51 protein-coding genes (1 of these 51 cut by a window edge) are annotated in these 56,989 nt (G+C 60.0%); 27 read left to right on the top strand and 24 right to left on the bottom strand.

Going from position 1 to position 56,989, the window contains the following annotated elements:
* A partial coding sequence (locus AC1RDQ_RS27065; protein ID WP_492588614.1) for a retention module-containing protein occupies nt 1-1,586 on the bottom strand: 1,586 nt, incomplete at its 3' end.
* A gap of 587 nt (nt 1,587-2,173) precedes the next feature.
* Between AC1RDQ_RS27065 and AC1RDQ_RS27070 the strand changes: the two genes are divergently transcribed.
* The 3 genes from AC1RDQ_RS27070 to AC1RDQ_RS27080 are packed head-to-tail and all read left to right on the top strand — an operon-like array spanning nt 2,174 to nt 7,073.
* Complete coding sequence (locus AC1RDQ_RS27070) at nt 2,174-3,532, top strand: TolC family outer membrane protein (protein ID WP_057716654.1); 1,359 nt, start codon at nt 2,174-2,176, stop codon at nt 3,530-3,532.
* A 16-nt stretch (nt 3,533-3,548) separates the two neighbouring features.
* The gene (locus tag AC1RDQ_RS27075; RefSeq protein WP_057715954.1) at nt 3,549-5,708 is read left to right on the top strand and encodes a type I secretion system permease/ATPase; all 2,160 of its coding nucleotides are present in this window, start codon (nt 3,549-3,551) and stop codon (nt 5,706-5,708) included.
* Between the two features lie 9 nt (nt 5,709-5,717).
* Complete coding sequence (locus AC1RDQ_RS27080; protein WP_407516790.1) at nt 5,718-7,073, top strand: HlyD family type I secretion periplasmic adaptor subunit; 1,356 nt, start codon at nt 5,718-5,720, stop codon at nt 7,071-7,073.
* 138 nt (nt 7,074-7,211) lie between these two features.
* Here the strand turns inward: AC1RDQ_RS27080 and AC1RDQ_RS27085 are convergent, their stop codons facing one another.
* Together AC1RDQ_RS27085 and AC1RDQ_RS27090 are read right to left on the bottom strand one after the other, a co-directional pair.
* Nucleotides 7,212-7,808 carry a tRNA-uridine aminocarboxypropyltransferase gene (locus tag AC1RDQ_RS27085; protein WP_492588616.1) on the bottom strand — a complete coding sequence of 199 codons (597 nt, stop codon included), beginning with the start codon at nt 7,806-7,808 and terminating at the stop codon, nt 7,212-7,214.
* A 5-nt stretch (nt 7,809-7,813) separates the two neighbouring features.
* Nucleotides 7,814-8,707, bottom strand: coding sequence for a LysR family transcriptional regulator (locus AC1RDQ_RS27090; RefSeq protein ID WP_007972518.1), 894 nt, complete (start codon nt 8,705-8,707; stop codon nt 7,814-7,816).
* A 351-nt stretch (nt 8,708-9,058) separates the two neighbouring features.
* Here AC1RDQ_RS27090 and speB point away from each other — a divergent pair, with 351 nt between their 5' ends.
* The 6 genes from speB (at nt 9,059) to AC1RDQ_RS27120 (ending at nt 14,604) form a co-directional block, all read left to right on the top strand.
* Nucleotides 9,059-10,009 carry an agmatinase gene (gene speB / locus AC1RDQ_RS27095; RefSeq protein ID WP_492588617.1) on the top strand — a complete coding sequence of 317 codons (951 nt, stop codon included), beginning with the start codon at nt 9,059-9,061 and terminating at the stop codon, nt 10,007-10,009.
* A gap of 9 nt (nt 10,010-10,018) precedes the next feature.
* Nucleotides 10,019-10,441: a YybH family protein gene (locus AC1RDQ_RS27100; protein WP_492588618.1), complete on the top strand. Its 423-nt coding sequence runs from the start codon at nt 10,019-10,021 to the stop codon at nt 10,439-10,441.
* 55 nt (nt 10,442-10,496) lie between these two features.
* Entirely contained in the window at nt 10,497-12,008 is a 1,512-nt protein-coding gene (locus AC1RDQ_RS27105; RefSeq protein ID WP_218496977.1) for a purine-cytosine permease family protein, read from the top strand.
* Nucleotides 12,009-12,093: 85 nt separating this feature from the next.
* Complete coding sequence (locus tag AC1RDQ_RS27110) at nt 12,094-13,473, top strand: sodium:solute symporter family protein (RefSeq protein ID WP_057715959.1); 1,380 nt, start codon at nt 12,094-12,096, stop codon at nt 13,471-13,473.
* A gap of 83 nt (nt 13,474-13,556) precedes the next feature.
* Nucleotides 13,557-14,282: an MBL fold metallo-hydrolase gene (locus AC1RDQ_RS27115; protein WP_492588620.1), complete on the top strand. Its 726-nt coding sequence runs from the start codon at nt 13,557-13,559 to the stop codon at nt 14,280-14,282.
* A gap of 70 nt (nt 14,283-14,352) precedes the next feature.
* Entirely contained in the window at nt 14,353-14,604 is a 252-nt protein-coding gene (locus tag AC1RDQ_RS27120; RefSeq protein WP_150813377.1) for a phosphopantetheine-binding protein, read from the top strand.
* Between the two features lie 87 nt (nt 14,605-14,691).
* Here the strand turns inward: AC1RDQ_RS27120 and AC1RDQ_RS27125 are convergent, their stop codons facing one another.
* Entirely contained in the window at nt 14,692-14,820 is a 129-nt protein-coding gene (locus AC1RDQ_RS27125) for a PA1414 family protein (RefSeq protein ID WP_007972508.1), read from the bottom strand.
* A gap of 135 nt (nt 14,821-14,955) precedes the next feature.
* Nucleotides 14,956-15,849, bottom strand: coding sequence for a putrescine utilization regulator PtrR (gene ptrR / locus AC1RDQ_RS27130; RefSeq protein ID WP_057715962.1), 894 nt, complete (start codon nt 15,847-15,849; stop codon nt 14,956-14,958).
* A gap of 104 nt (nt 15,850-15,953) precedes the next feature.
* Between ptrR and AC1RDQ_RS27135 the strand changes: the two genes are divergently transcribed.
* Nucleotides 15,954-17,135: an MFS transporter gene (locus AC1RDQ_RS27135; protein ID WP_090453750.1), complete on the top strand. Its 1,182-nt coding sequence runs from the start codon at nt 15,954-15,956 to the stop codon at nt 17,133-17,135.
* On the opposite strand, the gene AC1RDQ_RS27140 is transcribed toward AC1RDQ_RS27135, so the two are convergent.
* Nucleotides 17,080-18,012 (bottom strand): DMT family transporter, encoded by a 933-nt coding sequence (locus AC1RDQ_RS27140; RefSeq protein WP_057715964.1) that lies wholly within the window; start codon nt 18,010-18,012, stop codon nt 17,080-17,082. The two genes, AC1RDQ_RS27135 and AC1RDQ_RS27140, sit on opposite strands and share 56 nt — an antisense overlap.
* 196 nt (nt 18,013-18,208) lie before the next feature.
* The gene (locus AC1RDQ_RS27145; protein ID WP_407516785.1) at nt 18,209-19,045 is read right to left on the bottom strand and encodes a CvfB family protein; all 837 of its coding nucleotides are present in this window, start codon (nt 19,043-19,045) and stop codon (nt 18,209-18,211) included.
* Nucleotides 19,046-19,396: 351 nt separating this feature from the next.
* On the opposite strand from AC1RDQ_RS27145, the gene AC1RDQ_RS27150 reads away from it, so the two are divergent.
* From AC1RDQ_RS27150 to AC1RDQ_RS27160, 3 genes are all read left to right on the top strand, one after another.
* Entirely contained in the window at nt 19,397-19,585 is a 189-nt protein-coding gene (locus AC1RDQ_RS27150) for a PFL_1563 family small protein (protein WP_015096330.1), read from the top strand.
* Between the two features lie 207 nt (nt 19,586-19,792).
* Nucleotides 19,793-20,515 (top strand): TorF family putative porin, encoded by a 723-nt coding sequence (locus AC1RDQ_RS27155; RefSeq protein WP_492588622.1) that lies wholly within the window; start codon nt 19,793-19,795, stop codon nt 20,513-20,515.
* A 77-nt stretch (nt 20,516-20,592) separates the two neighbouring features.
* A complete protein-coding gene (locus AC1RDQ_RS27160) occupies nt 20,593-21,462 on the top strand; it encodes a DUF6279 family lipoprotein (protein WP_492588623.1) in 870 nt (289 codons plus the stop codon).
* 60 nt (nt 21,463-21,522) lie between these two features.
* Here AC1RDQ_RS27160 and AC1RDQ_RS27165 read toward each other — a convergent pair whose 3' ends face one another.
* Nucleotides 21,523-21,915 carry a transcriptional regulator gene (locus AC1RDQ_RS27165; RefSeq protein WP_090453744.1) on the bottom strand — a complete coding sequence of 131 codons (393 nt, stop codon included), beginning with the start codon at nt 21,913-21,915 and terminating at the stop codon, nt 21,523-21,525.
* Nucleotides 21,916-22,109: 194 nt separating this feature from the next.
* Here AC1RDQ_RS27165 and AC1RDQ_RS27170 point away from each other — a divergent pair, with 194 nt between their 5' ends.
* Complete coding sequence (locus tag AC1RDQ_RS27170) at nt 22,110-22,844, top strand: DUF899 domain-containing protein (protein ID WP_349737032.1); 735 nt, start codon at nt 22,110-22,112, stop codon at nt 22,842-22,844.
* Between the two features lie 188 nt (nt 22,845-23,032).
* The gene (locus AC1RDQ_RS27175; protein WP_349737031.1) at nt 23,033-23,311 is read left to right on the top strand and encodes a hypothetical protein; all 279 of its coding nucleotides are present in this window, start codon (nt 23,033-23,035) and stop codon (nt 23,309-23,311) included.
* 62 nt (nt 23,312-23,373) lie between these two features.
* Here the strand turns inward: AC1RDQ_RS27175 and AC1RDQ_RS27180 are convergent, their stop codons facing one another.
* On the bottom strand, nt 23,374-24,714 hold the full coding sequence (locus AC1RDQ_RS27180) for a DEAD/DEAH box helicase (RefSeq protein WP_007972492.1): 1,341 nt from the start codon (nt 24,712-24,714) through the stop codon (nt 23,374-23,376).
* A gap of 192 nt (nt 24,715-24,906) precedes the next feature.
* On the opposite strand from AC1RDQ_RS27180, the gene AC1RDQ_RS27185 reads away from it, so the two are divergent.
* On the top strand, nt 24,907-26,205 hold the full coding sequence (locus AC1RDQ_RS27185; RefSeq protein WP_090453736.1) for a mechanosensitive ion channel family protein: 1,299 nt from the start codon (nt 24,907-24,909) through the stop codon (nt 26,203-26,205).
* Between the two features lie 138 nt (nt 26,206-26,343).
* On the opposite strand, the gene AC1RDQ_RS27190 is transcribed toward AC1RDQ_RS27185, so the two are convergent.
* A complete protein-coding gene (locus tag AC1RDQ_RS27190) occupies nt 26,344-26,988 on the bottom strand; it encodes a hydrolase (protein WP_008018228.1) in 645 nt (214 codons plus the stop codon).
* Between the two features lie 158 nt (nt 26,989-27,146).
* Between AC1RDQ_RS27190 and AC1RDQ_RS27195 the strand changes: the two genes are divergently transcribed.
* Nucleotides 27,147-28,034: a LysR family transcriptional regulator gene (locus tag AC1RDQ_RS27195; protein ID WP_492588624.1), complete on the top strand. Its 888-nt coding sequence runs from the start codon at nt 27,147-27,149 to the stop codon at nt 28,032-28,034.
* Between the two features lie 116 nt (nt 28,035-28,150).
* On the opposite strand, the gene AC1RDQ_RS27200 is transcribed toward AC1RDQ_RS27195, so the two are convergent.
* The 3 genes from AC1RDQ_RS27200 to AC1RDQ_RS27210 all read right to left on the bottom strand — a co-directional run bounded on the left by AC1RDQ_RS27200 (nt 28,151) and on the right by AC1RDQ_RS27210 (nt 30,511).
* On the bottom strand, nt 28,151-29,017 hold the full coding sequence (locus AC1RDQ_RS27200) for a carboxylate/amino acid/amine transporter (RefSeq protein WP_492588626.1): 867 nt from the start codon (nt 29,015-29,017) through the stop codon (nt 28,151-28,153).
* A gap of 344 nt (nt 29,018-29,361) precedes the next feature.
* Complete coding sequence (locus AC1RDQ_RS27205) at nt 29,362-29,961, bottom strand: FMN-dependent NADH-azoreductase (protein ID WP_057400658.1); 600 nt, start codon at nt 29,959-29,961, stop codon at nt 29,362-29,364.
* A 235-nt stretch (nt 29,962-30,196) separates the two neighbouring features.
* On the bottom strand, nt 30,197-30,511 hold the full coding sequence (locus AC1RDQ_RS27210) for a hypothetical protein (protein ID WP_057715974.1): 315 nt from the start codon (nt 30,509-30,511) through the stop codon (nt 30,197-30,199).
* Between the two features lie 49 nt (nt 30,512-30,560).
* On the opposite strand from AC1RDQ_RS27210, the gene AC1RDQ_RS27215 reads away from it, so the two are divergent.
* From AC1RDQ_RS27215 to aqpZ, 5 genes are all read left to right on the top strand, one after another.
* Complete coding sequence (locus AC1RDQ_RS27215; RefSeq protein ID WP_057715975.1) at nt 30,561-31,484, top strand: PA3225 family LysR-type transcriptional regulator; 924 nt, start codon at nt 30,561-30,563, stop codon at nt 31,482-31,484.
* 14 nt (nt 31,485-31,498) lie between these two features.
* A complete protein-coding gene (locus tag AC1RDQ_RS27220; RefSeq protein WP_492588627.1) occupies nt 31,499-32,302 on the top strand; it encodes an alpha/beta fold hydrolase in 804 nt (267 codons plus the stop codon).
* A gap of 3 nt (nt 32,303-32,305) precedes the next feature.
* The gene (locus tag AC1RDQ_RS27225) at nt 32,306-32,869 is read left to right on the top strand and encodes a peptidylprolyl isomerase (RefSeq protein WP_057715977.1); all 564 of its coding nucleotides are present in this window, start codon (nt 32,306-32,308) and stop codon (nt 32,867-32,869) included.
* A gap of 94 nt (nt 32,870-32,963) precedes the next feature.
* A complete protein-coding gene (locus AC1RDQ_RS27230; protein ID WP_150813363.1) occupies nt 32,964-34,796 on the top strand; it encodes an ABC transporter ATP-binding protein in 1,833 nt (610 codons plus the stop codon).
* A gap of 301 nt (nt 34,797-35,097) precedes the next feature.
* The gene (aqpZ, locus tag AC1RDQ_RS27235; RefSeq protein ID WP_090453724.1) at nt 35,098-35,796 is read left to right on the top strand and encodes an aquaporin Z; all 699 of its coding nucleotides are present in this window, start codon (nt 35,098-35,100) and stop codon (nt 35,794-35,796) included.
* A gap of 11 nt (nt 35,797-35,807) precedes the next feature.
* Here aqpZ and AC1RDQ_RS27240 read toward each other — a convergent pair whose 3' ends face one another.
* Nucleotides 35,808-36,932 (bottom strand): GNAT family N-acetyltransferase, encoded by a 1,125-nt coding sequence (locus tag AC1RDQ_RS27240; protein ID WP_492588629.1) that lies wholly within the window; start codon nt 36,930-36,932, stop codon nt 35,808-35,810.
* A 281-nt stretch (nt 36,933-37,213) separates the two neighbouring features.
* Here AC1RDQ_RS27240 and AC1RDQ_RS27245 point away from each other — a divergent pair, with 281 nt between their 5' ends.
* A complete protein-coding gene (locus AC1RDQ_RS27245) occupies nt 37,214-38,545 on the top strand; it encodes a putative porin (RefSeq protein WP_057715980.1) in 1,332 nt (443 codons plus the stop codon).
* A 308-nt stretch (nt 38,546-38,853) separates the two neighbouring features.
* On the opposite strand, the gene AC1RDQ_RS27250 is transcribed toward AC1RDQ_RS27245, so the two are convergent.
* The 3 genes from AC1RDQ_RS27250 to aceK all read right to left on the bottom strand — a co-directional run bounded on the left by AC1RDQ_RS27250 (nt 38,854) and on the right by aceK (nt 46,118).
* Complete coding sequence (locus AC1RDQ_RS27250) at nt 38,854-39,975, bottom strand: beta-ketoacyl-ACP synthase III (RefSeq protein ID WP_057715981.1); 1,122 nt, start codon at nt 39,973-39,975, stop codon at nt 38,854-38,856.
* 322 nt (nt 39,976-40,297) lie between these two features.
* Nucleotides 40,298-44,209: an ATP-dependent RNA helicase HrpA gene (hrpA, locus tag AC1RDQ_RS27255; protein WP_492588630.1), complete on the bottom strand. Its 3,912-nt coding sequence runs from the start codon at nt 44,207-44,209 to the stop codon at nt 40,298-40,300.
* 190 nt (nt 44,210-44,399) lie between these two features.
* Complete coding sequence (gene aceK, locus AC1RDQ_RS27260; protein WP_150814860.1) at nt 44,400-46,118, bottom strand: bifunctional isocitrate dehydrogenase kinase/phosphatase; 1,719 nt, start codon at nt 46,116-46,118, stop codon at nt 44,400-44,402.
* A gap of 159 nt (nt 46,119-46,277) precedes the next feature.
* On the opposite strand from aceK, the gene AC1RDQ_RS27265 reads away from it, so the two are divergent.
* Nucleotides 46,278-47,186 carry a DMT family transporter gene (locus tag AC1RDQ_RS27265; RefSeq protein WP_492588631.1) on the top strand — a complete coding sequence of 303 codons (909 nt, stop codon included), beginning with the start codon at nt 46,278-46,280 and terminating at the stop codon, nt 47,184-47,186.
* A gap of 78 nt (nt 47,187-47,264) precedes the next feature.
* Here the strand turns inward: AC1RDQ_RS27265 and AC1RDQ_RS27270 are convergent, their stop codons facing one another.
* The 3 genes from AC1RDQ_RS27270 to cysK form a co-directional block, all read right to left on the bottom strand.
* Entirely contained in the window at nt 47,265-48,128 is an 864-nt protein-coding gene (locus tag AC1RDQ_RS27270) for a DMT family transporter (protein WP_492588632.1), read from the bottom strand.
* 497 nt (nt 48,129-48,625) lie between these two features.
* Entirely contained in the window at nt 48,626-49,564 is a 939-nt protein-coding gene (locus AC1RDQ_RS27275; protein WP_492588633.1) for an aspartyl/asparaginyl beta-hydroxylase domain-containing protein, read from the bottom strand.
* Between the two features lie 263 nt (nt 49,565-49,827).
* Nucleotides 49,828-50,802 carry a cysteine synthase A gene (gene cysK / locus AC1RDQ_RS27280; protein WP_090453716.1) on the bottom strand — a complete coding sequence of 325 codons (975 nt, stop codon included), beginning with the start codon at nt 50,800-50,802 and terminating at the stop codon, nt 49,828-49,830.
* A gap of 99 nt (nt 50,803-50,901) precedes the next feature.
* Here cysK and AC1RDQ_RS27285 point away from each other — a divergent pair, with 99 nt between their 5' ends.
* The 3 genes from AC1RDQ_RS27285 to AC1RDQ_RS27295 all read left to right on the top strand — a co-directional run bounded on the left by AC1RDQ_RS27285 (nt 50,902) and on the right by AC1RDQ_RS27295 (nt 54,186).
* On the top strand, nt 50,902-52,005 hold the full coding sequence (locus tag AC1RDQ_RS27285; RefSeq protein ID WP_492588634.1) for a DUF748 domain-containing protein: 1,104 nt from the start codon (nt 50,902-50,904) through the stop codon (nt 52,003-52,005).
* Nucleotides 52,006-52,150: 145 nt separating this feature from the next.
* Nucleotides 52,151-52,996, top strand: a complete 846-nt coding sequence (locus tag AC1RDQ_RS27290; RefSeq protein ID WP_057715989.1) for an AAA family ATPase — start codon at nt 52,151-52,153, stop codon at nt 52,994-52,996.
* Between the two features lie 11 nt (nt 52,997-53,007).
* The gene (locus AC1RDQ_RS27295) at nt 53,008-54,186 is read left to right on the top strand and encodes a vWA domain-containing protein (RefSeq protein ID WP_008055445.1); all 1,179 of its coding nucleotides are present in this window, start codon (nt 53,008-53,010) and stop codon (nt 54,184-54,186) included.
* A gap of 100 nt (nt 54,187-54,286) precedes the next feature.
* On the opposite strand, the gene AC1RDQ_RS27300 is transcribed toward AC1RDQ_RS27295, so the two are convergent.
* The 4 genes from AC1RDQ_RS27300 to AC1RDQ_RS27315 form a co-directional block, all read right to left on the bottom strand.
* A complete protein-coding gene (locus AC1RDQ_RS27300; RefSeq protein ID WP_407516768.1) occupies nt 54,287-55,213 on the bottom strand; it encodes a 5-oxoprolinase subunit C family protein in 927 nt (308 codons plus the stop codon).
* A complete protein-coding gene (locus tag AC1RDQ_RS27305) occupies nt 55,210-55,914 on the bottom strand; it encodes a 5-oxoprolinase subunit B family protein (protein WP_102671280.1) in 705 nt (234 codons plus the stop codon). Before AC1RDQ_RS27305 ends, AC1RDQ_RS27300 begins: the two co-directional genes overlap by 4 nt.
* Nucleotides 55,911-56,663 carry a 5-oxoprolinase subunit PxpA gene (locus AC1RDQ_RS27310; protein ID WP_489339962.1) on the bottom strand — a complete coding sequence of 251 codons (753 nt, stop codon included), beginning with the start codon at nt 56,661-56,663 and terminating at the stop codon, nt 55,911-55,913. The genes AC1RDQ_RS27305 and AC1RDQ_RS27310 overlap by 4 nt, the downstream gene beginning before the upstream one ends.
* A gap of 73 nt (nt 56,664-56,736) precedes the next feature.
* Nucleotides 56,737-56,989, bottom strand: the 3' portion of a protein-coding gene (locus AC1RDQ_RS27315) for an MFS transporter (RefSeq protein WP_090453706.1). 1,034 nt of this gene lie beyond the right edge of the window; the window shows 253 of its 1,287 coding nt (coding positions 1,035-1,287); its start codon lies off the right edge, out of view; its stop codon occupies nt 56,737-56,739.

Raw genomic sequence — 56,989 nt, forward strand, 5'->3', positions numbered from 1 at the left:
CTGACCACGCCGGTCGCCGCGTTGAACCCGGTGATGGTCAGGGTGCTACCCAGCGGGGTGGTGATCGATTGCGGGAAACCGGCGGCCACGCCAGCGGTGACCACGGCGATGCCGCCGACAGTCAGGGTCGTCACGCCGTCGAGGGCGGCGACGGTGAAGGTGCCGTTCTGGGTCAGGGCAGTGGCATCCGGTGCGCTGCCGTCGCTGAGGTTTTTCTCGAAGACGGTCAACTCACCGCCCCCGGCATTCAAACCGCCAATCGTGATCGGGTCATCGTTGTTGTGGATCTGCAGCACCAGGTTGGCGGTGCTGCTGTCGCCATCGGCGTCTGTCAGCGTATAGGCGAAGGTTTCCGTGCCATTGCCGCCGCCGTGCAATGCCTGGAAGTCGGCATCGCTGGTGTTGAGGGTGTAGGTGTATGTGCCGTTGGCATTCAGCACCAGGGTGCCGTAGGTGCCGGTGAAGGTGCCGGGGGTGATCGGGCCGCTACTCTCCCCAACCGTTACCCGATCGGCGCCTTGCACGTCGTTGCTCAGCACATTGCCGTTGAGCGTCAGCAGGGTTTCCGAAGCGGTGCCATTGTTGTCGTCGACTGCTTGCGGCACGTCGTCGATGATGCTGATTTCCAGCGTACCGGTAACGCTGTCGCCATTGCTGTCGCTGGCCACCACGGTGACGTGTTCGGCAAGACTATTGGCACCCTCGCCGCTTGCGTGGGTTTCGGCACGGTTGAGGGTGTAGCTGTAACTGACCACGCCCGTGGCCGGGTCGTAACCGGTGATGGTCAAGGTACTGCCCAGAGGTGAGGTGATCGATTGCGGAAAACCTGCCGCCACACCGCCGCTGATCAAGTTGATTGCGCCGATGCTGAGGCTGGTCAGCCCGTCTGGCGCATTGATGGTGAAGGTGCCGCTTCGCGTCAGCGAAACTTCGTTCCTCGCCGAACCGTCGGCCAGGTTGGCTTCATTGACAGTCCGCTCGCCGTTCTGCTCCGACAGGCCGACGAAGGTGACCGGATTGTTCGGCACCTGCGGCGGCACCACAGGGGCTTCGTCCGCTACAGCGATGTCCGGATTAACGTTAAGGCGCTCTTCGGGAAATTCGGGAATGCCATTGAATCCGGCAGTGGGGAAGCCGATGACCGGATCGACTCGCCCGCCCACTTCTTCGAGCATGACAAAACTATGGCCACTGCCCGGGATGCCGCCCGGTACTCCGGTAGTCATGGCAGGCCCGGCAGCGGTGGCTTCAGCGGTTTGGGTCGGGTCGTCGCCCGCCGCAATGGCTTTTTGCAGCTGTTCGACATCGGTCAGTTGCGCTTCGCTCGGAGTCACCGCTTCGGTTGAGTCGATATGGGGAATCTGATTGGCGAGCAACTGCGGCGTCATCTGCATGCTGCTGTCGCGCCCGAGGGTCAGTTCCTGGCCATTTTGCAGATGTACCGCCACCGCGCCTTCAGCGCCGGTGCTCAGTCGGTCGCCAGCGAACAGCCGGTCCCCCTCGACCAAAGCACGCCGGGTGCCGTCGCTCGCAATCGCGAACACCTGACCGATGACCTTACTGACGATTCCGATGAGCGTTGCCATGTGCACTTCCTCCGCCGCCAACCGCTGTCGGCACCTTGATTGCGCGAAGAACGTGCTCATGGCCCGAGCGGGTTGTCTGGCGGATCGTGTTCCGGGTGCCGGTTTACTTGAGTAAGCCGTGGCCCCGGCAACGATCTCGCCCAGCCAGTCGCTCACGGCGCTGTTTACGATTTCGGGAAAATCCCTCTGCAATCAATGGCATCGGATCCCTGTTCGCAACAACGTTGCCTGTGAGCGATGCGTAACGATCTCGAAGCACTCAAGTGACAAAAAACCGTCACTACAAGATCGCTCGCATCCCTCCCCTCCAGCACTTCTCCGCTCTATTTCGATAAGTGGATTGGAACTTTCCTAAAACCCTGATGAGCGCCCTAGAGCCCATAAAACAAGGGCTTTCTAATTGAACAATGTGCTGGATTTTGCAGAGCGCATAAGTTTTTTTTGGCATATCCGTTATGAAAAAAATTTCTTGGCTACGCTCCAGAATGTTCTTAGCTCTTTTGTTAAAGATGTGAAACAACTTTACCGGTAAATTTCGTCAAATAATTGGCGACAGACAAGCACCATCAGGAATCAGGGAGATGTACATGCGCCTATTAACCCCCGTCTGCAGCGCGGTTCTTTTGGCCATGGCCTGCTCGTCCCAAGCGCAGGCCATAACGCTGACCGAAGCGATCCAGAGCACCATTGCGACCCACCCGGAACTGGCATCCCGGGTGGACAGCCGACTGTCGGCGGATGAGGACGTGAAGGTCGCCAAAGGGGGCTTTTATCCATCGGTTGATTTGAACGCCGCCTACGGACGCGGGTACAGCGATAACACCAATACCCGGGCGTTCGGCAATCACCACACCGAAATTCTCAACTACACCCAGTCGGAATTGCGCCTGCGGCAAATGCTCTTCGACGGGTTCAACACTTCCAATGAGGTCGAACGCACCAAAGGCGTGGTCAACTCGCGAGCCTATTACGCTCAGGGTACGGCTCAGGATCTGGCCCTGCGCACCACCGAGGTTTACCTCGAAGTCCTCAAGCGCCGCGAACTGGTGACCCTGGCCAAGAACAACCTGCAAGCGCACTTGCGGGTCAACGACCAGATCGGCCTGCGCACCCAGCGCGGCGTGGGCAGCAACGCCGATGCCGACCAGTCCAGCGCTCGCCGGGCACTGGCGGAAAACAACCTCGACACCGCCGAAGTCGATTTGGCCGATGCCGAGTCGAACTTCTATGCCGTTGTGGGGCGCATGCCCGATGAACTCGAAACCCCGCCGTCGATTCGCGGCGAAGTCCCCACTACCCTGCCCGAAGCCCAGCAGAGCATGGTGGAAAACAACCCTTACCTGAAATCCGCCCAGGCCGACGTGCAATCGGCCGAAAGCCAGTACGAAGTCGCCAAGTCGCCGTTCTACCCTCGCTTCGACGCCGAAGCGGCGGTGGGCGCGAACAACAACCTGCAGGGTGAGGAAGGTCACGACAACGAATGGCGGGTCGGCGTGGTGATGAACTACAACCTGTTCCGCGGCGGCAGCGACAAGGCGCGCCTGGCCTCCGACTCGCACAAGATCAACCAGGCCATGGACATCCGCAACAATGCCCTGCGCCAGCTCAACGAGAACATTCACCTGGCCTGGAACGCCATGGTCAACGCCAAGAAACAAACCCCGACCGCCCGTGAATACGCCGACACCAGTAAGCGCGTGCGCGTCGCCTACCAGGATCAGTTCGGCCTCGGCCAACGGACCCTGCTGGACCTGCTCGACAGCGAAAACGAGCTCTACAACGCCAACCGTCGCTACACCGAAGTGCGCTACACCGAAGAGTTCTCGATGTACCGTGTCCTGGCGAACATGGGCCAGTTGCTGAGCAAGCAACGGGTCGTACTGCCCGCCGACGCGATCGCCCAGACCGAAGTGAAAAACGAAGCTCGTCTACCTGACATGAAGTAGTGCACGGGAGGGTTCAATGACCAGCATGGAACCCGGCAACACCGGTGTCGATCCGCGCCTGAGCTTCGATGACCCGCTTCTGGACGGTCTGTTGATCCTCTGCAAACTCCACGGCGCGACGGTCAGTCGCGCCAGCCTCAGTGCCGGGCTCCCCATGGCACACCAACGCCTGAGCCTGGACCTGCTGCCCCGCGCAGCGGCCCGGGCCGGTTTGCAGGCGCGCTTGCTGCGCCGAGACCTCAAAGACATCTCCTCGCTCAACCTGCCCGTGCTGCTGTTGCTCAACAACGGCCGCACGGCTGTGCTGCGTCGTTATGGCGAGGACGGCAAGGTGCTGATCCTGCCCAGCGAAGCCGACGGCGGCGAACAATGGCTCAGCCCAGAGGAGTTGGCCGAACACTACAGTGGCCAGGCATTGTTCGCCCGGCCACGTCACGAGCTCGAAGACTTGCGATCGCCGCTGGTGCCTCGGGTCCAGGCCTGGTTTCGCGATACGCTGAAGCTGTCGAAATGGCTGTACAGCGATGCGATCCTGGCGAGCTTCCTGATCAACCTGCTGGGACTGATGGTGCCGCTGTTCGTGATGCAGACCTACGATCGCGTGGTGCCGAACCAGGCCACTTCGACCTTGTGGGTGCTGGCGATCGGTTTGCTGATCGGCACGGCTTTCGAACTGGTGCTGCGAGTTGTGCGCGCGCACTTGCTGGATACCGCCGGCAAGAAAACCGATGTGATCCTGTCGGCCACCCTGTTCGAGCGCATCACCGGCATGGCGATGAAAGCACGGCCGGCGACCATCGGTGGCTTCGCCCAAAGCATTCACGACTTTCAGGGCCTGCGGGAATTTCTCACCGCCGTGACCCTCACCAGCCTGATCGACCTGCCCTTCTGCCTGCTGATGCTGCTGGTGATCGGCCTGCTCGGTGGCTGGCTGGTGGTGATCCCGATGCTGGCGTTTCCCATCACCATCATCTTCGCCATGGTGATCCAGGTGCGCCTGCGCGATACCGTGCAAAAAAGCCTCAGCCTGGGCGCCGAACGCCAGGCACTGCTGATCGAAACCCTCAGCGGCCTGGAAACCCTCAAGGCCTGCAGCGCCGAAAGCGAACGCCAGCACAAATGGGAAAGCACCCACGGCGCCCTCACCCGCCTCGACAGCCACGCGCGCAACCTCTCGGCCCTGGCCACTAACGGCACGTTGTTCATCCAGCAACTGTCCGGCATGGCAATCATCGTCGCCGGGGTCTACAGCATCATCGCCGGCAACCTCAGCGTCGGAGCCCTGGTGGCCAGTTACATGCTCGGTAGCCGGGTACTTGCACCACTGGGTCAGATCGCCGGCCTGATCACCCGCTACCAGCAAGCGCAACTGACCATGAAAAGCACCGATGCGCTGATGGGGCTGCCCCAGGAGCGCGACGCCAGACAACGGCCACTGGAGCGCACCCAACTGCAAGGCGCACTGGATGTTGTCGGCGTAACCTTCCACTACAACGGCCAAAGTGCGCCTGCCCTGGCCAATGCCAGCTTCAGTGTGAAACCCGGCGAGCGCATCGGCATCATCGGCCGCAGCGGCTCAGGCAAAAGTACCCTGGCGCGACTGGTGATGGGCTTCTACGAACCGGATGAAGGCCAGTTGCTGCTCGATGGTCTGGACCTGCGGCAACTGGACGTCGCCGACCTGCGCCATCAAATCGGTTACGTCGCCCACGACCTGCCGCTTTTGGCCGGCAGCCTGCGCGACAACCTGACCCTCGGCGCGCGCTATATCAGCGACTCACGCATGCTCGAAGTGGCAGAGATGACCGGCGTTACCGAACTGGCCCGGCAACACCCGCAAGGCTTCGACCGGCCCGTGGGTGAACGCGGGCAACTGTTGTCCGGCGGCCAGCGCCAGGCCGTATTGATGGCCCGGGCGATGTTGCTCGACCCGCCCATCATGCTGCTCGACGAACCCACCAGCGCCATGGACAACAGCAGCGAAGACGTCCTGCGGCAAAAACTTCACGGATGGGTCCAGGGCAAAACCATCCTGCTGGTGACCCACCGCACCTCGATGCTGAGCCTGGTGGACCGGCTGGTGGTACTGGACAACGGACGGATCGTCGCCGACGGTCCGAAAGACGCGGTCATCGATGCACTGCGCAAGGGCCGTGTCGGCTCTGCGGCCGTCTAGGAGTCGCCCATGTCTGCCGATCAAGGTTCCCGTGGCTACTTCGACAGTTTCAACAAAAGTGCCGAAACCGAGTACATGCCGGAAACCGCCGGCGCCTCCTTGCAGGACTCACCGCGCTGGTCGCGGATCACCGTGTGGCTGGCGGCCGCGCTGTTGGTCTGTGCACTGGTCTGGGCCAAATTCGCCGTGTTGCAGGAAGTGACCATGGGCGAAGGCAAGGCGATTCCGTCAAGCAAGGTTCAGGTGATCCAGAACCTGGAGGGCGGCATCGTCACTGAAATTTTCGTCCGTGAAGGACAGATGGTGAACAAGGGCGACACCTTGCTGCGCCTGGATGACACCCGCTACCTGTCGAACAAGGGCGAAAGCGAAGCCGATCGCTTTGCCTTGACCGCGCAGGTCGAACGGCTTTCGGCCGAAGCCGAAGGCCGGCCGTTCAAGCTGTCGGAAGAAGTGATCGCCAAAGCCCCGCAAGTGGCTGAAGACGAGCGTTCGTTGTACGAACAGCGGCAACGGCGACTGGCCAGCGAGCAGCGCACCCTGAGCGAACAACTTCGGCAAAAAACCCAGGAGTTAGCGGAGTTCCGCTCGAAACAGGGTCAATTCAGTTCAAGCCTGGCGTTGTTGCAACAAGAGATGAACATGTCCGCGCCGCTTGTGGGCACGGGGGCGGTGTCTCCAGTGGAAATCCTGCGGCTCAAACGCAGCGCGGTGGAGATTCGCGGCTCATTGAACGCCACCACACTGGCGATTCCCCGGGCGGAATCGGCGATCAACGAAATCAAAAGCAAGATCGACGAGTCGGAGCAGACCTTCCGCTCGGAAGCCGCCAAAGAGCTGAACGAGAAACGCACTGACCTGTCGAAAATCACGGCCTCGAGCATCGCCATCGACGACCGCGTGACCCGCACCACCGTGGTCTCGCCAGTGCACGGCATCATCAAGGTGTTGAAGGTCAACACCATCGGCGGCGTGGTCCAGCCCGGCAGTGACATGGTGGAAATCGTGCCGCTGGAAGACAACCTGCTGATCGAAGCCAAGGTACGGCCACAGGACGTTGCGTTCCTGCATCCGGGCCAGAAAGCCATGGTCAAGTTCAGTGCCTACGACTACACCATTTACGGCGGCCTGAGCGCCAAGCTGGAGTTGATCGGCGCTGACACCATCACCGACGACAAGGGCAACAGCTTCTATCTGATTCAGGTGCGTACCGACAAAAACCATTTGGGCGGGGATGTGAAACCACTGCTGATCATCCCGGGGATGGTGGCGACGGTGGACATTATTACCGGGGAGAAAACGGTGCTGGATTATCTGCTCAAGCCGGTGTTGAAGGCGCGGACCGAGGCGATGCGGGAGCGGTAGGCAGTATCTGCAGTGACTGATCTGCCGCCATCGCGAGCAAGCTCGCTCCCACAGTGTCCGTGTCGTACAAAAAATCTGCGAACGCCACTGAACCTGTGGGAGTGAGCTTGCTCGCGATGAGGCCGGCAAGACCACCAATCATTTTTCAGAATGATTACGCTGGTAAACCTCCTCCCCCATCGCCGCAATCTGCCCCTCGATCAACGCTTCGAACGGTTTGAGCAATGGCGCAAACGAAGTCGGCGCCTCAAGAGTTTCCAGCGCCTGCACAATCGCCTCCACCGTCGACAACGCCCCCGGTCCCGGTGCCTTGCGCAACCGATAGCGGGACACACCGCCCTCGGCCAGCGTCACCCTTGGCAACGCCGCCAGCAGCGGATTGAGGTGCAACATCTTGCGTGCCTTGCGCCAGGTACCGTCCGGGACCACCAGCAGCAAGGGTTCGTCTGTCGCGGTACAACCCTGCATCGGTTGGGCATCTTCGCCGGGAAACAGCAACCGCGCCCGATATCCCGACTGATTCAACAGCACCGGCAAATCCTCAAACACCTCGCCGACGATCAACTCGGCATTCTTCAACCCAAGCGCCGCCAGACGCGCGGTGTTCAACGCATGATTCACTTCGCTCGGATGCTGCAACAACAGTACCCGGGTGCGGCTGTCGAGGCTGGGAATCAGCGGGCACAGGCAATGAGTTTGCGGGCGCAGACAACGCTGACATTGAATTCTGGACATCGTCTCTACGCCTGATTCAGTTGAGCTTTAAGCAAGTCGCGGAATGTCTGGATCAGCGGCTCGCGGCTACGGCCCCGACGCACGATCATCGAGAACGGCGCTTGATAACCGAAGGTCGCCGGCAGCAGCACCCGCAAGTCACCCTTGTCGGCCCAGGCCTGGGCGTAGTGCTCCGGCAGGTAACCGATGTAGGCGCCGGACAGCACCAGGATCAACTGGGCCTCCATACTCTCTACCGTCGCGGCACTGTGCTTGAAACCGTGGCGCGCCAGTTCGGCCTGGCTCCAATAACCACGACCGACCATGCGCTGCTGGGTGATGACTTGCTCGGGAATGCGCCGCTCGTTGAACAGCGGATGCCGCGTGCTGCAATACAACCAGTGTTGTTCACGGTACAGCGGCATGTACACCAGGCCGCTCATGCGCGTGGAAAACGCACCGATGGCCAGGTCGAGACGGTTGTCCTGCACGCCGAGTTGCAATTCGTAAGGGCTCATCACCGACAGGTGCAAGTGCACGGCCGGGTGTTCCTGGCTGTAGGCGCCGATGGCTTCGGCGAACGGCAGGGCCTTGTCGCTGACGGTGGAGTCGATCACCCCCAGGTTCAAGGTACCGCGCAACTCGCCCTTGAGGGCGGCGGCGTACTGCTCGAAGCCTTCGAGTTCGCCCAACAGACGCAGGGTTTCCTGATGGAACAGCTCGCCCTTGCTGGTCAGGCTGAAACCGCCACGGCCGCGATGGCACAGCACCAGGCCAAGGGCTGCTTCGAGCTGGCTCATGTAGGTGCTGATGGCCGACGTCGAGAGATTGAGCTCCTGCTGGGCGTTGGCGAACCCCTGATGGCGCACCACGCTGACGAAGATGCGCAATAGTTTCAGGTCGGGTAAAGCGTTGGCCATGGAAATGCTCCGATCTCGGGGTGAGGCGCAATGCTCGATTCAATGCAAATCCTTGTGGGAGCGAGCTTGCTCGCGATGAGGGCGTAACAGCCAACATCAATGTTGACTGACCCACCGCTATCGCGAGCAAGCTCGCTCCCACCAGGTTTGTTCCCGGCATTGGGTTTTGCGTATGGGGTGAAGTCTAACGCCGCCACTTCCATTAGTTTAGAAAAATCTGAACTAAGTATTTGCCCGTAGCGATTCTTCCCGGCCACTACATTTCGCAGAATCGGCGCCACAAGGTGCGCCCGTCCCTTCCGTGAACGGCGCAACCGACATAAATAAAACAACGACGATGAGGCCCTACCCGTGGACAAGATTCTTCACCAACCACTGGGCGGCAACGAAATGCCGCGCTTCGGCGGCATCGCCACCATGATGCGACTCCCCCATTTGAATACCGCTGCCGGCCTGGACGCTGCCTTCGTAGGCGTGCCCCTGGACATCGGTACCTCCCTGCGCCCCGGCACCCGCTTCGGGCCTCGCGAAATCCGCGCTGAATCGGTAATGATTCGCCCGTACAACATGGCCACCGGTGCTGCGCCGTTCGACTCGCTGTCGGTTGCCGACATTGGCGACATCGCGATCAACACCTTCAACCTGCTGGATGCCGTACGGATCATTGAAGAGTCCTACGACAACATCCTCGAACACGGCGTGATCCCGCTGACCCTGGGCGGCGACCACACCATCACCCTGCCGATCCTGCGTGCCATCCATAAAAAGCACGGCAAGGTCGGCCTGGTGCACATCGATGCCCACGCCGATGTGAACGATCACATGTTCGGCGAGAAAATCGCCCACGGCACCACCTTCCGTCGCGCCGTTGAAGAAGGCCTGCTGGACCCGGACCGTGTCGTGCAGATCGGCCTGCGCGCCCAGGGCTACACCGCTGACGACTTCAACTGGAGCCGCAACCAGGGCTTCCGTGTGGTTCAGGCTGAAGAGTGCTGGCACAAATCGCTGGAGCCCTTGATGGCTGAAGTCCGCGAAAAAGTCGGCGGCGGTCCTGTTTACCTGAGCTTCGACATCGACGGCATCGACCCGGCCTGGGCACCTGGCACCGGTACCCCGGAAATCGGCGGTCTGACGACCATTCAGGCAATCGAGATCGTTCGTGGCTGCCAAGGCCTCGACCTGGTCGGTTGCGATCTGGTAGAAGTCTCGCCCGCTTACGACACCACCGGCAACACCTCGCTGCTGGCCGCCAACCTGCTGTACGAAATGCTCTGCGTACTGCCTGGCGTAGTCCACCGCTGAGGATCGGTCATGAGCGAACGTGATCAGGTTCTCAAAGCCGCCGCCGATCTGGTGTCCGCTTTTGCCCGTAACGATCGCGAAGCCTACTTCGGCGCGTTCAGCGCCGATGCCAGCTTCGTCTTCTACACCCTCGAACAGCCCCTGCTGTCGCGCGACGCCTATCAGGCGTTGTGGGACGGCTGGCGCTCTGAGGATGGCTTCGAGGTGCTCTCGTGCGCTTCAAGCAACGCTTTCGTCAGCCTGCAGGGTGACGTGGCGATTTTCATCCATGACGTGGCCACCGAGTTGCGCATGCAAGGGGAGCAACACTTCAGCCAGGAGCGCGAGACGATTGTTTTCAAGAAACAAGCGTCTGGCCAAGAACAACAAGGCCTATGGCTGGCCTGCCACGAACATTTATCCGCGATGCCGGAAGGGCTGCCACCCCCTTAGCCAACACAGGTGACGCTCACGCACGATGAGCGCGCCTTTATGATCGGAGCTGATCATGAATAACAAAAACAACGAAAAAAGCCTTAGCAGCATCGAAACAAACGGGGTCGAACAGATCCCGGACAATGAGCGTGACGCCAAGCCCAGCGATCTGTTTCGCCTGATCTTCGGCGGCGCCAACACCTTTGCCACCGCCGTGCTCGGCAGTTTCCCGGTGCTGTTCGGCCTGTCCTTTCAGGCTGGCGTCTGGGCGATTGTGCTGGGCGTGGTACTCGGTGCGCTGATCCTGGCGCCGATGGGCCTGTTCGGACCCATCAACGGCACCAACAACGCCGTCTCTTCCGGTGCGCACTTCGGCGTGCACGGGCGAATCGTCGGTTCGTTCCTGTCGCTGCTGACCGCTATCGCGTTTTTCTCGCTCTCCGTCTGGAGTTCGGGCGATGCACTGGTGGGCGGTGCCAAACGCCTGATCGATCTACCGGAAACCGATCTGACCCTGGGCCTGGCCTACGGTCTGTTCGCGCTGCTGGTATTGACCGTGTGCATCTATGGTTTCCGCTTCATGCTGTGGGTCAACCGCATTGCGGTGTGGGCGGCCAGCCTGCTGTTCCTGCTGGGCGTTTTCGCTTTCGCCCCTGCATTCGACAGTCAGTACGCCGGCACCGTAGCCATGGGCCAGGCCGGATTCTGGGCTGCGTTCATCGGGGCAGCATTGGTGGCCATGAGCAACCCGATCTCCTTCGGTGCGTTCCTCGGTGACTGGTCGCGCTACATCCCCCGTGATACGCCCAAAGGCCGGATCATGGTGTCGGTGATTGCCGCGCAACTCGCCACGCTGATTCCGTTCCTGTTCGGCCTCGTCACCGCCACTATCGTAGCGGTCAAGGCACCGGACTACATCGCGGCCAACAACTATGTCGGCGGTCTGCTGGCGGTATCGCCGAGCTGGTTCTTCCTGCCGGTGTGCCTGATCGCGGTCATCGGCGGCATGTCCACCGGCACCACTTCGCTGTACGGCACAGGCCTGGACATGTCCAGCGTGTTCCCTCGGGTGCTGTCGCGGGTCAAGGCCACGTTGCTGATCGGTGTGATGTCGATTGCCTTTATCTTCATCGGGCGCTTCGCGGCCAACCTGGTGCAGAGCGTGTCGACCTTCGCCGTGCTGATCATCACCTGCACCACCCCGTGGATGGTGATCATGATCATCGGCCTGCTGGTGCGTCGCGGCTTCTACTGCCCGGATGACCTGCAAGTGTTCACCCGCGGCGAGAAGGGTGGCCGCTACTGGTTCACCCACGGCTGGAACTGGCGTGGCCTGGGTGCCTGGATCCCGAGCGCGGCCGTTGGCCTGTGCTTCGTGAACCTGCCGGGTCAGTTTGTCGGGCCGCTGGGCGAAATGGCCGGTGGTATCGACATCAGCCTGCCGGTGACCCTGGGCCTGGCATCGTTGGTGTACCTGATTCTGCTGAGCCTGTTCCCGGAATCGAGCGCAGTGTTCGGTCCGAACGACCCTCGCAGCAAGAGCACGGATTCGCTCGCTAAACCGGCGATGCGTCAAGCCGCCTGATTCAACGCACTACCTGTGGTCAACACGCTCCCACAGGGATTGATTTTCAGCCTCACATAAAAAAGACAATCGGAGACACGCCACAATGGCTTTGGATTTATTCGTCGTACTCATCTACGCCGCCGCGATGCTGATACTCGGCTACTACGGCATGCGCAAGGCCAAGACCAACGAAGACTTTTTGGTCGCCGGTCGTAACCTCGGCCCAAGCCTGTACATGGGCACCATGGCTGCCACCGTCCTGGGCGGCGCGTCCACCGTGGGCACCGTGCGTCTGGGCTACGTGCATGGCATCTCCGGCTTCTGGCTGTGTGCCGCACTGGGTTGCGGGATCGTGGCGCTGAACCTGTTCCTCGCCAAACCGCTGCTGAAACTGAAGATCTACACCGTTACCCAGGTCCTGGAAAAACGCTACAACCCGATGGCCCGCTCCGCGAGCGCGGTAATCATGCTGGCCTACGCGCTGATGATCGGCGTGACCTCGATCCTGGCAATCGGCACCGTGCTGCAAGTGCTGTTCGGCCTGCCGTTCTGGATCTCGGTCCTGCTCGGCGGCGGCGTCGTGGTGATCTACTCGGCCATTGGCGGCATGTGGTCCCTGACCCTGACCGACATCGTTCAGTTCGTGATCAAGACTGTCGGCCTGATGTTCATCCTGTTGCCGATCTGCCTGTACCGCGTTGGCGGTTGGGATGAGTTGGTAATGAAACTGCCGGCGGCGAGCTTCAGCTTCACCACCATCGGCTGGGACACCATCATCACCTACTTCATGATCTACTTCTTCGGCATCCTGATCGGTCAGGACATCTGGCAACGGGTGTTCACCGTCAAGACCGCCAAAGTGGCTCAGGTTGCCGGTACCGCTGCCGGTATCTACTGCATCCTCTACGGCCTGGCCTGCGCCTTGATCGGCATGGCTGCGCACGTACTGATCCCGGATCTCGACAACGTCAACAACGCCTTCGCTGCGATCGTGAAACTGTCCCTGCCGGACGGTATCCGTGGCCTGGTGATCGCTGCCGCACTGGCCGCCATGATGTCCACCGCCAGCGCCGGCCTGCTGGCCGCCGCCACCACCCTGACCGAAGACCTGCTGCCGAAACTGCGTGGCGGTAAACAGTCGAGCCTGGCGATCAACCGCCTGTTCACCCTGTTGACCGGCATCGTGGTACTGGGCATCGCTCTGATCGTGAACGACGTGATCAGCGCCCTGACCCTGGCCTACAACCTGTTGGTAGGCGGCATGCTGATCCCGCTGATGGGTGCGATTTTCTGGAAACGCGCTACCACCGCCGGCGCTATCGCCAGCATGGGCATGGGCTTCGCCACCGCGCTGCTGTTCATGTTCAAGGACGGTCTGGACGCCAACACCCCGATCTACTACAGCCTCGGTGTAGGCCTGGTGAGTTTCGTGGTGGTGAGCTTGATGTCCCGCCGCACGGCAGCAGTGGCCAGCGCTGCCTAAGCTGAACATAACGACTTGATGCTTTCTTCGACGAGTGTGGCGTCGGTTGCCACACTCGTTTTTTTCGCCTGGAGAAAACGTTCATGAAGATTGTTTCTCGTGACCAGTGGTTCGAGGTGAAACCGCTCAGTGACGGCATCCGCCTGATCCACGAGCCGTACATCCGCCCCTTCTACCGCTGCAACCTCTGGCATATCCAGGGACGTGACAAAGACCTGCTGCTGGACAGCGGCTCGGGCCTGGTCAGCCTGCGCGAGCAACTGCCGTGGATCACCGAGCGGCCGCTGGTGGCCGTGGCCAGCCACTGCCATTTCGATCACATCGCCGGTCATCACGAATTCGCTGAACGGCTGGTGCATCCGGCCGAGGCGGACATTCTCGCGGCACCCGATGGCAACAACGACCTGAGCAAAGCCTTTGTCGGCGACGACATGTTCGAGGCGCACCCCGATTGCCCGCTGTGCTACGCCGAATACCGGGTCAAGGCCGCACCGGCCACGGGGTTTGTCGAAGATGGCGATGTGCTGGACCTGGGCAATCGGGTGTTGCAGGTCGTGCACACACCGGGACACTCGCCCGGTGGCATCTGCCTGTACGAAGCCGCCACAGAGACCTTGTTCAGCGGCGACATCATCTACGACGGCCCGCTAATCGAAGACGCCTACCACTCCAATCTCGATGACTACGCCCGCAGCCTGCAACGTTTGCACACGCTATCGATCCGCACAGTGCATGGCGGGCACTTCGGCAGTTTTTCCGGGGAGTATTTGCGTAGCATGATCGACCAATGGCAGCGCTCACACGGCTAAAGCCTGCTGTACTCAACGGCAGGAACTGCATCGGCAGGGAGAACTGCACCCACCTCGTCGAAGAACGATCATGAAAGAAGCTGCCCTTCGTGCTGTCGTACATCGCTACATCAGTCGCCTGCTGGAAGGCCGGGATGACTTCGACGACAACGCCAGCCTGGCGCAGTTGGGATTGGATAAAAAAGATATCGAAGAACTGATCTTCCATCTGGAAGATGAACTGGGTGTCACGGCGTTTACCGCGGAAGAAGACCGGATGCTCAAGACCGCCAGGACGGTGAATGATTTAAGCCGGTTCTTGCTGGAGATCGGGCGGTACTAAGTCTGGTAATCAAACGTACACGAAGCGGCAAGGGAGCTTGCTCCCTCGCCATGGGAAAACCTTTCACCTGTCAGATGTTATCTGCCATTACCGGCGCCGCTGCTGGCGCCGACGTTGTTCGTCGTCAGTACGAACAGGCACGGGTTGCAGAGGCGGCTCGATCAAACCGAGAGCAACGCCCAAGTCATGCAGCCAGTTTTGGATTTTCTCTTTCATGATGCCCCCTTCAGGGTAGTGCCGAGCGGCCAAAGTACTGTAGCCCCTTCGTACAGATAATAGTCCGAAGTCCTACGCAATGCTCGCGCAAAGTCACAATGATCTGTTACTGAATCCATCAAAATCAGCCTGCGTTCAGGCAATGTCCTGCGCCCGTACATGTGCCGGTGGAAAAACCACCTGTTGCTGCTCGATCCAGGCATTCAGGTTGGCCCCGACCATGCCCTTGCGCCACATCAGCCAGGTGGTAGCACTGGCGAACGGTTCGGCCAAAGGATGTACGGCCACACTCTCACGGCCCGGCAGACTGGCGAGCATCGACTCCGACATCAGCGCCACACCGGAACCGGCAATTACACACGCCAACATTCCCGGATAGGACTCGATCTCCATCGCCCGGCCCATGGCCGCATGATCATGGGCGAACCAGGCTTCCAGGCGCATGCGGTAGGAGCAGCCCTGGCGAAAGGTGAACACCGAACGACCTTGCACATCCAGCGCGCTGCGCACGGGCGGATGGTCGGCCTCGCTGATCAGCACCAGGCGCTCGTCGCACAAGGGCACCCCGTCAAGTCCGGCCAGTTCCAGCGGGCCATCCACCAGCGCCGCATCGAGTCGACCGGTGAGCAGGCCTTCGAGCAGTTCACCGCTGGGGCCGGATTGTACTTGCAGGTTCACCGCCGGATACAAACGGTGGTAATGCGCCAATAGCCCCGGAAGGTGAATCGCCGCCGTGCTGTACATGGTGCCGAGCACGAAGTCTCCCGCCGGTTGCCCGCCCTGCACTGCCGCGCTGGCTTCGTCGCGCAAGGCAAACAGCCTGGCGGTGTAGTCCAGCAGGACTTTTCCCGCAGGCGACAACTGCAAGCGCTGACGTTCGCGCAGGAACAATTCGACACCCAACTGCTCTTCCAGCTGTTTGAGCCGGGTCGACAGGTTCGACGGAACACGATGTAGCCGTTCGGCGGCACGGGTTATGGATCCTTCCTCTGCCACCGCCTGGAAGATGCGCAATTGGCTGAACTCCACGACATTCTCCAAAAAAGAACAAGTTACTCAATATTATTCATTTTTAAAGAAAGTCAATCAATCCTAGCCTGACGGTCATTGATCCTCCAGACGGACTCCAGACCATGTCTCCCCTGATCCGCTTATCCGCCAGCTTCGTTGCCCTGATGATGGCCATGGGCATCGGCCGCTTTGCCCTGACACCACAATTGCCGCACCTGCTCAGCGAAGGCCAGATCGACCTGACTGCCGCCGGGCTGATCGCCGCCGCCAACTACCTCGGTTATTTCATCGGTGCAGTGGATGCCATGTTTTCCCGGCGTCCGGCACAAGTGCGCCGACGCTTGTTCGGCGGATTGTGGCTGTGCGTGCTGCTGACCCTGGCGTCGTTCTGGGCCAATGGTTTCTGGTCGCACCTGTTGCTGCGCTTTGGCACCGGCGTGGCCAGCGCCTGGGTGTTGGTGATGATTACCGCCCTGAGCCAACCCCTCGCGGCAGCGGCCGGTCGTCCTCGGCTCGGAGCCCTGGTCTTCGCCGGACCCGGTTTGGGAATTTTTCTGACAGGTCTGTTGGCCCTGGGCTCGAATCTGCTGGGCCAGACTTCTGCCACCTTGTGGCTGGTGTACGCCGCCACGGGGCTGGCGATGCTGCTGGGGATCCTGCCGTTCCTGCCACAACCGAGTGTCACCGCGACTGCTGCACCCAGCGCCAGCGCCTCGGGCAATCAAGGCATCGCTCGCCTGGGCTGGATCTATGCCTTGTACGGATTGGGCTACATCATTCCCGCGACCTTTTTGTCGCAAATGGCCAACGCGCAATTCCATGGCCAATGGCAGGCCGACCTGTTCTGGCCATGCTTTGGCCTCGCTGCGGCAACCGGTGTGGTGCTGGTGAGTCTGCGTCGGCAAAAACCTGGCGCCACGGGTCACTGGCTGATGGCGACGTTATGGCTGCAAGCCGCTGGCGTGTTCGCCTGCCTGCTGGGCAACGGTCCAGGCCTGGCGTTGGGTGTGATCCTGTGCGGCACGCCGTTCCTGGCCTGCATGCAACTGGTGATGCAACGCTCCCGGGAACTGGCGCCCCATGCCACCCAGCGCAATGCCGGCCTGCTGACAGCCTGCTTTGCCGTGGGCCAGCTCAGCGGGCCATTGCTGGCGGCGCTGAGTAGTCATTTCAGTGGCGGTTTACAGCCGGCACTGGTGGTCGCCGGCTGCGGCTTGTTGATCGCCGGCGGTCTATTGCTCGCGCCGGTCAATGCTGCCCGAGGGCTTTGCGCAAACGACGGCGCAACCACTGCTCGGCGCTGACAAACGTGATGCCCGCCAATACCAGAACGGCACCGATGACGAAGTTCAGGCTCAGTTCCTCGCCGAGCAGAACCACACCGAAGGTGACGCCGAACAACGGCGTCATGAACGAAAACACCGCAAGGTTGGCCGCCAGGTAACGGCGCAGTAGCCAGAACCAGACCAGGTAACTGAAGAACGACACGACCACGCCCTGAAACAGCACACTGGCCACCGCCACATGGGTCAGGCTGACATGGGTGATCTGGCCGCTGAGCAGCGCAATCAACAACAAGCCGAAGAAGCCGACAATCAACTGATAGAACAGCGTCAGGGTCACCGGCGCTTCCGACAGGCGCGAGGCGCGCACCACCACCGTGGTCGCGCCCCAGGCGGCACCCGCCAGCACACCCAAGGCATCGCCCATCAACATGCGGTAATCAAGGTTGTCCCAGGACACCCCGCCGGCAAACGCGATGGCAATCCCGATAAACGCCAGGACAATCCCCAGCCATTGCAAGGGCCGCAATCGCTCACTGGGCAGCAACCAGTGCACCCCCAATGCGGTGAAGATCGGCGCGGTGTAGAGGAACACCGACATGTGCGCCGCCGTGGTCAGTTGCAGGCCTTCGGAAATGAAGAAGAACTCCAGGCCGAACAAGGCACCGGCCAACAGACCGCCGCGCCAGGTCGTACCCACCTGGTTCCAGCCGCCCTTCCAGCAGATCAGCAGCCCGACCAGCAACGCCGACATACCGGAACGTCCGGCCGCCTGCATCACCGGCGCGATATCGGCCGCCGCCCACTTGATCATCACCTGCTGCACGCCCCAGATCAGGCACAACCCGACCATCACTTGCAGGGCAAACCCGTCGGCGCTGCGCCGGGTGGCGCTCACCGGAACACCTCGAAGACACAATCCATGGCAAAGACTCGGCAGAAAAAAAACAAAGCCCCGGCCTTCTCGTTGAAAAGAAAACACCGGGGCGAAGAATCATGTTGTCGATTATTAACCAGAAGGCCAGAAAATGCCGCCTGCCAGAGACCTCTACTTCTCTGCTTGCGCCATCCTGACCCTCTGTCTTGTCAGCGCATCAACTGAGTTCGATGCGATCGGCATGAATGACAATCTGGCCATTCTTGTACAACGCACCGATGGCCTTCTTGAAGTTGCCCTTGCTGACACCGAACAGACTGCTGATCAACGCCGGATCGCTCTTGTCGCTCACCGCCAGGCTGCCGTTGTTTTCGCGCAACTTGGCGAGGATCTTCGAGTTCAGGCTGGTGGCCGCTTCCTGGCCAACCGGTTGCAGGCTCAGGCTGATCTTGCCGTCGGCGCGAACTTCCTTGATGAAGCCCTTTTCTTCTTTACCGGCGCGCATGAACTTGAAGATTTCGTTCTTGTGGATCAGGCCCCAATGCTTGTTGTTGATGATGGCCTTGAAGCCCATTTCCGTGGCTTCGGCCACCAGCAGATCCACTTCCTGGCCCGCGGTGTAGTTGGCCGGGGTCTTGTCCAGGTAGCGGTCCAGGCGCGCGGTCGCGGTGATGCGACGGGTGTGCTTGTCGAGATAGACGTGCACCACCACATACTCGCCCGCCGTCATCTGGCGCTTCTCTTCGGAGAACGGCAACAACAGGTCTTTCGGCAACCCCCAGTCCAGGAATACGCCGATGCTGTTGACTTCAACAACTTTCAAACTGGCGAATTCACCGACTTGAACTTTCGGCTTTTCAGTAGTTGCGATGAGTTTGTCATCGCTGTCCAGATAAACAAAAACGTTGAGCCAGTCTTCATCTTCGGTAGGAATATCTTTTGGAATATAACGATTAGGCAGAAGGATTTCGCCATCCGCGCCACCGTCCAGATATAAACCGAAGTTAGTGTGTTTAACCACTTGCAAACTGTTGTAACGCCCGACTAAAGCCATGTCCAATACCCTCATTGCGTGGGCGGCATTCTACCCGGTTTTAAGCGCCGCGTTCGGCAGCCGGCCCGGTGGCGCGAGAAAATCTCCCTGAAGCCCTTAATTTTCCCGGGTTTTCATCGCACCCCGTCCGCTCGTCAGGCCGTTCCGGGCATTTACGCCATGCCCAGGCAAGCGTGATGCGGTATTTTTCCAGGCAATGTTATTAGTTAAAACAGCGGCTTAGGTGCATATTTCGAATATTGGCCGGGGACTAATTACCCCGACCTCACGAATATGCCGAGGGGATATTTGCCAAGCAATTATCAGGCAACTCCTGTACGATGCCTGGCCAAGTTAATTTTCTACAGGTTAATGGCCGCCATGCGCGTAAAAGCATCCACCAGCAAAGCAAAGCCAGCTCCAGCCGTCGAAACCAGCGAATCGATCAACAGCCAGATCGCTGCGTTCCTCAAGTCCGGCGGTGAAATCCAGCAAATTGCCAAAGGCGTCAGCGGCCAGACGTTCGGCCCGTCCAAGCAGATCACCCTGGGCAAAAAGTAATCCCCCTCGCGTCACCTGGTCCCAAAGCGCTTTGAGCTTCGAAGCGCTTGGACTGGAACCCTCGTTACTCCTCCGGCACTCCCTCAAATCCCGTAGAAATCGACGAACGGCCTTCATTGCCGATTATTCGCCGGTATCCTTGCACACGTCTGGATCAAGCGTTTCAGCGGGTTCACCAGCCTGCCCTCGCAGTTCATGGAGTGACGCATGCTCAAATCTTTCTACCTTTCGGCATTACTCGGCAGCCTGCTGGCATGCTCCGTAGCACAGGCACAAATCTTTCAGCGTGAGGTGGGGGGCTTCGACCTCAAGCTTGGCACCACCCCCACCCGCAGCATGGCCCAGGGCCTGGTCAAACCCTCGGCCGTCGGCTCGTTTCACGGTGGCCTGGACCTGAGCCACGACAGCGGTTTCTACGCGGGTCAATGGTCGCCCAGCATGGGCATCAGCCCGGGGAAAGACCTCGAGATCGACTCCTACATGGGTTTTAAACAACCCTTCGACCAAACCCTCGGCTACGAAGTGGGCCTGATCCGCTACAGCTACCCCGAAGTCACGACCCCTGACAGCCAGGAACTGTTCGGTGGCCTGACCTTGCTCGGCAACCGTTTCGGCATCGCCTTGAGCAATGACCCGGACAAACAGAACAACACCCTGTTCGCTGACTTGAGCGGCAATCAACCGTTCGGTGTCGGCATCAGCCTGAAATACACCACCCACCAATTCAATACGCCAGTGGCGGTGGATGGCGGGTATGTAGGCAGTTTTACCGATTGGTCGCTGAAATTGTCCCGCCCGTTCATGGGCATCGACCTTGACCTGATCTACAGTGACTCCAGCCTGAGCGGCAGCGGTTGCTCGGCCTATGCCGGGCACAACAGCCAGTGCGAAGGGCTGGTGACGCTCAAGGCCGAACACGCGTTCTATTGATCGGCTGAACTGCCGGGCTCCTCCCGGGTTCACATGAGAATCAGACCCCGAAGACTGGCTTTCGCAAGGAATCGCCCATGTCCCGCTGGTTCAAGCATTTCGCCGTTGTGTTGACCGTTACCCTCGCCCTCGGCGCGTGCAGCCGCGTGGGCCTGGCCTACCGCAATCTCGATGTGATCATCCCCTGGACGCTCAGCGACTACCTGGACATGAACGGCGAGCAGAAAATCTGGCTGGATGAACGCCTGAAGGAACACCTGAGCTGGCACTGCACCACCCAACTGCCCGGCTATCTCGACTGGCTGGACCGCCTGCAAACCATGGTCGCTACCAACCAGGTCACCGATGCCGCCTTGCAGGCCCGCGCCCACGAAGCCGAACAGGCGATCGCAGAGACCGCGCGAGAAATCACCCCGTCGGCCATCGAGTTGCTGCAAAGGCTGGATGACAAGCAAGTCGCCGAAATGAACGACGCCTTCGCCAAGGACCGGCGCAAACGCCAGGAGGAATACCTCAAACCCTCCCTCGACCAGCAGATCAAGGAGCGCGGCGCGCGCATGGAGAAGCGCCTGAATGACTGGCTCGGGCCACTGAGCACCACCCAGCAACAGCGGGTAGCCACATGGTCCAGCGCCCTGGGCGATCAGAACACCCAGTGGCTTGCCAACCGGGTCCATTGGCAGAAGCAGTTCAGCGCGGCCGTTGCCCAACGCCAGAGTCCACAATTCCCACAACGAATCGAGACACTTCTGGTCAATCGCGAGAAGTTGTGGACACCTGCCTATCGACAGGCCTTTACCAACACCGAAGCCCAGGCGCGTTCACTGTTCGTGGATCTGATGGCTGAAAGCACGCCGAGCCAGCGGGCACGTTTGCTGAAGAAAATTGAAGGTGTGAGGAAGGACTTCAACGACTTGAAGTGCCTGAAAGCGGCGAAACAAGACTGACTGCAACACAAGACGCATGTGGGAGCGAGCCTGCTCGCTCCCACAGGGGATCACACAACATCAGGCAATCTGCGCTTTCGACGCTACCTCATCAAACGTCATCTCATCCAGCGCATCCTCCTGCTCGTCCAGCACCTGCCGCGGGTGATCATTGCCGGGAATACTGCTGTCGATCAGGCTCAACAAACGCGAACCCCGCGCCGTCAGAATGTAATTGGTGCCCGTGCCACCTTCGTCTTCAGGTCGCGGCGCGATATAGCCACGCGCCAACAGTAACTTTTCGTACTCTCCAGCCACCGTTTTCAAGTGATCAAGATTTTCAATCGGCTCGCCTTCCGCGGCCTTCTGCGCGGCATGCTGTTCGGCGTAAGGCCGCGGCGTGAAGCTGTGGCCCGCGCTGTTTTGCACTTCATGCAGCAAGCGCTCAATCAAGTCCCAGTTGTAAGTCGTCATCCTGATTCAACCTCCGGTGTCGGTTCGATTGATGCCCGTGCAATTGAACGGGCCTTACAGGTTGTGACCGGTACGCCCGGCCACCGTTCAGCCGGGCGTTTGCAGACGACCGACCGGCGGCATGTCGAAATCCATGCAAGCCAAACGACTAGGCTGTGTAAGTCACCTCCCCGCCCCAAGCAGGAGAAAACAACATGAACATTCAGAACCATCCCGTCGTATCGCGGGAAGAATGGGTCGCCGCCCGCAAAGAGCACCTGGCCCACGAAAAAGCCTTCACCAGGGAAAGGGACAGACTCAGCGCCGAACGCCGCGCCCTGCCCTGGGTGAAAATCGACAAGGACTACCACTTCCAGGGACCCGACGGCGAACTGAAACTGGCGGACCTGTTCGGGGGGCGCAGCCAGTTGGTCATCTACCACTTCATGTTCGCCGAGGGCTGGGATGAGGGCTGCCCCGGTTGCTCGTACCTGAGCGATCACATCGACGGCGCCAACCAGCACCTGGCCCACCATGACGTGGCCGTGGTAGCGGTTTCCCACGCACCGTTCGCCGAATTCCAGGCGTTCAAACGGCGCATGGGCTGGAAGTTCGACTGGGTATCGTCCGAAGGCTGCGATTTCAACTACGACTTTGGCGTCACCGCCCGAGCCGAAGACGTCGCCGCCGGAAAGGCTACATACAACTACGAAAAAACCGACGGCGCCGAGGAGGAACTCCCCGGTCTCAGCGTGTTTTATCGCAATGACGCCGGCGAAATTTTCCATACCTACTCCACCTATGCCCGGGGCCTGGACATGCTGGTCGGCGCCTACAACTACCTCGACCTGACGCCCAAGGGTCGCAACGAGGAGGAAATCATGGAGTGGGTGCGGCATCACGACAAATATGAGGAACAGGAGAAGTCGAGCTGCTGCCATGGTGGTTAGCCCCAGACACCGAGGCACGGCCTTCGCGGGCAAGCCACGCTCCCACAGTTTCTGCGGTGTTCACAAAACCTGTGGGCTTGCCCGCGAAAAGGCGCTGACAACCAACCCAAATATCACAGGCTGAACTTTCCCCAGGGGCCAACGCTCAACCGAATAACCCGCCTTGACTGGAGCTGAGGCCCGCCCCCATGAAACCACTGCTGAAGAAGCTCACTCTCGCCGCTACCCTCGCCTGTGCCCTGCCCGCCTGGGCCTGCACCCTCGAGGAAGCCACCGCCAAACGCGAACAACTGGCCCGGGAAGTGGCCAGGCTCACCGAGCAGAACCCGACCAAGGCCAAGGAGATCAACGACGAGTTGCAGAAAATGGACCTGGGCACTGCCGCCAAGGACCTGCCGGACAAGTGTCAGTTAATCGATCAGCGCTTGAAGGAGTTGGACTCGGCAGAAAAGAAAACCGAGAGTTGATAATCATCAGACATAAAAAACCCGGACACTGTCCGGGTTTTTTATGCGTCGCTTGCAACGACTTACTCAGCCGCCGGCGCTTCCGGCTTGCGGCGCTTGAGCGGGGCCATGCCGTCCTTGCTGACCAGGGAATCGCTCTTCGGCCGGTTGGCGCTCTTGCGCTTGGTCGGGGTCTTGGCGGCAGTTTTCTTCTTGTCACCCTTGGCGTCAGTCTTTTTCTTCTTCACGCCGACGGCCTTGCCCGAGGCCTTGACCTTTTTAGGTCCGCCGTAGGTGCCTTTGACTTCCTTGATGGTGCGGCGCTCGAAGCTCTGCTTGAGGTAGCGTTCGATGCTCGACATCAGGTTCCAGTCGCCATGGCAGATCAGCGAGATGGCCAGACCATCGTTACCGGCGCGACCAGTACGACCGATACGGTGCACGTATTCGTCGCCGCTGCGCGGCATGTCGAAGTTGATCACCAGGTCCAGGCCATCTACGTCCAGACCGCGAGCGGCGACGTCGGTAGCCACGAGGATTTTCACGCCGCCCTGCTTAAGGCGGTCGATTGCCAGTTTGCGATCCTTCTGGTCTTTCTCGCCGTGCAGCACGAACGCTTTGTATTCCTGCGCCACCAGGCGGCCGTAGATACGGTCGGCCATGGCCCGGGTGTTGGTGAAGACGATGGCCTTCTGGTAGGTCTCGTTGGCCAGCAGCCAGTTGACGATCTGTTCTTTGTGCTGGTTGTGGTCAGCGGTGATGATCTGCTGGCGGGTGGTGTCGTTCAGCTGGCTGACCGCATTGAGCTGCAAGTGCTCAGGGTTGTTCAGGACCTTGGCGATCATCTCGCGCAGGCCCGAACCACCGGTGGTGGCAGAGAACAGCATGGTCTGCTGACGGTTGGTGCACTCGTCCACCAGACGCTGAACGTCTTCGGCGAAGCCCATGTCGAGCATGCGGTCGGCTTCGTCGAGCACCAGGACTTCAACTTCTTTCAAGTCGAGGTTGCCGGCGTTCAACTGCTCGATCATCCGGCCCGGCGTACCGATCAGGATATCCGGCACCTTGCGCAGCATCGCGGCCTGGACCTTGAAGTCTTCGCCGCCGGTGATCAGGCCGGACTTGATGAAGGTGAACTGCGAGAAGCGTTCAACTTCTTTCAAGGTCTGCTGGGCCAGTTCGCGGGTCGGCAGCAGGATCAGGGTCTTGATGCTGACGCGGATTTTCGCCGGGCCGATCAGACGGTTGAGGATGGGCAAAACGAATGCAGCGGTTTTACCGCTACCGGTTTGCGCCGTCACCCGCAGGTCACGCCCCTGGAGCGCCAGCGGAATGGCCGCGGCTTGCACAGGCGTTGGCTCGACAAATTTCAGCTCGGCCACGGCTTTGAGCAGGCGTTCGTGCAGGGCGAATTGGGAAAACACGGGTGCTACCTCGAAGAAATGCAAAAAAACAGCTGCATAGGGTAACGGTTTCGAGCGCTCAGGCCGAGTTTCTTTATACAAATGGCGGTAAACAGTTGGTTTTTTGTTGCCTGATTTTTCCCGAAACGTAATACAAAGCGTCTTAAATGCTCTAATCCCCTCTCGCGTCTTACAGAAGAATCGTTTTCGACCATGGATATCAAACAGCTCTGGACCAACGTCCTGGACCTTTGGGGCGCCCTCGACCAGCACCCGCTCGTGCACTCCAGCCTGTCGCTGTTGCTGCTGTTGGCAATTGCGCTGTTCCTCGGACGGGTGGCGCGCTACCTCATTCTGCACGCGGCAAAAATGCTCAGTCGCCAGCCGGCCCTGCACTGGGTCAATGATTTTCTACAGAACAAGGTGTTCCATCGCCTGGCCCAGATCACGCCTTCGCTGGTGATCCAGTTCGGCCTCAATCTGGTGCCGGACCTGAGCAAAACCGGCCTGAATTTCCTTGGCAATGTCGCGCTGTCCTTCACCTTCCTGTTTTTGCTGCTGGCGGTCAGCGCCCTGCTCAATGCCCTGCTGGATATCTACGCCCGCACCGAACACGCCCGCACCCGCTCGATCAAAGGCTATGTGCAACTGGCGAATTTGGTGTTGTACGTGTTTGGCGCGATCATCATCGTCGCTACGCTGATCGACCGCTCGCCGCTGTTGCTGCTGTCGGGCCTGGGTGCCATGTCGGCGGTGATTCTGCTGGTCTACAAGGACACGCTGCTATCGTTCGTCGCCAGCGTGCAATTGACCAGCAACGACATGCTGCGGGTCGGCGACTGGATCGAGATGCCCCAGGTGGGCGCCGACGGCGATGTGGTGGACATCACCTTGCACACGGTCAAGGTGCAGAACTTCGACAAGACCATCGTCTCGATCCCGACCTGGCGCCTGATGTCCGAGTCGTTCAAGAACTGGCGCGGCATGCAGGCTTCCGGGGGCCGCCGAATCAAACGCAGCCTGTTCATCGACGCCAGCGGCGTACGCTTTCTGCGTGACGACGAGGAGTTGAAACTTTCCCAGGTGCACTTGCTCACCGACTACATGACCCGCAAACAGGCCGAACTCAAGGCCTGGAACGAAGCCCAGGGCAACGTCGCGGCCATGTCGGCCAACCGCCGGCGGATGACCAACATCGGCACGTTCCGCGCCTATGCGCTGGCCTACCTGAAGAGTCACCCGGAGATCCAGCCGAACATGACCTGCATGGTCCGCCAGATGCAGACCACGGCCCAGGGTATTCCGCTGGAAATCTACTGCTTTACCCGCACCACGGCGTGGGCCGATTACGAGCGGATTCAGGGGGATATTTTCGACTACCTGCTGGCGGTGCTGCCGGAGTTTGGCTTGAGCCTGTATCAGCAGCCGAGTGGTACGGATTTACGGGCCGGGTTGCTGCCGGCAGTGCTGGGGGCAAGCCACATTCCCGAAGCCGAAAAACGCATGATGTAACACTACAAAAAACCTGTAGGAGCGAGCTTGCTCGCGATGAGGGCGTGTCAGTCAACATATGTGTCGTCTGACAGTCCGCAATCGCGAGCAAGCTCGCTCCTACAAGGGCAGGGGTACATCCATTTCAGCGTTTGCGGGTTACTTGACCTGCCGCTGCGGTGCCTTGTGCACCATGGTGTAGGCGTAATCCACGCCCATGCCGTACGCGCCGCTGTGTTCCAGCACCAGCTCCATCACCGCCTCGTAAGTATCCTTGTGCGCCCAGTCACGCTGGTATTCGAGCAACACTTGCTGCCAGGTCACCGGTACCGCGCCGGCCTGAATCATCCGTTGCACCGACATGTCGTGGGCTTCCTTGCTGGTGCCGCCGGAGGCGTCGGTAACGATGTACACCTCGTAGCCTTCAGCCAGAGCTTCCAGTGCCGGGAAGGTCAGGCAGACCTCGGTCCACAGCGCGGCAATGATCAGCTTCTTGCGACCGGTGGCTTTCACCGCGTCTACCAATGCCTTGTCTTCCCAGGAGTTCATCGAAGTGCGCTCGATCGGCTTTTGATCCGGGTGCACAGCCAGCAATTCGGGCCAGATGTAACCGCTGAAGCTTTCGGTTTCGACCGAGGTGTAGATGGTCGGCACGTTGAAGATCTTCGCCGCCTTGGCCAGGCCCACGGTGTTGTTCTTCAGGGTCTGGCGATCGATGGACTGAACGCCGAATGCCATTTGCGGCTGATGGTCGATCAGGATCAGGGCGGAGTTGGTTGGGTTGAGCAGTTCACGAATAGACATGGCGCGTTCCTTTTGATGTCGATACTTCGAATGGGTAAGGGGTTGGTCGACGTTGCCTTCTGCGGCGTTGTTGTCGGCTTGGATGTCACTTTAGGGGCTAGCCATAAAAGGGACAATTACCTAAAATCGAGAATAATTGATTCTAAAATAGGGACAATATGGATCGCATCGAATGCATGCGTGCCTTCGTCGTCACGGTTGGCGAGAACGGCTTCGCCGCCGCCGCCCGGGCCATGGACGTGCCGCGCTCGAAAGTCAGCAAACAGATTCAGGCGCTGGAAGAAGCCATCGGTGTGCAGTTGCTGCAACGCACCACCCGCAGCCTGCACCTGACCGAGGCCGGAGCCGAATATTTCGATGCAGCACGGGAGGTGTTGGCGGCACTGGACGAGGCCGAACAACGCGCCCGTGACGGCATCGGCGAGTTACGCGGTGTGTTACGGGTCAATGCGCCGATGTCGTTCGGTCTTCGGCGACTGGGGCCGTTGATTCCGCTGTTTCATGAGCAGAACCCGAACATCGAACTGCAACTGGTGCTCAGCGACCAGCAAGTCGATCCCGTGCGGGGTGGGTTTGACGTGACCATCCGCATCGCCAGCATGCCCGACTCGACGATGATTGCCCGGCAACTGGCACCCGCACCGCGCATCATGGTGGCATCCCCTGCTTATCTCGAGCGCGCGGGCGTGCCGCAGACTCCGCAGGATCTGCGCACCCATCAATGCCTGAACTACGGGTATCTACAGAGCGGTGTCAGCCTGCAACTGTGCAATGGCAAGGAAACCCAGCGGGTGAACGTCACCGGCCCACTGCACGCCAACAACGGCGACTTGCTCGCCCAGGCCGCCGAAGCCGGCATGGGCATCGCCCTGCTGCCCGACTTCATTGTCGAGGATGCGCTGGCGGCCGGGCGACTGATGCCGGTGCTGTGTGAATGGCAGGCTCCGGCGATCACCATCAATGCGGTGTATTCGTCAGCCCGGCGGGTGCCGCAAAAGACCCGGGCGTTTATCGAGTTTCTGGTAGGACAACTGGCGCCGAAGTGATTTTTAAATCACACAATTTCCTGCGGGAGCGAGCTTGCTCGCGATAGCGGTGGATCAGGCAACATCATTTATCGCGATCAGGCTCGCTCCTACAGGTACATCGGAGTACCCGGAGTTTAGTGAACGGCCAAAGGCTTGCGTATACCCAACCGACTGATCCACACCGCCAGCAAAATCACCGAACCGCCGAGCAACAACCGCCCCAGTTCTTCATGCTGGTTCCAGATCAACAGGTTGATCAGCAACCCCACCGGCACATGCAGGTTGTTCATCACCGCCAGGGTCCCGCCGTTGACCAGGCACGCGCCTTTGTTCCACCAGTAGAGCCCCAAAGCGGTCGAGACCAGGCCGAGGAACAGCAGCACGCCCCATTGCAACGGCGCTTCGGGCAGGAAGTTCTGTTTGCCGAACAACAGAAACGCCGGCAATGCCACCGCCAGTGCGCCGAGGTAGAAGAAGCCGAAACGCCGGTAATGCGGCAGATCGCTCGGGTGGCGCGCGACCAGATGTTTATAGAGCACCTGCCCGGCGGCGTAGGTGAAGTTGGCCAGTTGCAGCAACATGAACCCCATGAAGAAGTCCGGGTTGATCCGGTCGAAGCGAATCACCGCAGCCCCCGCCACCGCCACCAACGCCGCGACCAGGGCCCAGGGGTTGAAGTGACGATTGAGCGCATCTTCAATCAGGGTCACGTGCAGCGGCGTGAGGATGGTGAACAGCAACACTTCCGGCACCGTCAGTACGCGAAAGCTCAGGTACAGGCAGACGTATGTCACGCCGAACTGCAACGCGCCGATCAACAACATGCCACGCATGAAAGCCGGTTCCACCGAGCGCCAGCGGGTCAGCGGAATGAACACCAGCCCTGCCAGCAGTACGCGTACCAGCACGGCGAAGTAACTGTCGACATGACCGGCCAGGTATTCGCCGATCAAACTGAAGGAAAACGCCTGGATCAGCGTGACAAAAAGTAGATAGCCCATGCTCGCCTCATTTCGAATGGCGGCGACGATAGCGGGTTTTGCTGCTGATCGCGAACACCCAAATAATACAAATTCCTTGTGGGAGCGAGCTTGCTCGCGATAGCGGTGGATCATTCAACATCATTGTCGACTGACACTCCGTCATCGCGAGCAAGCTCGCTCCCACAGGGTTTTGTCGGTGTTGGTTAAATCCCGGGCAAAAAAAAGCCCGATCTCGCTAAAGCGTTCAATCGGGCCAGGGCACTCAGGAGCAACAAGTGCGAAGGGAGGTTCGATGCGCGTACAGGCTTGAAGGGTTGCGCCAGGTCACTAAACCATCCAGCGATTATCTGGCGATTAACCGGTCAGGCCACTTGCGAAAGCCTGGCGTTCGCCTGGTTCAGGCCTTTCTCCTGGAAGTCACCGCCCAGGTTCATGCCTTCGGCGTGGATGAACGTCACGTCGTGAATGCCGATGAAGCCCATGACCTGACGCAGGTACGGTTCCTGGTGATCGGCGGTGCTGCCGGCATAGATGCCGCCGCGAGCCGTCAACACAAAGGCGCGCTTGCCGCTGAGCAGGCCTTGCGGACCGGTTTCGGTGTACTTGAAGGTCACGCCGGCACGCAGTACATGGTCGAGCCAGGCTTTCAGGGTGCTGGGGATCGCAAAGTTGTACATGGGCGCGGCCATGACCAGTACATCGGCGGCAAGCAATTCATCGGTCAACTGGTTGGAGCGTTCCAGGGACGCCTGTTCGATGTCGCTGCGCTGCTCGGCGGGTTTCATCCAGCCACCCAGCAGGTTGATATCCAGGTGCGGCACCGGCTTGACGGCCAGGTCCCGGACAGTGATCTGGTCATTCGGGTGAGCGGCTTTCCACTGGCTGATGAACGTCTGGGTCAGTTGGCGGGAAACCGAGTCTTGCTGACGGGCACTGCTTTCGATGATCAGAACGCGGGACATGGGATGTAGCCTCCATCTGAGAATGCTGTAGGTCGATGGAGTGAAGGTTAAACAGAGTCATATCGATGAAAAAGCGCAAATAACTGCTATAACCCATCAATAAATTCGTTTATAAGCTCAGCATGCACTACCCCCTGTAGGAGCGAGCTTGCTCGCGAGGCGTCATGTCATTCAATTTTTTTGTTGCCTGACACACCGCTATCGCGAGCAAGCTCGCTCCCACAGGGGATTGATTTCATTTCGGGGTGCAGGTCAGCTCGATGCGCAGCTTGATGATGCTGCGGGTGAACTTGGCGGTGGCATTTTTGTGCTTGCCGGCCGGTACGTCGATCTTGCGGGTACGCGGTGCTTCCGGGCCATTGATGAAAACGACCTTGCAACTCGCATCGACGTCGCCGTAGTTGGCTACCTGAATGGAGCCGATGTCGTTATCCGTGTCGTAGGTCTGGTAATCGATCTTCATGCCGTTGAGGTCTTTTTTCACATCGATCGGGTAAGCCATCGCCGTCAGCGGCAGCAGCGCCAGCAGCACACAACAGAATTTTTTCATTCAGCAGCCTCCAATTAGGGCTGCCAGCTTAGGACAAGAGGAGTTCAACATGAAAGCGCCCCGCGTGACCCTCGATCAATGGCGAACGCTGCAGGCCGTGGTCGATCACGGTGGTTTCGCCCAGGCCGCCGAGGCGCTGCATCGCTCGCAATCGTCAGTCAGCTACACCGTGGCCCGCATGCAGGATCAACTCGGCGTGCCGTTGCTGCGTATCGACGGACGCAAAGCCGTGCTGACCGAAGCCGGCGGGGTGCTGTTGCGCCGTTCCCGGCAACTGGTGAAACAGGCCAGTCAACTCGAAGACCTGGCCCATCACATGGAGCAGGGCTGGGAAGCCGAAGTGCGCCTGGTGGTCGATGCCGCTTACCCAAGCGCCCGCCTCGTCCGCGCCTTGACCGCGTTCATGCCGCAAAGCCGTGGCTGCCGGGTGCGCCTGCGCGAGGAAGTGCTGTCTGGCGTGGAGGAAGTCCTGCTCGAAGGCGTGGCCGACCTGGCCATCACGGGTTTCAGTATTCCCGGTTACCTGGGCGCGGAGTTGAGCGATGTCGAGTTCGTTGCGGTTGCCCATCCGGAGCATCCCCTGCACCGCCTCAACCGCGAACTGAGCTTCCAGGACCTGGAAAGCCAGATGCAAGTGGTGATCCGCGACTCGGGCCGCCAGCAACCACGGGACGTCGGCTGGCTCGGTGCCGAACAGCGCTGGACCGTCGGCAGCCTGGCCACCGCCGCGACCTTCGTCGGCAGCGGCCTGGGGTTTGCCTGGCTGCCCAGACACATGATCGAACGGGAACTCAAGGAAGGTACGCTCAAGCTGCTACCGTTGGATCAGGGCGGCAGCCGTAACCCGAGCTTTTACCTGTATTCGAACAAGGACAAACCGCTGGGACCGGCCACGCAGATTCTCATCGAACTGCTGCGTACGTTTGACACCGCACCACTGGACGCACCGTTCGCCGCCCCCGAACAAGCCTGACACGGAGTGTATGCATGGCCTATTTCGAACACGAAGGTTGTAACCTGCACTATGAGGAATATGGCCACGGCACGCCGCTGCTGCTGGTCCACGGCCTCGGCTCCAGCACCCTGGACTGGGAAAAACAGATCCCGGCACTTGCTACCCGCTACCGCGTGATCGTCCCGGATGTGCGCGGTCACGGCCGTTCGGACAAGCCCCAGGAGCGCTACAGCATTGCCGGATTCAGCGCTGACCTGATTGCACTGATCGAACACCTCAATCTCGGTCCGGCACACTATGTCGGCCTGTCCATGGGCGGCATGATCGGCTTCCAGCTGGGCGTGGATCAGCCGCAACTGCTCAAGAGCCTGTGCATCGTCAACAGCGCGCCCGAGGTCAAGCTGCGCAGCCGCGATGACTACTGGCAGTGGTTCAAGCGCTGGAGCCTGATGCACGCACTCAGCCTGCGCACCATTGGCAAGGCACTGGGCGGCAAGCTGTTCCCCAAACCCGAGCAGGCCGACTTGCGACAAAAAATGGCCGAACGCTGGGCAAAAAACGACAAACATGCTTATCTCGCCAGCTTCAATGCCATTGTCGGCTGGGGAGTCCAGGAACGACTTTCGAAGGTCACCTGTCCAACCCTCGTCGTCAGCGCCGACCGTGACTACACACCGGTGGCGCTGAAGGAAAACTACGTAAAACTGCTGCCCGACGCGCGGCTGGTGGTGATCGCCGATTCACGCCACGCCACGCCACTGGACCAGCCGGAACACTTCAACCAGACGCTGCTGGAGTTTCTGACCGCAGTCGACACCACCACTCAGGATCACTGACCCATGCTGAAAAAAATCGCCCTCGCCGCAGGCACCGTCCTGTTTGCCGCCAACCTGATGGCCGCGACGCCGGAAAAGGCACCGCATGTGCTGCTGGACACCACCAACGGCCAGATCGAAATCGAACTGGACCCGGTCAAGGCTCCGATCAGTACCAAGAACTTCCTTGCGTACGTCGACAGCGGCTTCTACAACAACACGATTTTCCATCGGGTGATCCCGGGGTTCATGGCGCAGGGCGGTGGTTTCACCTCCTCGATGCAGCAGAAACCGACCAAGGACCCGATCAAGAACGAAGCCAGCAACGGCCTGCATAACGTGCGTGGCACGCTGTCGATGGCGCGCACTTCCGATCCAGACTCGGCCACCAGTCAGTTCTTCATAAACGTCAAGGACAACGACTTCCTCGATCCGGGCCGTGACGCCGGTTATGCCGTGTTCGCCAAAGTGGTCAAGGGCATGGATGTAGTGGACATCATCGTCAACTCCCAAACCACCACCAAGCAAGGCATGCAGAATGTGCCTATCGACCCGGTGCTCATCAAGTCGGCCAAGCGCATCGACTGAGACTAAGCTGGACAAGGATGTCCGAGCCGTTGCCGGTGTTTGCCGGCAACGCTCAAAACGTTAAAAGGAGAGCCCGCTCGCGGGCGAACAACCAATGCTTTATCGCCGCTTTGAAAAACTGATCGATGTGTTCCGCGAAGCACCGACGGCGTCTCCGCCGGACCGGGTTTTCCCTTTCTACACTTATTACCTCAAGCAGGTCTGGCCGAGCTTCGCCGCCCTGCTGATCGTCGGCCTGATTGGTGCGTTGATCGAGGTGGCGTTGTTCAGCTACCTGAGCCGTATCATCGACCTGGCCCAAGGCACGCCGAACATCAATCTGTTCCAGGATCACGCCCTCGAACTGACCTGGATGGTGGTGGTTGCGCTGGTGCTGCGCCCCATATTCGTGGGCCTGCATGACCTGCTGGTGCACCAGACCCTGAGCCCCAGCATGACCAGCATGATCCGCTGGCAGAACCACAGCTACGTGCTCAAGCAGAGCCTGAATTTCTTCCAGAACGACTTCGCCGGGCGCATCGCCCAACGCATCATGCAAACCGGCAACTCACTGCGCGATTCCGCCGTGCAAGCCGTGGATGCGTTGTGGCATGTGCTGATCTACGCCATCAGTTCCCTGGTGCTGTTCGCCGAAGCCGACTGGCGCCTGATAATCCCGCTGCTGACCTGGATCTTCGCCTTCATCGGCGCCCTCTGTTACTTCGTGCCACGGGTCAAGGATCGCTCGGTGGTGGCGTCCGATGCGCGCTCCAAACTCATGGGGCGGATTGTCGACGGCTACACCAACATCACCACCCTGAAATTGTTCGCCCACACCAACTTCGAGCAGCAATACGCCCGCGAAGCGATCAAGGAACAGACCGAAAAGGCGCAACTGGCTGGCCGTGTGGTCACCAGCATGGACGTGGTCATCACCAGCATGAACGGCTTGCTGATCGTCTGCACCACCGGCCTGGCCCTGTGGTTGTGGACGCAGTCGTTGATCAGCGTCGGGGCGATTGCCCTGGCCACCGGCCTGGTGATCCGCATCGTCAACATGTCCGGCTGGATCATGTGGGTGGTGACCGGCATCTTCGAAAACATCGGCATGGTGCAGGACGGTCTGCAGACCATCTCGCAACCGGTCAGCGTCACTGACCGCGACCAGGCCAAACCCCTGGCGGTGGCCCGTGGCGAAGTACGCTTCGAACAGGTGGATTTCCACTATGGCAAGCAGAGCGGGATCATCGGCGACCTCAACCTGAGCATCAAGGCTGGCGAGAAAATCGGCCTGATCGGCCCTTCCGGCGCCGGCAAGTCAACCCTGGTGAACCTGCTGCTGCGCCTGTACGACGTCGAAGGCGGACGCATCCTGATCGACGGCCAGAACATCGCCGACGTCAGCCAGGAAAGCCTGCGCGAACGCATCGGCATGATCACCCAGGACACCTCGCTGCTGCACCGTTCGATCCGTGACAACCTGCTGTATGGCAAACCCGACGCCACCGACGCCCAGCTCTGGGAAGCGGTGCACAAGGCCCGGGCTGACGGTTTCATTCCTTCGTTGTCGGACGCTGAAGGCCGTACCGGTTTCGATGCCCACGTCGGTGAACGCGGGGTGAAACTCTCCGGCGGCCAGCGCCAGCGCATCGCCATCGCCCGGGTACTGCTCAAGGACGCGCCGATCCTGATCATGGATGAGGCCACGTCGGCACTGGACTCGGAAGTCGAAGCGGCGATCCAGGAAAGCCTCGAGACCCTGATGCAGGGCAAAACCGTGATCGCCATCGCTCACCGGCTCTCGACCATCGCCCGGATGGACCGGCTGGTGGTGCTGGAAAACGGCAAGATCGCCGAAACCGGAACCCACGCCGAGCTGCTCGCCCATGGCGGTTTGTATGCGCGGTTGTGGCAACACCAGACCGGTGGGTTTGTCGGGATCGATTGATCCATTGGATCAACACAGCAATCCCTGTGGGAGCGAGCTTGCTCGCGATGACGGAGTGTCAGTCGACAGCAATGTTGTCTGGTCCACCGCTATCGCGAGCAAGCTCGCTCCCACAGGTCCCAGTGAAGCCGAAAGATTATAGAAAACCGCCAGGGCCCGCCAACAACGGGCCCTGGCGGTTTTTTATGCCTGCTGGAATTCTGAAAAAACCGTGCTGTACTGACTTCAACGTTCTGGAGATGGTTCTGCAGTCCATCAGCTGGATGCTAAAGGCAGCATAATCTCGAAAGGGCACTCTCTTATGTCTCTGTTAAAACGTTCGGCGACTGAGTTGGTAGGTACGTTCTGGCTGGTGTTGGGTGGTTGCGGCAGCGCAGTGTTGGCGGCGGCTTTTCCGGAGGTGGGGATCGGTCTGCTCGGGGTGTCCTTCGCGTTTGGCCTGACAGTGCTGACCATGGCTTTTGCCATTGGCCATATTTCCGGCTGTCATCTCAATCCCGCGGTATCCCTCGGCCTGGTGGTGGGTGGGCGGTTTCCGGCCAAGGAATTGCCAGCCTACATCATTGCCCAGGTCATTGGCGGTGTGATTGCCGCCGCGCTGCTGTACTTCATTGCCAGCGGCAAACCCGGCTTCGAACTGGCGGGAGGCCTGGCGTCCAACGGCTACGGCGAACACTCGCCTGGCGGCTATTCGATGGCGGCAGGGTTTGTCTGTGAACTGGTGATGACCGCGATGTTCATCCTGATCATCCTCGGCGCCACCGACAAACGTGCACCGGCAGGACTGGCACCCATTGCCATCGGCCTGGGGCTGACGTTGATCCACCTGATCTCGATCCCGGTCACCAACACTTCAGTCAACCCGGCGCGCAGCACCGGCCCGGCGCTGATCGTCGGCGGCTGGGCGATTCAACAACTGTGGATGTTCTGGGTCGCGCCGCTACTCGGTGCAGTGGTCGGTGGCGTGCTGTATCGCTGGCTGGGCAAGGAAGAAAGCTGACACGCTGAAGTTCAGCCTTGTCGATAAGGCAAGGCTGACTTCGCATCTTCTGCATAAGCCAGCACCCCCAGCCGCTCCTGCTCCAGGAAATCTTTCACCGCAGCTTTCAATCCCGAATGCCGCAAGTAGTGCCAGGAATGCGTAATGACTGGCTCGAATCCGCGAATCAGTTTGTGCTCGCCCTGGGCTCCGGCATCGAAACGCTGGAAACCATTGGCAATGGCATAGTCCATACCCTGGTAGAAACAGGTCTCGAAATGCAGGCGATCGAACTCCGCCAGGCATCCCCAATAACGGCCATAAAAACTGTCGCCCCCCACCAGACTGAACGCCATCGCCACCGGCCGTGAACCCTGTTTGGCCAGTACCACGCGAATCGACTCCGGCATGCGCTCGGCCAGCAGGCTGAAAAACTCCCGCGTCAGGTACGGCGCTTGCCGGCGCACCGCGTACGTATTGGCGTAGCAGGCATAGACGAAATCCCATTGCGCCTGGCTCAGGTCCCGCCCCTCCAGCCATTCGAACTCGAAACCCTGGCCGGCCACCTGCTCGCGCTCCTTGCGCATCTGTTTGCGCTTGCGCGAACTGAGCACGTCGAGGAAGTCCTGGAAATCCCGGTAGCCGCGATTCTGCCAGTGGTATTGACAGCCAACGCGCTGCAGCCAGCCCGGTTGCTCGCTCAGTGCCGCGTCGGTGAACGGATCGGTGAAATTGATGTGGGCACTGGAGAGCCCTTCAAGCTCCAGGTAGCCCGGCAGGCTTTTCAACAACTCGAAGCCGTCTTCGACCGTGGCCGCCAACAACCGCGGCCCGGTGACCGGACTGAACGGCACCGCGCTCAACAGCTTGGGGTAGTAGTCGATGCCGGCACGTTCACAGGCATCGGCCCAGGCGTGATCGAACACGTACTCGCCATAGGAATGCCACTTGCGATAACCGGGCAGCGCGGCGATCAGTCGATCCCCTTCGACGTGCAATAAATGCTCGGGCTGCCAGCCGGTATGGGGTCCGACGCTGCCGCTGTCTTCCAGTGCGCTCAAATAGGCGTGACGCAGAAAAGGCTGAGTCTCGGGCACCAGTGCGTCCCACGTCTGCGGGGCGATTTCTGACAGTTTTTGCAGGCGTTGCAACGGCATCACCATCCTCACTCTTCATGGCGTGAAAGCCCCGCGAGTATCGCCTATCGCTCTGCAATGCACACGGGCAAAACGACGACAGCGCTCTAACTCAATAGTTCACGGCAGCTTTGTATCGTCATCGACATGACATCACATTGCCACTGCTCTGTAATAAACCATCGCGATACTGGCGCCTGTTTTTAGAGCGCCGGGTTATACCCGGCCACTGTTTTCCGCCCCCTTATGGTCGGTTGTGTCCCGGATGGCTCTGTCATCCCCTCTCATCTTCGGAGATTGATATGCGTCTTGCTTCCACGAAAACTGCGGCGGCCTTGTGCGGTGGCCTGTTGCTGGCCATGAGTGTTCCGGCCAGTGCCGCAGTCGACGCCAAACTGCTCGACATGCTCAAGGCTAACGGCTCGATCACCAGCGCGCAGTACAGCGAACTGCAAGCCGAGCTGGCCAGGGATCAGAAAGAACAGCAGATCGCCCGTCAGGCTCAGCAAGAGACCAACGAGCAAATCGCGGCCACCGCGAAGAAAACCGACACACTGAGCGCTTTCGACCAGAAACTGGCCTGGGCTGCCAAGACCCAGTTCAAGGGCGACGTGCGCTTCCGTCAGGAAACCGTGCACAACGATGGCGTATCCAACAACAAAGACCAGGACCGTCAGCGCATTCGTGCCCGCCTGGGTGCCTACACCGAAATCAACCCGCAAGTCGACACCGGTATCCGTATCGCCACCGGCAACAACGACGACGCTCGATCCACCAACCAGAGCCTGGACAACTACTTCGACAAGAAGCAGATCTGGCTGGACCAGGGTTACGTCGACTACCACCCGGACGCGATCAAGAACCTGCACCTAGTTGGCGGCAAGATGCCGCAACAATGGGTGAGCATGGGCGACATCATCTGGGATAGCGACATCAGCCCGGAAGGTCTGGCCGTTACCTACAAGTACCCGCTGAGCGGCAGCACCGAGCTGTTCGGCAGCGCCGGTCACTACACCCTCAAGGACAACGTCGACGGTGAAGGCGTGCAGTTCAAGCACGACCTGCGCCTGTATGCCGGCCAGTTGGGTGGTCGCTTCGCCATCACCGACAGCATGAAAATGACCTTGGGCGGCAGTCTTTACGCCTACGACAACGATGACAGCAGCGCCTGCCCTACCAGCGGCACCGTCACCACGCCGTGCGCACTGGCCGTCAACGGCAACAGCCCGGGCGAACAGTTCAAACTGTACGAAGGCTTTGGCCAGCTGGACTTCTCCAACCTGCCAGTACCGCTGTCGCTGTACGGTCAGTACGTCAACAACGCCGATGCCAGCAACGACCAGGACACTGGCTGGTTGGCCGGTGTCAAGACCAAGCTTTACGGTTTCGGCGTGGACTACAACTACCGCGACGTACAGCGTAACGCTGTGGTGGGCGCCTTCACCGACTCCGACTTCGCCAACGGCTTCACCGGTTCGCGCGGCAGCAAGCTGAAAGTGAGCTACGAACTGGACAAGAACTTCACCCTGGGCGCGACCTACTACATGGCGACCTCGGACCAGACCAACGCCAACATCAAGAAAACCGATTCGGACATCAACACCCTGCAACTGGATGCCGAAGCCAAGTTCTGATTCACCCCGCTACACGACTCGGGCAAGGAAGCCCGGGACGCTTTTACAGCCTGTCGTTGTTATCTCGGTCCCCATCATCCTCCGATATAACAACGCCGGGCTGTTTTCATATCCCCGCCTGCACATATTCATTGTGGCGAGGGGGCTTGCCCCCGTTGGATCGCGAAGCGATCCCAAACCCGGCCACTGCAATTTGACAGACATACCGTATCAGCCTGTTCTACGTCGACTTCGTCGCCGAACGGGGGCAAGCCCCCTCGCCACAAAAGCCCTGCCAAAAAAATCGCAGCTGCGACAGTTAAAAAAACTCAGCGCTTGCGCAGCAACACGCTACCAATCGAATAACCGGCACCGAACGAACTGAGCACGGCCAGCGAACCTGCAGCCAGATCGTCCTGGTTCTTGTGGAACGCAATCACGGAACCGGCGGAACTGGTGTTGGCGTAGGTGTCGAGAATCACCGGCGCTTCCTGTTCGGTGGCGTCGCGGCCCAGCAGCTTCTTGACGATCAGGTGGTTCATGCTGAGGTTGGCCTGGTGCAGCCAGAAGCGCTTCACGTCACTGACGTTGAGCTGGTTCTCCTGCAGATGCTCACCGATCAGCTCGGCAACCAACGGGCAGACTTCCTTGAACACCTTGCGGCCTTCCTGCACGAACAGTTTGTCCTTGGCACCGATGCCCTCTTCCGCCGCACGGTTGAGGAAGCCGAAGTTGTTGCGGATGTTGTTGGAGAACTTGGTCAGCAGCTTGGTGCTGACGATGTCGAACTGGTACTTGGACGTCGCCAGGTCAGCACGCTCGATGATCACCGCGGTGGCAGCGTCACCGAAGATGAAGTGGCTGTCGCGGTCACGGAAGTTCAGGTGGCCGGTGCAGACCTCCGGGTTGACCATCAGGACCGCCCGGGCCTGGCCCAGTTGCACGCTGTTGGCGGCGGTCTGGATACCGAAGGTCGCCGAGGAGCACGCCACGTTCATGTCGAAACCGAAACCCTGGATGCCCAGCGCTTCCTGGACTTCGATGGCAATGGCTGGATAGGCGCGCTGCAGGTTGGAACAGGCGACGATCACGCCGTCGATGTCCGCGGCGGTCTTGCCGGCGCGCTGCAAGGCTTGTTCGGCCGCGCCGATGGCCATCTGGCACAGCACCGACCACTCGTCGTTGGAACGCTCCGGCAGGCGTGGGGCCATGCGCTGCGGGTCGAGGATGCCATCCTTGTCCATGACAAAGCGGCTTTTGATGCCCGAGGCCTTTTCGATGAACGCGGCGCTGGATTCGGTCAATGCCTCCACTTCACCGCGCGCAATGGCATCGGCGTTGTCGGCGTTGAATTGCGCGACGTAAGTATTGAAAGACTGCACCAGCTCTTCGTTGGAAATGCTATTGGCCGGGGTGTACAGGCCGGTGCCGCTGATGACGACGTTATGCATGGTCGTGTCTCTAATCTGTTCAGGCAGAAAGCATTGGCACCGTCGTACCAATACACAAAGGGTCTATTCCCATCCGGGGGACGCAAACCTGGCATCGCTTTATTCCTGCTCGCAACCGTGTCGAAGGCTCTAGGTCGCGAAACTGGCGTTTATGGTCGCGAAGTTTGCCATAAACCTTGGGTTTTGGCGCCTTTTGCAAGAGCGACAACATACTTGTAGGAGCGAGCTCGCTCGCGATGAACCAGAGAACGCCGCGGGGTGTCAGGTTACCAGCGTTATCGTTGACGACCATCGCGAGCGAGCTCGCTCCTACAAGGGTGTGTCAGGCCTCTACCTGACTCCACTGCTTGTTCAGGCGCTTGTCGGAGATCGGCACCTTGGTTCCCAGTTGCTGGGCAAACAACGAAACCCGGTATTCCTCCAGCCACCAGCGATACAACTCAAGCTGCGGATCGCGCTTGCCTTCCTGGGCGTGTTTGCTGGCGCGGGTCTGGTATTGCGTCCACAGGCCGCTCAATTCGCCGCTCCAGACCCGGTCGCGCTGCACCTGGGCACCGATTTTTTCAAAGCGCTGTTCGATCGCCTTGAGGTAACGCGGTAACTCCTTGAGCCACTGCATCGGCGTTTCCCGGACAAATCCCGGATAGACCAGATAGCTGAGCTGCTGCTTGATGTCGTTCAGGGCCACGGCTTGGGCGAGATCGATCTTGCCCTTGAAGCGCTTTTGCAGGCCATGCCAGAGCTTGAGGATTTCCAGGGTCAGCTTCGCCACACGTTCGGCGTGCTCGGTCCAGGCGCCACGCTTGCGCTCGGCCAGGGACGCCAGACCGGCGCCGTCACGGGGCAGCGGGTCTTCACCTTCGAGAATGCAGCTGTCGAGGCTGGCCAGCAGAATGTCTTCCACCAGCGCATCGACCCGTCCCATGTCGCGGTACAGCAGGCCCAGCTCGGTCAGGCCCGGCAACTTGCCGCGCAGGAACTTCGCAGGCTCAGCCAGTTGCTGCATCAGCAAGCGTTGCAGGGCACGACGATGCTGGAACTCGGCTTCGGCCGGGGTGGAGAAACGCCCTTCCTTGACCGTCCCGGCTTCCTCCACCAGCGCCGGGTAGACCGTCATCGACAGCCCGGCGATCTTCTGTTGGGTTTTCTCGGCCACGGCGGCAAACACTTTCGGCTCCACCGGTTGCTGGCTCTTCGCGGTTTGCGGCACCGCCAATGCTGCCTGGCTGGCTTCGGCGAAACGCGCGGTGAGTTCGGCCAGATCGCGACCTTCGCCGAGGAACTTGCCCTGGGCGTCGACGATTTCCAGGTTCATCCGCAGATGACTTTCGACCTGCTGCGCGGCCTCGCTCCAAGCTTCATCGCTGACGCGGGCACCGGTCATGCGCAGCAGTTCGCGACCCAAGGCCTGAGGCAGCGAGCCCTCGGCAAAGGTCATGCGCTGCAAGGCCGCCTTGACGAAGTCCGGCACCGGTACGAAATTCTTGCGCAAGGCCTTGGGCAGGTTGCGCACCAGGGCAATGCACTTGGCTTCGATGACGCCCGGCACCAGCCATTCCAGGCATTCCGGTGGCAGCATCGGCAACAGCGGTGCCGGCACGCGCAGGGTCACGCCGTCGCGCGGGTGATTCGGTTCGAAGTGGTAGCTGAGGGCTAATTCCAGATCGCCGATATGCAGCGTATCCGGGTAATGCTGGGCGGTGACTTCACTGGCTTCGCGGGCCAGCACGTCTTCTTCGCGCATGATCAGCAGCTGCGGGTCTTTCTGGCTGTTGATGCGGTACCAGCTGTCGAAGGTCGCGGTCTGATGGATCTCCGCCGGCAGCCGTGCGTCGTAGAAGGCGTACAGGGTTTCTTCGTCTGCGAGGATATCGCGACGGCGGGCCTTGGCTTCCAGTTCGTCGAGTTGTTCCAGCAGCTGTTTGTTGGCGGTCAGGCACTTGGCTTTCGACTGGATCTCGCCGCGCACCAGTGCTTCGCGGATGAACAATTCGCGGGACACCACCGGGTCGACCGGGCCGTAATGCACCGGCCGGCGCCCGACCACGATCAACCCGAACAGGGTGATCTGCTCGAACGCCACGACCTGGCCGCGCTTCTTCTCCCAGTGGGGCTCGAAGTGATTTTTCTTGATCAGGTGCCCGGCCAGCGGCTCGATCCAGTCGGCATCGATCTTGGCGACCATACGCGCGTAGAGCTTGGTGGTTTCCACCAGTTCGGCGGTCATCAACCATTGCGGGCGTTTTTTGCCGATTCCCGACGACGGGTGAATCCAGAAGCGCCGCTGACGGGCGCCAAGGTAATCGCCGTCTTCGGTTTTCTGGCCGATCTGGCTGAGCAACCCCACCAGCACCGCTTTGTGCAGTTTCGGATAGTCCGCCGGCTCTTTATTGAGGCTCAGCTGCATGTCGCGGCAGATCAGGCTCAATTGGCGATGGGAGTCGCGCCACTCGCGCAGGCGCAGGTAATTGAGGAAATTCTTGCGGCACCAGTTTCGCAGCGGACTGGCCGTCAGCGCCTGGCGCTGCTCTTCGAAACCACGCCACAGATTGACCAGCCCGGCGAAGTCCGAGTCGGCGTCTTTCCACTGGGCGTGGGCCTGATCCGCCGCTTGCTGACGCTCCGGCGGACGCTCGCGCGGGTCCTGGATCGACATGGCGCTGGCGACGATCAGCACTTCCTGCAGGCTGCCGAGCTTCGCCGCTTCCAGCAGCATGCGGCCCATGCGCGGGTCCACCGGCAGCCGCGCCAGTTGGCGACCGAGCGGGGTCAACTGGCTGTTGCGGTCCACCGCCGAAAGTTCTTGCAGCAGGTTGTAACCGTCGCTGATCGCTTTGCCGTCCGGTGGCTCGATGAACGGGAATGCGGTGACCTCGCCAAGGCGCAGATGCAGCATCTGCAAAATAACGGCGGCGAGGTTGGTGCGCAGGATTTCCGGATCGGTAAACTCCGGGCGACCGAGGAAATCCTCTTCGCTGTACAGGCGCACGCAGATGCCCGGCTCGACCCGTCCGCACCGGCCTTTACGCTGGTTGGCGCTGGCCTGGGAAATGGCTTCGATGGGCAGGCGCTGGACCTTGGCCCGGTAGCTGTAGCGGCTGATGCGCGCCGTTCCGCTGTCGATCACGTAGCGAATGCCCGGCACGGTCAGCGAGGTTTCCGCGACGTTGGTCGCCAGTACCACGCGACGGCCTGGGTGAGACTGGAAAATCCGCTGTTGCTCGGCAGGTGACAACCGCGCGTACAACGGCAGGATTTCAGTGTGTTTGAGCTGAGCCTTGCGCAGCATGTCGGCGGCGTCGCGAATCTCGCGTTCACCGGGCAGGAACACCAGCACGTCACCGGGGCTGCGCCGTTCGCTGCGTTCGTAGGCGGCGATTTCGTCGAGGGTGGCGAGGATCGCCTGATCCACCGTCAGGTCGTCCTCGACGCGGTTGCCCTCTTCGTCCTGCTCAAGCGTCAGCGGGCGATACCAGGTCTCCACCGGGTAGGTGCGGCCGGATACCTCGACAATCGGCGCGTCATCGAAGTGCTTGGAGAAACGCTCCAGGTCGATGGTTGCCGAAGTGATGATGACTTTCAGGTCGGGACGGCGCGGCAGCAGGGTTTTCAGGTAGCCGAGCAGGAAGTCGATGTTGAGGCTGCGTTCGTGGGCCTCGTCGACGATGATTGTGTCGTAGCGTTCCAGATAACGATCATTCTGGGTTTCCGCCAGCAGGATGCCGTCGGTCATCAGTTTGATCAGGGTGCTGGAATCGCTCTGATCCTCGAATCGCACCTGATAGCCGACCAACGCGCCCAGCGGTGTACCGAGTTCTTCGGCGACCCGGCTGGCGACGCTGCGGGCAGCGATCCGGCGGGGCTGGGTGTGGCCGATCAGGCCGTGCTGGCCGCGGCCGATTTCCAGGCAGATCTTCGGCAACTGGGTGGTTTTACCCGAGCCGGTCTCACCGGCGATGATCAGCACCTGATGCTTTTCCAGCGCCTTTTTGATTTCGTCGCGCTTGGCGGCGATCGGCAGGCTGTCGTCGTAACGGATCACCGGCAGGCTGGCCTTGCGCGCCAGTACCTGCTCACAGGACGCCTGCATCCGCGTCACCCACTGGCCCAGCCTGGCCTCGTCGGGTTTCTTGCGCAGCTCAAGCAACTGCCGCCGCAGCCGGTGGCGGTCGGCGAGCATGGCGTGATCGAGGTTTTTCAGCAGTTTGTCGATGGAGGGCGATTCGTCGGTCATCGGGTACGCAATTCAGTCGTCTAGTGGCGCAGGGTGCGGATTGTCGCAGATTTGAAGGGCGAACGAGATCCCTTGTAGGAGCGAGCTTGCTCGCGATGAATTCAAGAACGCCACGGGGTGTCAGGTTTCCCGCGTCACCGTTAACGACCATCGCGAGCAAGCTCGCTCCTACAGGGGATGCGTACCGGTGCTACTCGTTATCGAGACCCTTGCGCCGATACGGAAACACATCAATCACCTTCCCCGCCCGAATCGCTTCCTGAAGGCTCTTCCAGTAATCGGCGTTGTACAACTCGCCATGCAACTGATCGAACAACTTGCGTTGCCCCGAATCGGCAAACAGGAACGGTGGAAACTCTTCCGGGAATACGTCCAGTGGCCCGATCGAGTACCACGGTTCGGACGCCATTTCATCTTCGGGTGTACGTGGCAACGGAATGTGGCGGAAATTGGCCTCGGTGAGGAAGCAGATCTCGTCGTAGTCGTAGAACACCACCCGACCGTGACGGGTCACCCCGAAGTTCTTCAGCAGCATGTCGCCGGGAAAGATGTTGGCCGCCGCCAGTTGCTTGATCGCCAGCCCATAGTCTTCCAGGGCCTCGCGCACCTGCGCCTCGTTGGCGTTTTCCAGGTAGAGGTTCAGCGGGGTCATGCGGCGCTCGGTCCAGCAGTGGCGGATCAGCACCGTATCGTCGTCCACCGACACTGTGGACGGTGCGACTTCCAGCAGTTCCTCCAGGCACGCCGGATCGAACTTGCTCAGGGGGAAACGGAAGTCGGCGAACTCCTGGGTATCGGCCATGCGCCCGACCCGGTCGACGCTTTTCACCAGGCGGTACTTTTCGATCACCGTGGCGCGGTCGACGTTTTTCGACGGCGAGAAACGGTCCTTGATGATTTTGAACACGGTGTTGAAACCCGGCAGGGTGAACACGCTCATGACCATGCCGCGCACGCCGGGGGCCATGATGAACTGGTCGTCGGTATTGGCCAGGTGATTGATCAGTGCCCGGTAGAACTCCGACTTGCCGTGCTTGTAGAAGCCGATCGAGGTGTACAGCTCGGCGATGTGCTTGCCCGGCAGGATGCGCCGCAGAAAGCCGATGAACTCCGCCGGCACCGGCACATCCACCATGAAATACGAGCGGGTGAACGAGAAGATGATCGACACGTCTGCTTCATCGGTGATCAGCGCATCGATCTGGATGCCGCGACCCTCCAGGTGCAGCAATGGAATTGCCAGCGGCCATTGCTCGTCGGCGGTGTAGATGCGCCCCACCAGGTACGCGCCTTTATTGCGGTACAGCACCGAGGAAAACAGCTCGACGCTCAGCTCCGGATCCTTGCACACCCAATCCGGCAGGTTCTCGCGCAACTGCGCTTCGAGGCGCTTCAGGTCACCGGCCAGGTCGGCGTAATCCTCACTGAAACGGTAGTCGGCGAAGATGCTGGCGAGCATCGCCGACAATTGGCCTTGCGGCTTGTAGGTACGGGTTTGCGCGGCCCGGGCGCGGCGCAGGCTCGGCCGGGTGGTGTGGATGAACATGCAGCCGTCACTGATCAGGTCATGGCTGAACAGCCCGCAGAAGATCGAGTTGTACCAGGTCTCGGACAGTTCATCGTCGAAGCGCAGGTCGATCAGGCTGATGTAGGCGTTTTTGACCAGCGGCCAGCAGCTGACGTCCAGGGTGTCGGCGTCAAACGCGGTGCGCAGTCGCTCCACCGTTTCACCGACCTTGTCTTCATACAGATTGATCCGTGCCGCCGACGCCGTCTGCGTTTCCTGCCACTTGGCCTGTTCGAAGCGGGCCCGGGCGCCGTCGGTGATCTGGCGAAAATGCTCGCGGTAATCGTCAAAGCCATCGAGGATCAAGCGGGCGATGTCGGCGGCTGGCCATTGCTGCGGCATGGTGAGACCTCTGCGGGAATTCGGGAGGCTTGAGCTTAGCCAGTGAACCGGGTGCAGGAGAAGCGTAATTTTCCGGGTGAATTAAATGCCCGGTTTTCGGTTGCCATCGATCACACACTCAGCAACACTTTCGCCCCTCCCCCAAGGAAGGACCGCGCTGTGAACCCCATCGATATTTTCCGTTTACTGTCCCTGGCGGCCATTTGGGGGGCCAGTTTTCTGTTCATGCGCATCATCGCCCCGGTGATCGGCAGCATTCCTACCGCTTTTTTCCGTGTATCGATCGCCGCTGCCGGACTGCTGGTGATTCTCGGCCTGATGCGCATCAGTTGGGACTTCAAGGGCAAACTCAAGACCGTGATGCTGCTTGGGGTGATCAACTCCGGGATTCCGGCGACGCTCTATTCGGTGGCTGCGCAGGTGCTTCCAGCCGGTTACTCGTCGATTTTCAATGCCACGACACCCTTGATGGGCGTGCTGATCGGCGGCCTGTTTTTCCATGAAAGGCTCACTGGCGCCAAACTCGGCGGCGTGTTCCTGGGGCTGTTCGGCGTGGGCGTGCTGACCCGCGCCGGTCCGGTGGCGTTCGATTTGGAACTGCTGATGGGTGCCGTCGCCTGCCTGCTCGCGACCACCTGCTATGGATTTGCGGGGTTTCTGGCCCGCCGCTGGCTCGATCAGGCCGGTGGTCTCGACAGCCGTTTGTCGGCAGTGGGCAGCATGCTTGGCGCGACATTGTTCCTGCTGCCGCTGTTCGGCTACAGCGTGATCAGCCAACCACCCGCGACCTGGGGCGGCTGGAGTGTATGGCTCTCGTTGCTGGGGTTGGGTCTTGGATGCACGGCGTTTGCGTACATTATTTACTTCCGCCTCCTGAGCTCGATTGGTCCGGTGAAATCGATGACTACGACCTTTTTGATCCCCCTGTTCGGCGTGCTGTGGGGGGCGTTGTTTCTCGATGAGCCACTGTCGATGGCGCATGTCTATGGCGGGATGTTGATTGCGCTGGCGTTGTGGTTGGTGTTGAAGCCGGCGGCGGTGAAACCGGGTTTGGTGGCTGGCCGGTAGTGTTGTGGCGTTGCGGATGACGCCAAAAATCACAAAGGCCCGGAGCATGGCTCCAGGCCCTTGCGGGTTTGCACGCAATTACGCGGTTTTACGGAACACAAACACCAGACCGACGATGATCAGCAGCATACCGAACAGGCTCAACATCGCCAGGCGATTGCCGAAGATCAGATAGTCCATCACCGCCGTGACCGCCGGTACCAGGTAAAACAGGCTGGTGACATTCACCAGATTACCCTTGGCGATCAAGCGGTACAGCAATAGCGTCGCCAGCACCGACACCACCAGCCCCATCCATAGCACCGGCAGGATGAATCCACTGCTGTGTTCGAAGTGAAACGGCTGGAAGGGTACGAAAATCCCGCACAACAGCAGTCCGGCCAGATACTGCACTGGCAGTGTGCCGAGGGGATTGTCGGTGATGCGTTTCTGCATGATCGAACCGAACGTCATGCTCGCCAGCGCCAGCAGACCGAAGAGCATGCCCGCCAAAGACATGCCGGCCAAACCGATGCCCTGGTAAACCACCATGATCAACCCGGCCAAGCCTAGCGCCAGACCGAACATCCGGCTTATTGATCGGTGCCGCTCCATCAGCACCACGGTGAGAATCGGCTGCACGCCCATGATGGTCGCCATCACCCCGGGCGTGACTTTAAGGTCCAGGGCCAGCAGATAGAAAATCTGATACGCCCCCAACAACACCACGCCGGTGACCATCGCATACAGCATCGGTTTGCCGCCCTTGGGCAACTTCAGCTTGAGCAACGGCACCAGCAACACCAGGCCGCCCAGGGCGATGACGAAACGGAACATCAGGAAGGCAAAGGGCGACGCGTGGGCCAGCCCCCATTTGGAGAAGATTGCCCCGCTGCTCCACAGCAGAACGAACAGGCTCGTGGACGCCGCCGCGAGCGCGGAGTTTTTCGAAAGGACAAACATGAATACCACCTGTAGTCAGGCAAAAAGCCAACTCAGCCGAAGCTGAAATTCAGTCGTTTTTTTCAGGCGGGCGCTTTTTCAGACGTGCTTGGGAACAGCAGAGAGCAGCTGATCAGCCCGAAATGCCAACGCCTGGCGGTGAGACCACCGCGCACACTGGCGTGCGACTGACAGGAGGGGGGTAATGACTGATCTGCCCCGGCTGCAGATTCCCGCACGGCACGACGCCAGCGTTGACCGCTGAATCGACTACCGCTTTGATGAGGGATGCAGGCATTGGGCTGATCTTTACTCGAGGGATAAAAAAGTGAGTCCGAAACTCACCGTGCGCCGACTATAACCAGCGTTCGACATGGATTGCAACGACTCGACCAAAAGGCCAGCTACGACAGTCGGTACAGAGTCTGCATTGTGCGGTTGGAGGGGTATTCAGGGATTGCGCGAAAACCTGTAAAAAACCGCTCACAACGAACGGTTCTTTTATTCTGTATCCGGCGTTAGCCAAACAACCAATACCCCAGCAACATCAGCACCAGCACCGCCAGTACCGGACGCAGTACACGGTAGGCCTTGGGATTGCGCCGCTTCCATTGCTTGACCACACCACTGAATTTATCGCTGGAGTTCTTGCTCCAGGCATAGACCCGGTTGATGCCCCCTACTCGCTCGTCATCAAGGTTCTGCGGTGCCGTCGCACGACCTAGCCAGGCGCTGATACTGCGATTGATGCGGGTCATGAAGCGATTGCTCAGCGGACGTTCGATATCGCAGAACAGTATGACACGGGTCTTTGGCGTTTCATTCTTGACCCAGTGCACGTAGGTCTCGTCGAACATCACGTCTTCACCATCGCGCCAGGCGTAAACCTGACCATCGACAAAGATGCGGCAACCATCGGAATTGGGAGTGGACAGGCCCAAGTGATAACGCAGGGAACCGGCAAACGGATCGCGATGCGGATTGAGGTGGCTGCCGCCCGGCAGTAGCGCGAACATGGCGCCTTTGACGCTGGGGATGCTGTTGACCAGTTGCACGGTTTTCGGGCACAAGGCTTCGGCGGAAGTCAGCGGTTTGTCGTACCACTTGAGATAGAAACGCTTCCAGCCCTTCTTGAAGAACGAGCCAAAGCCGGCGTCGTTGTTCTTTGCCGCCGCGCGAATATACCCCTCGTCGAACAAGTGCATCGCTTCGTCGCGAATCACCTCCCAGTTGTCCTTGAGTACATCAAGTTCCGGGAACTTGCTGCGATCCAGATACGGTTTCGACGGCACACCGGAAAACAGGTACATCAGGGCATTATAGGGGGCGAACAGTGCCGAATGGTTAACGAACTGGCGCAAAACCGGCAGGCGCGCCTTGCCGCGCAAATGCACATAGAGGGTGCTACCGAGAAACAGCAACAACAACGAGGCTTTCGCGGCAAACGACGGGATCATCGACAACTCCTTTGAAGATAAACGGCACCGCACCACGTCCATTGCCCGACGTGGCTACCAGCATGATAAACACTACCGCCCCGGTGAAAACCTGCACTTTTCAACATTCAATGTTAATGAATGTGCAACAAAGCACTTATTAACATAAGGTGCCTGAACGCTGGCTGATGCAATCCATCATCAACCGGAACAGATCAATGGATCGCAACCAGCGATAACGCCTCAACCGTCAGCGCCAGCCACGATCCGCCAATATCTGGCACTTACTGGCGATTCTCCTGTTCGGTAAACAGATCACTGAACAGCATGCTCGACAGGTAACGCTCACCGGAATCCGGCAAGATCACGACAATGGTCTTGCCCTGCATTTCCGGGGTCTCCGCCAGTCTTACGGCCACCGCCATGGCGGCGCCGCTGGAAATCCCGCACAAGATTCCCTCTTCCTGCATCAAGCGCAAGGCCATGGCCTTGGACTCTTCGTCACTGACCAGTTCCACCCGATCTACGATCGACAAATCGAGGTTCTTCGGCACAAAACCGGCACCGATGCCCTGGATCTTGTGCGGGCTCGGCTTGATTTCTTCACCGGCCAGGGCCTGGGTGATCACCGGCGACACCACTGGTTCCACCGCCACCGAGAGTATCGGTTTGCCCTGGGTATTCTTGATATACCGTGAAACCCCGGTGATGGTTCCACCGGTTCCGACGCCTGCCACCAGCACGTCGACCGCGCCGTCGGTATCGTTCCAGATTTCCGGGCCGGTGGTTTTTTCGTGGATGGCCGGGTTGGCCGGGTTATCGAATTGCGCCGGCATGAAGTACTTCGACGGGTCGCCGGCAACGATTTCACCGGCTTTCTCGATGGCGCCTTTCATGCCTTTGGCCGGCTCGGTCAACACCAGTTCGGCGCCCAGTGCCTTGAGTACCTTGCGGCGTTCGATACTCATGGACGCCGGCATGGTCAGCATCAGCTTGTAGCCACGGGCGGCGGCCACGAAGGCCAGGCCGATGCCGGTATTGCCGGAGGTGGGTTCTACGATGGTCATCCCCGGCTTGAGTTTGCCGCTGCCCTCGGCATCCCAGATCATGTTCGCACCGATCCGGCACTTGACCGAGTAACCGGGGTTGCGCCCTTCGATCTTGACCAGGATGGTCACACCACGCGGCGCAATGCGATTGATCTGCACCAGCGGCGTATTACCGATGGAGTGGGCGTTGTCAGCGAAAATGCGGCTCATGGCTGGGTCCTTAACGACAGCATTGAAATAGGGCATCAAGGTAAGCCTCTTGCCCGCAGGCGTCCAGTCGGGTCGAACGTCCGCTTATCAGTGCAGTCAATGGCTTTAGACAGCCAGAGATTTGCCGCCATGAAACGTCGATACAGCTGGCCCCTGTGGACCCTCGCCGGCCTCGGTCTGCTGCTGGTTGCCTTGCACATTGCCCTGCCCTACATGGTGCGCGACTACCTCAACGAGAGATTGGCGAACATGGGTGACTACCGCGGCCAGATTACCGACGTGGACCTGGCCCTGTGGCGCGGCGCCTACAAAATCAATGGACTGAAAATCGTCAAGGTCAATGGCAAGGTCCCCGTGCCTTTCGTCAATGCGCCATTGATTGACCTCTCCGTCAGCTGGCACTCGCTCTGGCATGACCACGCAGTGGTGGCCGAGGCGCAGTTCGACAAACCCGAGGTCAACTTCGTCGATGGCGCCAACAAGCAAAATTCCCAGACCGGCGAGGGTACCGACTGGCGAGCACAATTAGGCAAGCTGCTGCCCATTACCCTGAACGAAGTGCGGATCAACGACGGCAAGATCAACTTTCGCAACTTCAACTCCAAGCCACCCGTGAACATGAATGCCACAAAAGTGGATGCCAACATCTACAACCTGACCAACGTGGTCGACACCAAAGGCAAGCGTGATGCGCGCTTCGAAGGCAAAGCCCTGCTGCTGGGGCACGCACCACTGGAAACCACAGCCACTTTCGATCCCTTGAGCGACTTCGAAGACTTCGAGTTTCGCTTGCGCACCACGGATATCGAGCTCAAGCGCTTGAACGACTTCGCCGCGGCCTACGGCAAGTTCGACTTCAATGCCGGCCATGGCGACGTGGTGATCGAAGCCACAGCCAACAAGGGGCGACTGACCGGCTACATCAAGCCCCTGCTGCGCGATGTTGACGTGTTCAACTGGCAACAGGATGTGCAAAGCGAGGACAAAGGGCTATTCCGCTCGATTTGGGAAGCCCTCGTCGGCGGTACCGAGACCGTCTTGAAAAACCAGGGCAAAAACCAGTTTGCGACACGGGTCGAGCTCAAGGGTAATGTGCATCAGCAAGATGTCAGCGCATTCCAGGCTTTTTTACAGATTTTACGCAATGGTTTCATCCAGGCATTCAATGCGCGGTATGAACGGCCAAAGCCGGATGCAGGCTGAGTCACCAAGTGACGCCCCATTCAGAGACTGAATAAGCCGTCTGCGTTCACAGTCGACCGGACACCGCGTTATAGTCGGGGCTGACTCTTTTATTGCCCCCCGCCCTGCCTCGTACAGGTCGGCGTTACCGTTCGAGGATTAGCAGATGAAGTTCGAAGGCACCCAGGCCTACGTCGCCACCGATGACCTGAAGCTGGCGGTCAACGCCGCCATCACCCTGGAGCGGCCGTTGCTGGTCAAGGGCGAACCGGGCACCGGCAAGACCATGCTCGCCGAGCAACTGGCCGAATCCTTTGGCGCCAAGCTGATCACCTGGCACATCAAATCCACCACCAAGGCCCACCAGGGCCTGTACGAGTACGACGCGGTCAGCCGCCTGCGCGATTCGCAGCTCGGCACGGAAAAGGTCCACGACGTTCGCAACTACCTGAAAAAGGGCAAGCTCTGGGAAGCCTTCGAGTCCGAAGAGCGGGTGATCCTGCTGATCGACGAAATCGACAAGGCCGACATCGAATTCCCGAATGACCTGCTGCAAGAACTCGACAAGATGGAGTTCTACGTTTACGAGATCGACGAGACCATCAAGGCCAAAAAACGTCCGATCATCATCATTACCTCCAACAACGAAAAAGAGCTGCCGGACGCCTTCCTGCGCCGCTGCTTCTTCCACTACATCGCTTTCCCGGATCGCGTGACGATGCAGCGGATCGTCGACGTGCACTACCCGGACATCAAGAAAGACCTGGTCAGCGAAGCGCTGGACGTGTTCTTCGACGTACGCAAGGTGCCGGGCCTGAAGAAGAAGCCTTCGACCTCCGAGCTGGTGGACTGGCTGAAGCTGTTGATGGCCGACAACATCGGCGAAGCGGTGCTGCGCGAGCGTGATCCGACCAAGGCCATCCCGCCGCTGGCCGGTGCGCTGGTCAAGAACGAACAGGACGTGCAACTGCTGGAGCGTCTGGCGTTCATGAGCCGCCGCGGCAGCCGATAAGGGTCAACGCAATGTTGCTCAACCTGTTCAATGAAATGCGCGCAGCCAAGGTGCCTGTCTCGGTGCGTGAGCTGCTGGACCTGATCAATGCGCTGAAACAGCGCGTGACCTTCGCCGACATGGACGAGTTCTATTACCTGTCCCGGGCGATCCTGGTGAAGGACGAAAAGCATTTCGACAAGTTCGACCGGGCGTTCGGTGCCTACTTCAATGGTCTTGAAAAACTCGACGACCACTTGCAGGCCTTGATTCCCGAAGACTGGCTGCGCAAGGAATTCGAGCGTTCGCTGACCGACGAAGAGCGGGCGGCGATCCAGTCCCTGGGTGGCTTGGACAAGCTGATCGAAGAGTTCAAGAAACGTCTGGAAGAACAGAAGGAACGCCACGCCGGTGGCAACAAGTGGATCGGCACCGGTGGCACCAGCCCGTTCGGTTCCGGCGGTTTCAACCCGGAAGGCATTCGGGTCGGCGATGCCGGCAAGCGCCAGGGCAAGGCGGTCAAGGTCTGGGACCAGCGCGAATACAAGAACCTCGACGATTCGGTCGAGCTGGGCACCCGCAACATCAAGGTCGCCCTGCGGCGCTTGCGCAAGTTTGCCCGACAGGGCGCGGCCGAAGAGCTGGACATCGACGGCACCATCGACCATACCGCCAAGGATGCCGGCCTGCTGAACATCCAGATGCGGCCGGAGCGGCGTAACACCGTCAAGCTGTTGCTACTGTTCGACATCGGCGGCTCGATGGACGCCCATGTGAAGATTTGCGAGGAGCTGTTCTCGGCCTGCAAGACCGAGTTCAAGCATCTGGAGTACTTCTACTTCCACAACTTCATTTATGAATCGGTGTGGAAGAACAACATGCGCCGCACCTCCGAACGCACCTCGACCATGGACCTGCTGCACAAGTACGGCGCCGACTACAAAGTGATCTTCATCGGTGACGCCGCCATGGCGCCCTATGAAATCACCCAGGCGGGCGGCAGCGTCGAGCACTGGAACGAAGAAGCCGGTTACGTGTGGATGCAGCGGTTCAAGGAGAAGTACAAGAAACTCATCTGGATCAACCCGTATCCGAAGGACACGTGGGGCTATACCTCTTCGACCAACATCGTGCGGGATTTGATTGAGGACCAGATGTATCCGCTGACCCTTCGCGGGCTGGAGGAAGGGATGCGGTTTCTGTCCAAGTAGTTCTGTTGTCTGGACTGACGCCATCGCGAGCAAGCTCGCTCCCACAGGGTCTTATGTACGGCAAAGATCCAATGTGGGAGCGAGCTTGCTCGCGATGCTTTTAAAGGCTAACAAACTGACGCAGATACTGAATCTGTTCTCGATGCGCCACATCCTGCACCACCGGCCGCAACCGCACCCGCGCCCCCGGCAGGCACTGCGCAAGCCGCGCCAGTGCCAACGGTGTCAACGCCCCCAATCGCGGATAACCACCGATGGTCTGTCGATCATTGAGCAACACAATCGGCTGCCCGTCAGGCGGCACTTGCACCGCCCCCAACGGAATACCTTCGGAAATCATCGGTTTGCCCTGGTACTGCAGCGCCGTGCCCAACAGGCGAATGCCCATCCGGTCGGCTCGGCTGTCAAGACTCCACACGCTGTTGAACGCATCGAACAGACTCTGCCCGCTGAACTCGCCAATCTGCGCACCCAGCACCAGATCCAGCAATGGCTCGCCGGTGAAATCCGGCACGCATTGGCTTGGCAACTCCCGCAGCAATACCAGCGAGTTCCCCGAGTAGCTCAAGGACGCGCCTTTACCCAGCGCATGGCCCATTCCGTCCAGGCCACCCAGTTCTTCACGGACCACCGTCGCGCTGCTGCCCAGCACTTTCGGTGCATCAAACCCACCCGGCGCCGCCAGATAGGCCCGGGCGCCGAGTAGCGGCCGGGTGAATTGCAAACGCTGACCTTTGTGCAACCTGAAACTGCGCCATGGCGCCAGCGCTTCGCCGTCCACCTGCGCGCCAAGATCCGCGCCGGCCAAGGCCAGCACGCAATCCTCCTCGGCCACGAGGGTGAATCCGCCAAGGGTGATTTCGATTACCGGCGCATCCAGCCCGTTGCCCAACAGCCAGTTGGCCCAGGACATCGAACGCCAATCGGCGGCTCCGCCCTGGGTCACGCCCAGATGCCGCACGCCGAATCGACCGGCATCCTGCAACAGGCACAGCGCCGTACTCGCTTCAATGGTCAGACGGCTCATGCCTGGGCCTCCAGTGGCGTATCGTCACCGCCCAGGTTAATGAATTCGGCATGGCCGATTGCTTCAAACCGTACGGTGTCACCGGGTTGCATCAGGCTGTAGCCGTCACGGTTGCGATCGAACAATTTGGCCGGCGTGCGGCCGATCAAGTTCCAGCCCCCCGGCGATACCACCGGGTAGGCCGCCGTTTGCCGTTCGGCGATGCCGACACTGCCGGCGGCGACTTTCTTGCGTGGCGTGTTCAGACGCGGCGCGGCGAGCACCTCTTCCACCAACCCCATGAAAGCGAAGCCCGGCGCAAAGCCCAGGGCAAACACCTGATATTCACGCTCGCAGTGACGACGGATCACCTCCTCCACCGCCAGCCCGCTGCGTTGCGACAACAGGCTCAATTCCGGACCGACGCTCAAGTCGTACCACACCGGCAACACATGGCAGGTACCGCGCGTACGCGCATTGGGCGACAGATCGATCAACGCCTGGGCAATCAACTCCCGGGCCTGGGCGGGACTCAGCGCAGTCAAGTCGTAATGCACCATCAAGGTGGTGTAGGACGGCACCAGATCGATCAGATGCCCGGCGAATGCCGTGCGCAGACTTTCACTGGCTGCCAGCATCCACGGCATGTTGGTTTCGGCAATTTCATCGAACAGGCGCACCATCAGGCAATCCAGCGCCACCACTTCCACCCGCAGCTTCATGACGCGCTCTGCCGGTTCAAGGCTTCACGGATGCGTTGCACGGCAGCGACCGAACTGGCGTTGTCGCCGTGCACGCAAAGAGTGTTGGCCTGCAAATGCAGGGCGCTGCCATCGCTGGCGGTGAGCGGATCGCCACGGGCAATGGTCAGTGCCTGTTCGATGATTGTTTCCGGATCGTGATGCACCGCTCCCGGCAGTTGTCGCGACACCAGCCTGCCGGCGCTGTCATAAGCACGGTCGGCAAAAGCCTCGAACCACAGGGTCACGCCGTATTCATCGCCCAGTTGTTGGGCGGCGCTGTTGTCGCGGGTGGCCATCAACATCAACGGCAGGTTGCGATCATAGGACGCTACCGCTTGCAGCACCGCGCGCAGTTGTGCCGGGTTGGCCATCATGTCGTTGTACATCGCGCCATGGGGTTTGACGTAACTGACACGACCGCCCTGGGCCCGGCAGATGCCGTCGAGGGCGCCGATCTGGTAATGCAGAATGTCTTGAAGTTCCTGGGGGGCATAGGCCATGGAACGGCGGCCGAACCCCACCAGGTCCTGATAGGCCGGATGCGCGCCAACTTGCACACCGTGGCTGAGGGCCAGGCTGACGGTCTTGCGCATGATGCTCGGGTCGCCGGCGTGAAAACCACAGGCAACGTTGGCGCAATCGATGAAGGGCATGATTTCCGCGTCCAGACCCATGGTCCAGCTGCCGAAACTCTCGCCGATGTCGCAGTTCAATAGCAGGCGGCTCACACTGAACACTCCTGTAGGCTTTATTCTTTTCAGCTGCGGGACATACCTGTAAGACAGCCCCGCAGATTATCAGTTACTGGGCGTCGAGTTGCTTGCCACGGGTTTCCGGCAAACTCAAGGCCGCGAGGATCACCACGCCGTAGGAAACCGCCGCAAAGGCACCGATGCCTACACTCAGCGGCACGGTCTGGCTGAGCAGGCCAATCAACAGTGGAAACAACGCCGCCAGCGCCCGTCCGATGTTGTAGCAAAAACCCTGGCCCGAACCGCGAATGCGCGTGGGGAACAACTCGGTCAGGAATGCACCCATGCCACTGAAGATCCCG

The sequence above is a fragment of the Pseudomonas sp. GW823-FHT02E01 genome, from assembly GCF_058797535.1.

What these genes read in the sequence shown, in the direction of transcription:
- AC1RDQ_RS27155 (WP_492588622.1), top strand. Translation starts at nt 19,793, where the DNA reads ATGCTCAAATCTTTCTACCTTTCGGCATTACTCGGCAGCCTGCTGGCA.
- AC1RDQ_RS27275 (WP_492588633.1), bottom strand. Translation starts at nt 49,564, where the DNA reads ATGATCCCGTCGTTTGCCGCGAAAGCCTCGTTGTTGTTGCTGTTTCTC.
- AC1RDQ_RS27270 (WP_492588632.1), bottom strand. Translation starts at nt 48,128, where the DNA reads ATGTTTGTCCTTTCGAAAAACTCCGCGCTCGCGGCGGCGTCCACGAGC.
- cysK (WP_090453716.1), bottom strand. Translation starts at nt 50,802, where the DNA reads ATGAGCCGCATTTTCGCTGACAACGCCCACTCCATCGGTAATACGCCG.
- AC1RDQ_RS27135 (WP_090453750.1), top strand. Translation starts at nt 15,954, where the DNA reads ATGTCTCCCCTGATCCGCTTATCCGCCAGCTTCGTTGCCCTGATGATG.
- AC1RDQ_RS27210 (WP_057715974.1), bottom strand. Translation starts at nt 30,511, where the DNA reads ATGAAAAAATTCTGTTGTGTGCTGCTGGCGCTGCTGCCGCTGACGGCG.
- AC1RDQ_RS27160 (WP_492588623.1), top strand. Translation starts at nt 20,593, where the DNA reads ATGTCCCGCTGGTTCAAGCATTTCGCCGTTGTGTTGACCGTTACCCTC.
- AC1RDQ_RS27185 (WP_090453736.1), top strand. Translation starts at nt 24,907, where the DNA reads ATGGATATCAAACAGCTCTGGACCAACGTCCTGGACCTTTGGGGCGCC.
- AC1RDQ_RS27215 (WP_057715975.1), top strand. Translation starts at nt 30,561, where the DNA reads ATGAAAGCGCCCCGCGTGACCCTCGATCAATGGCGAACGCTGCAGGCC.
- AC1RDQ_RS27285 (WP_492588634.1), top strand. Translation starts at nt 50,902, where the DNA reads ATGGCTTTAGACAGCCAGAGATTTGCCGCCATGAAACGTCGATACAGC.
- AC1RDQ_RS27080 (WP_407516790.1), top strand. Translation starts at nt 5,718, where the DNA reads ATGTCTGCCGATCAAGGTTCCCGTGGCTACTTCGACAGTTTCAACAAA.
- AC1RDQ_RS27305 (WP_102671280.1), bottom strand. Translation starts at nt 55,914, where the DNA reads ATGAAGCTGCGGGTGGAAGTGGTGGCGCTGGATTGCCTGATGGTGCGC.
- aqpZ (WP_090453724.1), top strand. Translation starts at nt 35,098, where the DNA reads ATGTCTCTGTTAAAACGTTCGGCGACTGAGTTGGTAGGTACGTTCTGG.
- AC1RDQ_RS27295 (WP_008055445.1), top strand. Translation starts at nt 53,008, where the DNA reads ATGTTGCTCAACCTGTTCAATGAAATGCGCGCAGCCAAGGTGCCTGTC.
- AC1RDQ_RS27245 (WP_057715980.1), top strand. Translation starts at nt 37,214, where the DNA reads ATGCGTCTTGCTTCCACGAAAACTGCGGCGGCCTTGTGCGGTGGCCTG.
- AC1RDQ_RS27290 (WP_057715989.1), top strand. Translation starts at nt 52,151, where the DNA reads ATGAAGTTCGAAGGCACCCAGGCCTACGTCGCCACCGATGACCTGAAG.
- AC1RDQ_RS27115 (WP_492588620.1), top strand. Translation starts at nt 13,557, where the DNA reads ATGAAGATTGTTTCTCGTGACCAGTGGTTCGAGGTGAAACCGCTCAGT.
- AC1RDQ_RS27150 (WP_015096330.1), top strand. Translation starts at nt 19,397, where the DNA reads ATGGCCGCCATGCGCGTAAAAGCATCCACCAGCAAAGCAAAGCCAGCT.
- AC1RDQ_RS27120 (WP_150813377.1), top strand. Translation starts at nt 14,353, where the DNA reads ATGAAAGAAGCTGCCCTTCGTGCTGTCGTACATCGCTACATCAGTCGC.
- hrpA (WP_492588630.1), bottom strand. Translation starts at nt 44,209, where the DNA reads ATGACCGACGAATCGCCCTCCATCGACAAACTGCTGAAAAACCTCGAT.
- AC1RDQ_RS27230 (WP_150813363.1), top strand. Translation starts at nt 32,964, where the DNA reads ATGCTTTATCGCCGCTTTGAAAAACTGATCGATGTGTTCCGCGAAGCA.
- aceK (WP_150814860.1), bottom strand. Translation starts at nt 46,118, where the DNA reads ATGCCGCAGCAATGGCCAGCCGCCGACATCGCCCGCTTGATCCTCGAT.
- AC1RDQ_RS27110 (WP_057715959.1), top strand. Translation starts at nt 12,094, where the DNA reads ATGGCTTTGGATTTATTCGTCGTACTCATCTACGCCGCCGCGATGCTG.
- AC1RDQ_RS27175 (WP_349737031.1), top strand. Translation starts at nt 23,033, where the DNA reads ATGAAACCACTGCTGAAGAAGCTCACTCTCGCCGCTACCCTCGCCTGT.
- AC1RDQ_RS27105 (WP_218496977.1), top strand. Translation starts at nt 10,497, where the DNA reads ATGAATAACAAAAACAACGAAAAAAGCCTTAGCAGCATCGAAACAAAC.
- AC1RDQ_RS27170 (WP_349737032.1), top strand. Translation starts at nt 22,110, where the DNA reads ATGAACATTCAGAACCATCCCGTCGTATCGCGGGAAGAATGGGTCGCC.
- AC1RDQ_RS27145 (WP_407516785.1), bottom strand. Translation starts at nt 19,045, where the DNA reads ATGGCTTTAGTCGGGCGTTACAACAGTTTGCAAGTGGTTAAACACACT.
- AC1RDQ_RS27165 (WP_090453744.1), bottom strand. Translation starts at nt 21,915, where the DNA reads ATGACGACTTACAACTGGGACTTGATTGAGCGCTTGCTGCATGAAGTG.
- AC1RDQ_RS27225 (WP_057715977.1), top strand. Translation starts at nt 32,306, where the DNA reads ATGCTGAAAAAAATCGCCCTCGCCGCAGGCACCGTCCTGTTTGCCGCC.
- AC1RDQ_RS27075 (WP_057715954.1), top strand. Translation starts at nt 3,549, where the DNA reads ATGACCAGCATGGAACCCGGCAACACCGGTGTCGATCCGCGCCTGAGC.
- AC1RDQ_RS27085 (WP_492588616.1), bottom strand. Translation starts at nt 7,808, where the DNA reads ATGTCCAGAATTCAATGTCAGCGTTGTCTGCGCCCGCAAACTCATTGC.
- AC1RDQ_RS27205 (WP_057400658.1), bottom strand. Translation starts at nt 29,961, where the DNA reads ATGTCCCGCGTTCTGATCATCGAAAGCAGTGCCCGTCAGCAAGACTCG.
- AC1RDQ_RS27200 (WP_492588626.1), bottom strand. Translation starts at nt 29,017, where the DNA reads ATGGGCTATCTACTTTTTGTCACGCTGATCCAGGCGTTTTCCTTCAGT.
- AC1RDQ_RS27195 (WP_492588624.1), top strand. Translation starts at nt 27,147, where the DNA reads ATGGATCGCATCGAATGCATGCGTGCCTTCGTCGTCACGGTTGGCGAG.
- AC1RDQ_RS27240 (WP_492588629.1), bottom strand. Translation starts at nt 36,932, where the DNA reads ATGCCGTTGCAACGCCTGCAAAAACTGTCAGAAATCGCCCCGCAGACG.
- AC1RDQ_RS27190 (WP_008018228.1), bottom strand. Translation starts at nt 26,988, where the DNA reads ATGTCTATTCGTGAACTGCTCAACCCAACCAACTCCGCCCTGATCCTG.
- AC1RDQ_RS27070 (WP_057716654.1), top strand. Translation starts at nt 2,174, where the DNA reads ATGCGCCTATTAACCCCCGTCTGCAGCGCGGTTCTTTTGGCCATGGCC.
- AC1RDQ_RS27100 (WP_492588618.1), top strand. Translation starts at nt 10,019, where the DNA reads ATGAGCGAACGTGATCAGGTTCTCAAAGCCGCCGCCGATCTGGTGTCC.
- AC1RDQ_RS27250 (WP_057715981.1), bottom strand. Translation starts at nt 39,975, where the DNA reads ATGCATAACGTCGTCATCAGCGGCACCGGCCTGTACACCCCGGCCAAT.
- AC1RDQ_RS27300 (WP_407516768.1), bottom strand. Translation starts at nt 55,213, where the DNA reads ATGAGCCGTCTGACCATTGAAGCGAGTACGGCGCTGTGCCTGTTGCAG.
- AC1RDQ_RS27125 (WP_007972508.1), bottom strand. Translation starts at nt 14,820, where the DNA reads ATGAAAGAGAAAATCCAAAACTGGCTGCATGACTTGGGCGTTGCTCTC.
- AC1RDQ_RS27090 (WP_007972518.1), bottom strand. Translation starts at nt 8,707, where the DNA reads ATGGCCAACGCTTTACCCGACCTGAAACTATTGCGCATCTTCGTCAGC.
- AC1RDQ_RS27220 (WP_492588627.1), top strand. Translation starts at nt 31,499, where the DNA reads ATGGCCTATTTCGAACACGAAGGTTGTAACCTGCACTATGAGGAATAT.